Origin of the sequence: Streptomyces sennicomposti, from assembly GCF_019890635.1 — a bacterium.
In the GTDB taxonomy this organism is placed as follows: domain Bacteria; phylum Actinomycetota; class Actinomycetes; order Streptomycetales; family Streptomycetaceae; genus Streptomyces; species Streptomyces sennicomposti.
Window position 1 is genome coordinate 1 of the sequence record NZ_JAIOAB010000059.1, and the last position, 47,603, is coordinate 47,603.

The window sequence follows — 47,603 nt, forward strand, 5'->3', positions numbered from 1 at the left end:
CCGCCCGCCGCAAGCGGCGCGTACGGCGGCGCGCGACGGCCGCCGCGGTGGTCGCCGCCTGCCTCGCCGGCGGCGGCGCCTGGTACTTCGGCCCCGGTCCGGGCGGCGGCGCGGACGGGAGCGACACCGTCGCCGCGGCACCGACCACCCCCGTCACCGACCTCGCCGCACCGGCCGGCAGCCCGTCGGACTCCCCCTCGGCCTCCGCGTCCGCCTCGCCCTCGCCCTCCGCCTCCGCCTCCGCGTCGCCGTCCGCCTCCCCGTCGAAGAGCACCGGCGCGGCCAAGAGCCCGAGCCCGGCGAAGACGACCTCCAGGCCGGCGAAGAAGCCGCAGCCCCGGCCGACCCGCACCACCGCCGAGGCCCCGCCCGCGCAGCCCGCCCCCGCCGGGACCGTCGCGCAGGTGATCGCGCTGGTCAACCAGGAGCGGGCGAAGGCCGGTTGCGGCCCGGTCACCGGGGACTCGCAGCTGGACGCCGCCGCGCAGGCCCACTCCGACGACATGGCCGCCCGGAACTTCTTCGAGCACACCAACCCCGACGGCAAGGACCCCGGCGACCGCATCACCGCCGCGGGCTACCGCTGGTCCACCTACGGGGAGAACATCGCCCGGGGCCAGCAGACGCCCGAGTCGGTCATGGACTCCTGGATGAACAGCCCCGGCCACCGCGCCAACATCCTCAACTGCGCGTTCAAGAACCTCGGCGTGGGCGTCCACAAGGGCTCGGGCGGCCCGTGGTGGACCCAGGACTTCGGCACCCGTATGTGACGCTCCCCAACCGCGCCCCCCGGCTCGGCGCGCACGGCGCGGCTCAGAACCCGCCGCCGAAGTCCCCGCCGCTCCCGCCCCCGCCGAAGTCGCCGCCGCCTCCGAAGTCCCCGCCGCCGAAGCCGCCGCCGAAGTCGCCGGGATCGAAGTCCGCGCCGGAGACGTCGCCGCCGCCGTACCCGCCGAAGCCCCCGGCGTCGCCGCCGAAGTCGCCGTAGCCCGTGCCGTAGTACGCGCCGTAGGCGGGGGCGGACATCATGCCGCCGAGCAGGGTGCCGACCAGGAGGCCGGGGAGGATGCCGCCGCCGAAGTAGCCGCCGGCCCAGGGGCCGTAGGCGGGACCCGCGTCCCAGTAGGGGCGGCGGCCCCAGTCGGTGTCCACCTCGCGGACGACGGGGTCGCGGCCGTCGGCCAGCCGGGTGGCGTCGGCGGCGCAGACCGGGACCTCGCGGGGCGCGCCGCCCACGGGGGTCCAGGTGGCGTCGGCGACCGAGGGGCCGTGGCGCGGGTCGAAGAAGCAGGGCGGGCGGCGTTCGGGCAGCGGGCGGCCCTCGCGCCGGGCGGCGAGCTGCGCGAGGCTGAACCGGCCGTCCTCCAAGGCCGCGGTGACGGCCCGTACGTCCTCGGGTTTGCGGGCCTCGGCCATGGCCTGTTTCGCCTGGTCGTAGGCGTTGAGCGCGCGTTCGTAGTCGGCGCGCATGGCGTCGGTCGCGCTGGCCTCGGCCGGGTGGAAGTCGAGGCGGTCCAGTTCCTCGCCGAAGGCGGTGATGTCCTCGTCCACGACGACCCGCAGCCGTTCCAGGGCGGCCCGCTGTTCGGCCGCCTTGCGGCTGCGGCCGCGCCGGACCAGGGCGTACGCGCCGATGCCGCCCGCCACCAGCACCGCGCCGGCGGTGATCAGCGCGGTGCTCGACGCGCCGCCGTGGCCCGCGCCGCCCCAGGAGGCGGGGGCCGAGCCGCGCATGTTGGCGAGCGCCCGGTCGGTGAAGTCGGTGAGCTGGGTCCTGGCGTCCTCGCCCTGGACGCTGGTGACCAGGTTCTGGACGGCGGTGCGGGGCAGCACCGAGGAGTCGGCGCGGGCGTCGAAGCGGTCGCCGAGGCGGACGGCGTACGCGCCGGTGATGCCGGTCGCGGTGCGCAGGTCGGTGAAGAGGTCCTGGGTCGGATAGCCCGCCGGGAGGACGGCGACGAACAGGGGTTTGTCGGCGTCCTTGATCTTGCGGGCCAGCGCGTCCGCGTCGGCGGACGACAGCTGCGCCCGGGCCGCCGGGTCGACGTAGACGGGGCTCTTGCGCAGCGCCTGGGCGACGGCCGAGACGGAGGTGTCGGCGGCGGCCGGGGAGACGCCGGTCGCCAGGGCGGCCATGACGGCCACCGCGAGCGCCAGCAGCAGCTGTACGGGGACGCGTGCTCGGGACACAGCGACGGCCTTCATACTTCGAAATTACCGGAAATCATCCTAAGAGGCGTGAATCGGTTGTCCGGACGGGATGACCGCTCGGCCGGCCCCGGAGCACGCGGGAGCGCCCCACGAGAGCGGCGCGCCCCCGCCCCACGAGAGGCGCACCCCCGGGAGACCCGGAGGTGCGCCTTCCCTGCGGTGCGGCTACCCGGTCATGCCGCCCGGTACGCCGCCGTCAGCCGTTCCACCGCGGCCCCGTACTCACCGGTCAGCAGCAGGTGGTCCGCGTCGGCGAAGGGCTTCGCCACCGCCGCGCTCATGCTGTTCGCGGCCTTCTGCTGGACGATCAGCCGGGCCTTGTCGACCAGGGCGCGGCCCGCGTCGGCGGCGTGCGCCCGTTCGGCGAGCGTCGCGGCCAGGCCGAGCGCCTTGAGTGCGGCCGTCCCGCCCGTCGGCGTCTTCGTCAGGGTGGTCAGGCCCCAGCCGTAGGGGAACTGCGGGTCGTAGCTCGCGTCGCCGACGTTGATCGGCAGCTGCGCCTCGCTCCTGGGCCAGGTCACCGGGAGCTTGCCGGTGAAGGCGCGCTTGCCGTAGAGCACGTCGGCCACGCCGTCGCCCTCGGTGCCCGGCAGCCAGGAGGCGACCAGGGCGTCGATGTCGCCGAGGCGGTCGCCGATGAGCTGCGGGCGGCCGGAGACGACGAGCACCGCGCACTTCATCGCCGAGCACACCTTGTCCACGGCGGCCTGGTCGGCGGCGGACAGCTCCATGCTGTGGCCGTTGCCCACGTCGCCGACGCCCTCGGCGTACGGGGTCTCGCCGACGACGACCACGCCGACGTCGTAGCCGCTGGTGGGCGCGGAGGCGTCCTTGGAGTAGGTGACGTTCCCGCCGGCGTTCTTCATGCCCTCAAGGATCGTGGTGCCCTTGATGATGTTCCCGGAGGAGCCCTGCCAGGTGATGGTCCAGCCGCCGGTCTGGTTGCCGATGTCGTCGGCGTCGGACCCGGCGACGTAGACCTTCTGGCTCTTCTTCAGCGGGAGGACGTTCCCGGCGTTCTTCAGCAGCACCTGCGACTCGGCGGCGGCCTTGCGGGCGACCGCGCGGTGGCCGGCCGAGCCGATCCGCGCGGCGCCCCGGGTGTCGGTGTAGGGGTGCTCGAAGAGGCCCAGTTCGAACTTCTGGGTCAGGATGCGGGAGACGGCGTCGTCGATCCGCTTCTCGCTGATGCGGCCCGCCTTCACCTCGTCGATCAGGGTGGAGGTGAACTGGGTGTAGCTGTACGGCACCATCATCATGTCCACGCCCGCGTTGACGGAGGCGGTGACCTGCGCGGGGTAGGCGCCGGGGAGCTGGTCGAGGGCGTTGTAGTCGCTGATGACGAAGCCGTCGAAGCCCATCCGGCCCTTGAGCACGCCGTTGATCATGTCGCCGCGGGCGTGCATCCTGACCGCGCCCTTGCCGTCCCCGGCGATGTCGAGGGACGAGTAGGACGGCATGACGGTGCCGATCCCCCGGTCCACCGCGTCCTGGTAGGGCGCGAGGTGGATGTCCTCCAGCTGCTGCCGGGTGACCTCGGTGACGCCCTGGTCGATGGTGTAGGCGCCGGTGGTGGAGGAGCCGTACGTGGTGCCGCCGTCGCCGACGAAGTGCTTGGCGGTGGCGAGCACCTTGTCACTACGGTCCAGGTCGCTGCCGTCGGCGCGGCCCTGCAGGCCCTGGATCACCGTCTCCATGGACGTCACCAGCGCCGGGTCCTCGCCGAAGGACTCGTAGGAGCGGCCCCAGCGCTCGTCGCGGGTGACGCACAGGCAGGGCGCGAAGTCCCACTGGGGTCCGGAGGCGCGGACCTCGGCGGCGGTCACCGCGCCGGCCTGCTCGGCGAGCTGCGGGTCGCGGCTGGCGCCGAGGCCGATGTTGTGCGGCATGATCGTCGCACCGGCCAGGTTGTTGTGGCCGTGGACGGCGTCGACGCCGTAGACCAGCGGGATCTGGAAGCGGGTGGCCCGGGTCTGGAGCTGGTAGCCGTCGATCATCTTCGCCCAGGCCTCGGCGGTGTTGGGCGTGGGCGTGGAGCCGCCGCCGGACAGCAGCGAGCCGAGGGCGTAGCCGGCGATGTCTGCGGGGTTGCTCATCGCGCCGCGCTCGGCCTGGGTCATCTGCCCGGCCTTCTCGGCGAGGGAGAGCCGGGACACGAGGTCGGCGACGCGCTTCTTCACCGGCAGCCCGGTGTCGAGGTAGGGCAGCCCGTGGGCGTCCACGACGACCTGCGGTTTCTGCGCGGGGGCCTTGGCGCCGGTGACGGTGAGGTCCAGCGGGATCGTCTCGGCGGCCTCGGCGGCCCTGTCCTTCAGGGTGCGCACCTCGACGGTGCGCGAGGTCCCGGAGGCGGTGCCGGCGGGGAAGGTGAGGGCGCCGGAGACGGGGGCGTAGTCCTTGCCGGCCTCGGCGGTGCCGCCGGAGGTGCGGTAGGCGACCGTGACGGGTTCGGTGATCGGGGCGGAGCCGGTGGTGGCGACGGTGATCCGCACCTTCGCCGTGCCGCCCTCCTTCACCGGGTAGACGGGCGCGTCGGTGGTGACGGAGGCGCGCAGCGTCTGGTCGGCCTTGCCGTACAGCTCCACGCCGTCCATCGCGAAGCGGCCCTCGACGCCGGTGGGCAGGGTGAGCGAGTAGCCCCACATCTGGGTGAGGCCGAGGACGTGGTCGATGCCGCCGACCGGTTGGTAGTCCGTGCGATAGGTGAAGTCGGCGAAGGGCAGCTCGATCTGTTTCCAGCCGGTGAAGTCGTCGGTGAAGGAGGTCGTCCACAGCTCGGACGCCTCGCCGTTCGCGCCGCCGTCCTTGATCTCGAACGGGATCTTCCTGCCGTTGTTCTGGCCCTCCCACCACAGGCGGATGCCCTTGTGGGCCGACCAGTCGTGGGCGGGCCGGTCGGTGGCGTAGTCGTGGGTGAAGCCGCCGTAGCCGCTGATGTCGTAGGTCCCGGTGAGGACCTTCTCGCCCTCGGGGGCGTCGGGGCGGGCGGTGAGCCGGAGGGCGGGCGGGTCGTCGCTGTCACCGCCCCAGGTGAAGATGCCCTCGGCCGGCTGCCCGGCGAACGGCACCTCGCCCTCGAAGCGGTCCACGGGCACGGGCGCGGGATCGTCGGCGGCCGGGGCCGCCTGCGCGGCGGCGAGCGGCACCAGCGCGGTGAGCAGGGTGGCGGAGGCGAGCAGGGCGGTTCTTCGCATGCACGGACCTTCCCTCGTCCCAGGGGCTGCTCGGCCCCGGGGGCGTCCCGGGGCCGGCTCAGGGGTTTCCTGCGGCTCAGCATTCACTCATGGCTTAGATCAGGGCGTGAGTTAAATGGGGCGGCGGCGATCCGTCAAGACTTCACACCGGAACTGGTACGCGGCTCAACTCACGGCCGCTTCCGGGCCGTTGATGCTTCGACCAATGAACGCACACCCCCTTGACGGGCCGTCCCGGCCGTCATTTACTCACGGCTCGCACGCCTCCCCTCCCCCACCTTCCGAAAGGGCGGCGCACGATGAGAAGACCCTCGCGCACGGTCACCTCGCGCACGGTCCGGCTGCTGCTGGCCGGGCTGCTGTCCACCGCCGGACTGACGACCCTGGCCGCGCCGAGCGCGCACGCGGCCGGCGAGCAGGTCACCGCCTGGCTGACCACGACCGACGACAGCGGCGGGCGGCATGTGGTGCGCGGCCTTGAGCCGCAGACGCCGTTCGCCTTCCAGGCCGGGACCGGCGGGTCCGGCGAGAACATCACCGTGGACGAGAACACCCGCTACCAGACCTTCACCGGCGGCGGCGCCTCCTTCACCGACACCGCGGCCTGGCTGATGAACAGCAGCGGGGCGCTCTCGCAGGCGACACGGGACGCCACGATGCGCAAGCTGTTCTCACCCACCGACGGCATCGGCCTGTCCTTCCTGCGCAACCCGATGGGCGCCTCCGACCTCGCCCGCTACGGCTACACCTACGACGACGTGCCGGCCGGGCAGAGCGACCCGTCGCTGGCGAAGTTCTCCCTCTCCCACGACCTCGCGGACGTCGTCCCGCTCACCAAGCAGGCGCTCCAGCTGAACCCGTCCCTGACGGTGATGGCCTCGCCGTGGACCGCGCCGGCCTGGATGAAGGACAGCGGGCAGCTCAACGGCGGCTGGCTGAAGGCGGAGGACTACGGGGCCTACGCCTCGTACTTCGTGAAGTACGTGCAGGCGTACAAGGACCAGGGCGTCCCCGTCTCCTACGTCACCGCGCAGAACGAGCCGACCTGCTGCTCGGGCTACCCGTCGATGAGCTGGAACGCGAGCGGCCTGCAGTACTTCCTCAAGAGCGAGCTGCTGCCCAAGCTCCAGGCGGCGGGCCTGAGCACCAAGGTCCTCGCGCTGGACTGGAACTGGGACACCTACGACTCCTACGCCGCCCCCAGCGTGGACGACGCCGCGATCCGCACCCACCCGAACTTCGGCGGGATCGCCTGGCACGGCTACGGCGGCGACGTGACCAAGCAGACCAGCGTGCACGACCAGTACCCGTCGCTGGACGCCTTCGGCACCGAGCACTCCGGCGGCACCTGGATCGCCGACCAGCAGCGCGAGGACATGTCCGACATCATCGACTACACCCGCAACTGGGCGAAGTCGGTGACCAAGTGGTCGCTGGCCGTGGACCAGAACATGGGCCCGCACAACGGCGGTTGCGGCACCTGCACCGGGCTGATCACCGTGCACGACGGCGACGGCAGGTCGGGCCAGGTGGACTACACGATCGAGTACTACACGATGGGCCATCTGACGAAGTTCGTCCGCCCCGGCGCACAGCGCATCGCCTCCACCGCCTCCACCGCCGTGCCGAACGTCGCCTGGCGCAACCCGGACGGCTCCAAGGCGCTGATCGCCTACAACGGCGGCACCGGCGCCAAGACCGTCACGGTCAACTGGGGCTCGCAGCACGCCACTTACTCGCTGCCCGCGAAGACCTCGGCCACCTTCACCTGGTCCGGCACGCAGTCCGGGGGCGGCGCGAGCACCGGCGCGTTCACCGGCCTCGCCGGCAAGTGCCTGGACGTGGCGGGCGGTTCGAGCGCCGACGGCACGGCGGTCCAGCTCTACGACTGCAACGGCAGCGCGGCGCAGCAGTGGACCGTGCAGGGCGACGGCACGGTGCGGGCGCTCGGCAAGTGCCTCGACGTGACCTCGGGTTCGACGGCGAACGGCGCGAAGGTGCAGCTCTACGGCTGCAACGGGACCGGCGCCCAGCAGTGGTCGTACAACGCCGCCACGGGCGATGTGGTGAACACGGCGGCGGACAAGTGCCTGGACGTCACGGACAACTCCTCGGCGAACGGGGCGCGGGCGCAGATCTGGTCGTGCACCGGGGCCGCGAACCAGAAGTGGCGGCTTCAGTAGCGGCGGCGGCTCCGGCAGGGGCGCGCGGAGGGCGGCGAGGTTGAGCCGGGCGTGGCGAGGGCGGCGGGACCGAGCCGGGCGCGGGGCGGCGGGGCCATGGCCGGGACCGGTGGTCCGCGCTGCGGATCGGCAAGGGCCGCGACATCCTGGACCGTATGACCACACCGCGGGACCTGCTGATCGTCGCCCTGGACGTGCCCGGTACGCGCCCCGTCGAGCAGGGCGACCTGTCGCTGGCCCTCGCCGGGGCCGAGCTGGCCGACCTGCTCGCGGCGGGGCGCGTCGCGCTGGACGGCGAGACCGTCGTACCGGAGCCGGGCGGGACGGGGCCGGGCACGGGCGACCGGCTGCTGGACGAGGCGGCGGCCGCGCTGGTCGCCGAGGCCCCGTACGAGCCGGTCGAGGAGTGGCTGTGGCGGCGCGGGCGCGGGCTGGCCGCCGCCTACGTCTCCGTGCTGGAGGCGGAGGGGCAGCTCGCGACGCCGCGCCGCCGGCTGATGCCCCGGGGGACCGAGCGGCTGGTGCCGGTGGACGGCCCGGCGCGGCGGTCGGCGGGCGACCGCTGGGCCTTCCACGAGCCGGTCCTCGCCGGGCTCGCCGCCGCGCTGGGCATCGAGCCCGAGGGCGCCGGAGAGGTCCCCGTCCCCGAGGACGAGGCCGCGGTCACGGTGCTGGCCGCCGTGAACGGCGCGGTCACCGAGCTGGAGGGCGTGCGGCAGCGGCGGCGGATCGAGGACGCGGCGTTCCAGAACATCTGGCGCGGACCGTGAGGCGCGGGTCCTGAGAAGACGTGCCTCGGTGCCGTACGGCGACCGGCCGGGTCTGCGCCGATCGCCGTACGGCACCCGGCGGGCGGCCGGGGGCGGGCCGGGTCAGGCGGCCGGTTCGACGCCCGCGCGCAGCAGGCCGTAGGTGTACGCGTCCTCCAGGGCCTGCCAGGACGCGGCGATGACGTTCTCGGCGACGCCGAGCGTGGCCCACTCGCCCTTGCCGTCCGAGGTGGAGATCAGGACGCGGGTGGTGGAGGAGGTGCCGTGCTTGCCCTCCAGGATGCGGACCTTGTAGTCCACCAGCTCCAGGGCCCCGAGCTGGGGGTAGATCTTCTCCAGGGCGACGCGCAGGGCGCGGTCGAGGGCGTTGACCGGGCCGTTGCCCTCGGCGGTGGCGACGATGCGCTCGCTCTTGGCCCACAGCTTGACGGTGGCCTCGTTGGCGTGGGTGCCGTCGGGGCGGTCCTCCACGATGGCCCGCCAGGACTCCACGCTGAAGTACTTCAGCGGCCGGCCCTCGGCCTCCGCGCGCAGCAGCAGCTCGAAGGAGGCGTCGGCGGCCTCGTAGGTGTAGCCCTTGAGCTCGCGTTCCTTGACCCGCTCCACGACCCGGCCGACCAGTTCGCGGTCGCCGCCGAGGTCGATGCCGAGTTCCTTGCCCTTCAGCTCGATGGAGGCGCGGCCGGCCATGTCGGAGACCAGCATCCGCATGGTGTTGCCGACCCGCTCGGGGTCGATGTGCTGGTAGAGGTCGGGGTCGACCTTGATGGCGGAGGCGTGCAGGCCGGCCTTGTGGGCGAAGGCGGAGACGCCGACGTAGGGCTGGTGGGTGGAGGGGGTGAGGTTGACGACCTCGGCGATGGCGTGGGAGATCCGGGTCATCTCGCGCAGCCGGCCCTCGGGCAGCACCTGCTTGCCGTACTTCAGTTCCAGGGCGGCGACGACCGGGAAGAGGTTGGCGTTGCCGACGCGCTCGCCGTAGCCGTTGGCGGTGCACTGGACGTGGGTGGCGCCGGCGTCCACGGCGGCGAGGGTGTTGGCGACGGCGCAGCCGGTGTCGTCCTGGGCGTGGATGCCGAGGCGGGCGCCGGTGTCGGCGAGGACGGTGGCGACGACGGCCTGGATCTGCGCGGGCAGCATGCCGCCGTTGGTGTCGCACAGGACGACGACGTCCGCGCCGGCCTCGGCGGCGGCCCGCACGACGGACTTGGCGTACTCGGGGTTGGCGCGGTAGCCGTCGAAGAAGTGCTCGCAGTCCACGAAGACGCGGCGGCCCTGGGCGCGCAGATGGGAGACGGTGTCGCGGACCATCTCCAGGTTCTCCTCCAAGGTGGTGCGCAGCGCCAGCTCCACGTGCCGGTCGTGCGACTTCGCCACCAGGGTGATCACCTCGGCGCCCGCGTCCAGGAGCGCCTTGACCTGCGGGTCGTCGGCCGCCTTGGCGCCGGCCCGCCGGGTGGCGCCGAAGGCGACGAGCCGGGCGTGCTGGAAGTCGATCTCCTCGCGGGCGCGGGCGAAGAACTCGGTGTCGCGCGGGTTCGCGCCGGGCCAGCCGCCTTCGATGAAGCCCACGCCGAAGTCGTCGAGGTGCCGAGCGATGGCCAGCTTGTCGGCGACGGTGAGGTTGATGCCCTCGCGCTGGGCGCCGTCGCGCAGGGTGGTGTCGAAGACGTGGAACGAATCGTCCAGCCGGCTGGTTTCGGTCATGTCTCAGGGCTCCTGAAGTGGGATCTCGGTCGTACCGGAATGACCGGCTCCACCGTCCCCCCAATACTCCCTCGCGCCTCGCTCCCGGCTGCGGGTGGGCCAGGAAAACGAAAAACCCCTCGCGGGTGCGAGAGGTCTGCGCGCGGGTCGAGGACGACGGTGGCCGTCCGTACCTGGTCGTACGTGACGGTCACTGCGGACCGGCGCGCCTGCTGCCAATAATCATGGCGAACGAGAGCACGGGGGCAGTCTGGCACAGTCCCGCCCCCGCACTCACCGCCGTCTCAGGATGCGGGCGTCAGCTTGGACGGCCCCTCCGCCGTCACCCGGGTCAGGTCGAGGTCGCGGGTCTCCCGCATGGTGACGTAGACGACGAGGGAGACGGCCGCGCAGCCCGCCACGTACCAGAAGAAGCCGGACTCGGCGCCGGCGTTCTTGAACCACAGGGCGACGTATTCCGCGGTGCCGCCGAACAGGGCGTTGGCGAGGGCGTAGGGCAGGGCGACGCCGAGGGCGCGGACGCCGGTCGGGAACAGCTCGGCCTTCACGCAGGCGTTGATGGAGGTGTAGCCGGTGACCACGACCAGGGCGAGCAGGGAGAGCCCGAGGGCCGGCCAGTAGCCGTCCACGTGTCCCAGCAGCGTCATGACCGGCACGGTGAGCAGGGTCGAGCCGACGGCGAAGGTGATCAGCAGCGGGCGGCGGCCGATCCGGTCGGAGAGGCGGCCGGCGAGGGGCTGGAGGCAGGCGAAGACGATCAGCGCGGTGAAGGAGACCAGGGTGGCGGTCGACTTGGACAGGCCCGCGGAGTTGGAGAGGTACTTGGTGAGATAGGTGGTGTACGTGTAGTACGCCACCGTGCCGCCCATGGTCAACGCCATCACGAGCAGCGCCTCGCGCCGGTGCCGCCACAGCGCGCGCAGGGTGCCGCGCTCCTCGCCGCCGGTGTCGTCGGTCTCGTAGACCTCGGTCTCCAGCATGGAGCGGCGCAGGTAGAAGACGACGGCCGCGCCGAGGGCGCCGACGACGAACGGGATGCGCCAGCCGTAGCCGTGCAGGGCGGCGTCGGACATCGTGCGCTGGAGCACGATCTGCAGGCCCAGTCCGATGATCTGGCCGGCCGTCATGGACACGTACTGGAAGCTGGAGGCGAAGCCGCGGCGGCGCGGGTCGGAGGCCTCGGTGAGGTAGGTGGCGCTGGCCGCGTACTCGCCGCCCACGGAGAGCCCTTGCAGCAGCCGGGCGACCAGCAGGACGAGCGCGCCGCCGTAGCCCGCGACGGCGTACGTCGGCGCGACGGCGATGAGGACGGCGGAGGCGGACATCAGGGTGACGGTCAGGGTGAGCGCCGCCTTGCGCCCCCGCCGGTCGCCGACCCGGCCGAGCAGCCAGCCGCCGACGGGCCGCATGAAGAACCCGACGGCGAAGATGCCGGCGGTGTTCATCATCTGCGCGGTCGGGTTGCCGTGCGGGAAGAACGCCCCGGCGAAGTAGGCGGCGAAACTGGCGTAGACGAACCAGTCGTACCACTCCACCATGTTCCCGGCGGACCCGATCCAGATCTTCTTCCACTGCTCGCGCGTCGTGCGTGCCGTACGTCCCGTGGTTGCCGTGAGTTCCATGGGGGGTGACTGCCCCGGCGGGGCGCGGGCGACGCACGGTCAGCGGTGCAGGGACTCGTCCAGGAACTCCCGTACGTGGCCGATGACTTTCTCGCGGTCGGTGCCGCGCAGGCCGATGGCCACGTGGATGGAGAAGCCGTCGAGGAGGGCGCGCAGACGGGTGGCGAAGCGGTCGGCGTCGACGGGGCGGAACTCGCCGCGGGAGACGCCCTCGGCGACGAGGGCGGCCAGGTCCCGGTGCCAGGCGCCCTCGATGGCGGCCTGCCGGTCGCGGGCGTCCTCGACGGCGCCGAGGGAGCGGTTCCAGACCTCCAGCCAGAGCGTCCAGTGGGGGTCGCGGTGGCCGTCGGGCACGTACAGGTCGACGTAGGCGGCGAGGCGGTCGCGGGCGGGGGCGGGGCGGGCGAGCAGCCGCGCCCGCTCGGCGCCGAGCCGGCTCTCGCTCCACTCCAGGGTGCGCAGCAGCAGCTCGTCCTTGGAGCCGAAGTAGTACAGCAGGTGCCCGCTGCTCATCCCGACGGCACGGCCGAGCGCCGCCATGGTCAGCTTCTCCAGACCGCGCTCGGCGATCATCTTCATGGCGGCGGCGAGGACCTCCTCGCGGGGCGGCGCGTTCCGGCGCGCCCGCGCCCCATCGGCCATCTGCGACTCTCCTGACGGGTTCGTGACTTCGGCTGGCGCCGGGTGACGCGGTGGATGCCACCGCGGGGCCATCTTCTCAAGAGCGGGGCGGCCGTCACCGCCCGGACCTCCCGCTCGCGCGCCGCCCGGGCCCCGTCGCGAGCGGCATGCGCCGAGCCGGCGGCGTCGTCACGACGCGCGGTCGGGTCCGGGGACCGGGCAGGCGACCGCCGGGTCGGCCACGGGCCGCGCACGAGTGGCCTTCCTCGTGTCCGGGTGTCAGTGCAGTGCCTCGATGGCACGCAGGACCAGGGCGCGGGCGTCGGCGCCGTACACGGCCATGGCGCGCAGTTGCTCGAAGGCCTGCAGATACAGGGCCACTTCGGACGGCTGGGTGATACGGACCCGGGCCGCCATCAGCTCGACCGACACGAGTTGGTCATCGTAGACGTGGAACAGTTCCTGCGGCCACAGTCCGCGCGGCGTGCTGTGGGGGATGATCCCCAGCGACACGAGGGGCAGCGCGCCGGCGGTGAGGAGGTAGCCGAGCTGGGCGGCCATTGCCTCGGCGTCGCCGAGCTGGTGGTAGAGGACGCTCTCCTCCATGACCATGACGAAGCGGTGACCGGGCTGGTGGATGATCTGGGAGCGCTGCACGCGGGCGGCGGCCGCCGCTTCGGCGTCGTCGGGCAGTTCGAGGAAGTCGGCCGTGGCCGACAGGACGGCGCGCGCGTATCCCTCGGTCTGCAGGAGGCCGGGCACCAGGGTGGGCGAGTAGATCCGGAACAGTTCGGTGGATTGGTACAGCTGGAGGTAGCTGTCCTGCAGGCGCTTCAGGCCGGCGCGCACCTTGCGCCGCCACTCGACGTACGCGGACTCCGCGTCCCGGGACTCGGCGATGATGTCGTCCGCCTGGTCCTCGGCGTCGCAGGCCTGGCACCAGCGGCGGATGTCGTCGGGGGTCGGTGGTGTGCGGCCGTTCTCCAGGCGGCTGGTCTTGGGGTGGGTCCAGCCGCAGCGCACGGCCAGTTCCGTCCCCGTGAGACCGGCGTCGGCGCGCAGGTCCCGCAGGCGGCGCGCGACGCGTTCGCGCGCCTCCTGTGCTGAGGAGGAGGGGGAGGTGGCCATGTGCTGCGCCCGGGCCTTTCGTGTGGTGCTACCGGATCTTGTATTCGTGATGCGGGATGGCGCGTTCCCACACGGCTTCGAAGGCCTGAGCGCACAGGCGCGCCGCGGCCGGATCCTCGCTGACCTCGCCGGGTGCGCTGGCGCCGTCGCCGGTGAAATGGTTCCAGCGGACGAGGCGGTTGTCGATCAGCCAGAAGTCGTTCCCGGGCAGGGCGATGTCCGACGCGCGCCGGCGGGGCAGCCAGCGCACCGACTCGCCGGCGGCGAGGTTGACGCCGGTGACCGCGTGCTCGTAGCGGATGTAGTCGCTGACCGGCTCGGACACGATGCGGGCGCGGCGGACGACGACCCCGCGCGCGGTGATGCGGCGGATCAGGCTGGTCCAGGGCGCCCAGAACGGGGAGTCCGGGTCGGTGTCCGCCTGCCCGGTGGCCTGCCACCGGGCGAAGAGGTCTGCCTCGCTGGAGACCCCGTAGCTGTCGCGCATCTCGAGGTGGAGGGCAGAGCTTCGGGCGCTGTCCAGCAGGTCAGCGAAGCTGGGCACGCTCTGCGGCATCGCACGCCTCCCTCAGGATCGACGTCATGCGGGCGGGGATCCGCACGACTTGCTCGTGGTCCGGGATGCCGACGGCATGGCCCGGCGCCTGGAAGCGGGCACACTCGGCCTCCGTCTCGGCGTCCGGCTTCCACCCCTGGATGACGACTTCGCCCTTGCTCTCGTCGACCCAGACCGTGGGGCTTTCGCCCTGACCAGTGTTCGGATCGATGCCGATGAACCGTAGTGACATGGCATTCTCCAGCGCTCTCAGATGTGCACGGGTGTTCACCACACTCAGCCACCAGAAGTTCCGGCGACAAGCCGTTTCCCGGCCATTGCACCCGTACGGGTGGTGTCGTGAACATTCGCGAACATCACTGGCAGTGCCGCGCATCACACTCCTAGCGTCGGCCGGGACGACAAAGCCCCGGCGAGGCGGTCACCTCCCGGGGCTGTGGCCGACGCCCGAGGAGCGCCGACATGACGAACGGTACCGTCGCAGCACCCACCCCAGCAGCGCCCGCCGCCTTACCGGGGCTCACGGCCGCCGTCCGAGAGGTTCTGCGGCTCCCGACCCGTGACACCGTCACCGACAGCCAGGCCCGCGGCGCCGACTGCGTATGGTGCGGCCGTGGTGCGCTGAACGCCGAGACGGCCGTGGACCTGGGCGAGCGGCACGACGAGCCCGGCACCGGCTGGTTCCCGCGGGCCTGCCTCAAGTGCACCGCCGACCGCGCGCACAAGGGCCTCTTCGCGCACACCCCGGCGTGCGAGCAGTGCGTGGACGAGGCCGTGCTCTGCCCGGTCGGGCGGACCCTGTACCGGCTGGTGCGGGAGGGACGGCGCGCATGATCTGCGACCGCTGCGACCAGCCCGTCGAGGGCGAGCCGGAGGTCATCCCGGTCGACTCGGCGTCCGGGGCCGCGCCGGACGTCTACCTCTGCCCTGTGCCCTGCCGCCCGACCACGCCTCGGCAGACGGCCCCAGCTGGGCAGCGCTGACTCCCGGCCCCCGGCACTCCCGGCCCCGGCGCGACGGTGTGCCGGGACCGGGGCCGGGACCGGGACCGATCCGCACCGCCGCCGGCGAAGACACGGCAGCACGAGCGGATCGACCGCCTTCCCGTCAGGGGCGGCGGCGAGAACGATGGACACCCCGAAGGAGAACACGATGAAGAACACGCTCACCCGGTGGACGGCCGGAGGCGGCGACGGCGGAGGCGAAGGCGGTGACGGCCTGCCCGGCGAGCCCTGGCCCGGCCCCCAGGAACCGCCGTCCCCCGACGGCGGCCCGAGGTTCCTCGGCTGAGATGGCACTCAGCGGAGCGGAGGGGGAGCTGACCGCGCTGGGCCGCTTCCTCCTTGAGCGCACGTGCCTGACGCCCGACTGGATGCCGGCCTTCGTCGCCGTGCCCCGGTCGGCGTTCCTGCCGGACCGGGTGTGGCCGTACGACATGGCCACCGGCGGCACCGTCGCGGTGGACCGGCGCGACGAGCCGGAGCTCTGGGCCGCCTACGCCGACGCCGACGTACCGATCGTCACCCAGTGGGACGACGGTGCGGGCGACAGCCGTGGCCGCGTACCGACGTCGTCCGCGTCCATGCCCTCGGTCGTCCTCCGTATGCTCGCCGCCCTCGACGTCCGAGCCGGACACCGTGTCCTGGAGATCGGCACCGGCACCGGCTGGAACGCCGCGCTCCTCGCGCTGCGGCTCGGCGTGGACAACGTGACGAGCGTCGAGATCGACCCGGACGTGGCCGACGCGGCGCGCGGTCGTCTGGCGGCCGGGGAACTCCTGTGCACCGTCCTCACCCGGGACGGCGCGGACGGCGACGAGACCGGCGCCCCGTACGACCGCATCATCGCCACGGCCGGCGTCCGGCACATCCCGCCCGCGTGGCTGCGCGACTCCGCCCCCGGCGGCCGCATCGTCGCGCCGTGGGGAACGCACTTCAGCAACGAGGACGCCCTCGTGCGCCTCGACCTGGCGGAGGATCAGGCGTCCGCGTCGGGCGGTTTCCTGGGACCGGTGGAGTTCATGAAGCTGCGCTCCCAGCGGTCCCCGTTCGCCGGCCACCACGCGTACGTGCCGGACGGCGTGAGCGGCGCCGACCGCAGTACGACGACCGTGACCGAGGAGCAGTTGCTCGGCGGCGGGCGCTTCGCCGTCACACGGTTCGCCGTCGGGCTCAGGGTGCGCGACTGCCACCACCAGGCGGCGGCCGGGCGCGACGGCGCCCGGCCGGTCTGGTTCTACGGTCTGACGGACCGGTCGTGGGCGTGTGTCATGTTCCGCGAGGGCCGGGCCGAAGCACGGGTCTGGCAGTCCGGTCCCCGCCGCCTGTGGGACGAGGTGTCGGCCGCCCTCGCCTGGTGGCGGGCGGCCGGCGAACCGGGCTACGAACGGTTCGGCCTCACGGTCACGACGCACGGCCAGTACGCCTGGCTCGACCACCCGACGGACGCCTGGGACCTCTGAAGCCGGCCCTGTTCCCCGCTCCTCCCCTGGTGGGAGGAGCGGGGACTGAGGCCCGGCCGACGCTCGCGTCGCCTCAGGGGGCGAGGTCCGTGACCGGGCTCGCGGTCCGGCCCGCGGTCTTCGGCTGCTGCTGGGTGATGCAGTGCACGCCTCCGCCGCCCGCGAAGATCGTACGGGCGTCCACCAGGGTGACCGTGCGGTGCGGGAAGAGGCGGCGGAAGGTGGCCGCCGCCTCCTCGTCGCGGGGGTCGTCGAAGGCGCAGAGGATCACCGCGTCGTTGCAGAGGTAGTGGTTGATGTAGGAGTAGTCGGCCCAGTGGCCGTCCGCCTCCAGGGCCGTCGGGGCGGCGATCTCCACGACCTCCAGGGGGCGGCCCTGCGCGTCGGTGGCGGACCTGAGGAGGCCGATGACCTCCTTGGTGACCTCGTGGTCCGGGTGGGCCGGGTCCGGCTGGTGGTGGGCGACGACCACGCCGGGGCGGGCGAAGGCGGCGACGATGTCCACATGGCCGAGGGTGCCGTAGCCGTACGGGGGGTAGTCGCCGGTCAGGCCGCGCGGCACCCAGATCGCCTTCTCGGTGCCGAGGTGGGCGTGGATCTCCGCCTCGACCTGCTCCTTGGTCCAGTGCGGGTTGCGCTCCGGGCCGAGCTGCACGGTCTCGGTGAGCAGGACGGTGCCCTCGCCGTCCACATGGATCGCGCCGCCCTCGTTGACCAGCTTCGAGGCGTACGTCCTCGCGCCCGCGAGGTCGGCGACATACGCGCCGATCTTGGAGTCGTGCTCCCAGCGCGCCCAGTCCTGCGCGCCCCAGCCGTTGAACGTCCAGTCCACGGCGGCCAGTTCACCGTTGTCGTTGGTGAGGAAGGTGGGGCCGATGTCGCGCATCCAGGCGTCGTCCAGGTCGCGTTCGACCGTCTCGACGTCCTCGCCGAGCAGGGCGCGGGCCTCGGCGGACTGGCCGGGGCCGCACACCACGGTGACCGGTTCGAAGCGGCGGATCGCGCGGGCGACCGACGCCCAGGCGGCGCGGGCCTCGGCGACCTCCTCGGCGGTGTCGAAGGTCGGGTTGGGGCCCGGCCAGGCCATCCAGGTGCGCTCGTGCGGCGTCCACTCGGCGGGCATGCGGAAGCCGTCGGCGGCGGGGGTGGTCATGTGTGTGGGTCCTTAGCGGGAGTTCGGCCCTTGAAAGCCCCGGGGGCAGGGGGCCTACAGGAAGTACAGGCGGTTGAGGGAGACGGAGTCGGCGGGCGCGGAGCGCAGCGGGTCGCCGTCGAGGGTGACCAGGCCGGTGCGCTGGTCCACGTCGACCGCCCCGGTACGGGAGTTGAGCCGCAGGTCGGCCGGGCCGATGCCGCGGGTGTTCCGGACGGCGACCCGGCGCCTGCGGGTGGGCATCGTGTCGTGGCCCTGGTCGAGCGCGGCCTGCGCCACGAAGGCCACCGAGATCTCGGCGGGGGTGGCGCCGTGCGCGCCGAACTGCGGCCCGAGGACGAGGGGTTCGCAGGTGTCGGTGGCCGCGTTGGGGTCGCCGACCACGCCGTACGCCGGGAAGCCCGACTTCAGCACCAGCTGCGGCTTGGCGCCGAAGTACTCGGGCCGCCACAGCACGATGTCGGCGAGCTTGCCCACCTCCAGCGAGCCGACCTCGTGCGAAAGTCCGTGCGCGATGGCCGGGTTGACGGTCAGCTTGGCGATGTAGCGCAGCACGCGGGCGTTGTCGTCGCCCTCGCCGTCGCCGTCGACCGGGCCCAGCTCGGCCTTCATCTTGCCGGCCATCGCGAAGGTGCGGCGCACGGTCTCGCCGGCCCGGCCCATGCCCTGCGCGTCGGAGGAGGTGATGCCGATCGCGCCCAGGTCGTGCAGCACGTCCTCGGCGCCCATGGTCCCGGCCCGGATGCGGTCGCGGGCCATCGCCGCGTCGCCGGGCAGATCGGTCTTCAGGTCGTGGACGGAGACGATCATGCCGTAGTGCTCGGCGACCGCGTCCCGGCCGAACGGCAGGGTGGGGTTGGTGGAGGAGCCGATGACGTTCGGGACGCCCGCCATCTTCAGCACGTTGGGGACGTGCCCGCCGCCGCAGCCCTCGATGTGGAAGGCGTGGATGGTGCGTCCCTCCAGGACGCGCAGGGTGTCCTCGACCGACAGGCACTCGTTCAGCCCGTCGCTGTGCAGGGCGACCTGCACGTCGTGCTCCTCGGCGACGCGCAGCGCGGTGTCCAGGGCGCGGGTGTGGGCGCCCATGTCCTCGTGCACCTTGAAGCCGGACGCGCCGCCCTCCGCCAGCGCCTCGATCAGCGGGGCCTCGTGCGAGGACGAACCCCGGCCCAGGAAGCCGATGTTGACCGGCCACGCGTCGAAGGCGCCGAAGGCGTGCTTGAGCGCCCACGGCGAGTTGACGCCCACCCCCCACACCGGCCCGAACTCCTGGCCGATGATCGTGGTCACGCCGGAGGCCAGCGAGGCCTCCATGATGCGCGGCGACAGCAGGTGCACATGGGTGTCCACGGCGCCGGCGGTCGCGATCAGGCCCTCGCCGGAGACGATGGTCGTCCCCGTGCCGACGACCACGTCCACCCCGTCGAGCGTGTCCGGGTTCCCGGCCCGGCCGATCGAGCAGATCCGGCCCTCGCGGATGCCGATGGACACCTTGCGGATGCCCTGCACCGCGTCGATCACGACGACGTTGCTGATCACCACGTCACAGGTGTCGCGGACGGCGGCGGCCTTGAGGTGCAGTCCGTCGCGGGCCGTCTTGCCGAAGCCGGCCAGGAACTCGTCGCCGTAGCGCTGCGCGTCGGACTCCACGCGGACGACGAGTCCCGAGTCGCCGAGGCGGACGCGGTCGCCGGCGCGGGGGCCGTGGGTGGCGGCGTAGGCGTACGGGTCGATGTGGATCGCCCGGCTCACCTCGCGTCCCTTGGAGCGGCTCATCGATCGCCTCCTTCCGGCGATTTCGGTCCGTACGGTGCTTCGGGTCCTCGCGGTGCTGCGGGTGCTTGCGGCGCTTCCGGCGCTTCGGGCACCTCCGGCGTGACGCCCAGGTAGCCGCAGGCGGCGGCCCGGCGCAGGGCCTCCGCCTTCGCCCCGGGCGCGTCCAGCGGGCCGTCGACCAGTCCGGCGAAGCCGATCGCGACGCGCGCGCCGCCGATCGGGACGAGACCGACCTCGGCGCTCTCCCCCGGCCCGAACCGCACCGACGACCCGGCCGGTACCGCGAGGCGCATGCCGTAGGCGGCGGCACGGTCGAAGTCCAGGCGCGGATTGGCCTCGAAGAAGTGGAAGTGCGAGGTGACGGAGACGGGGACGGCCGCGGTGTTGGTGACCGTGAGGCACACGGCCGGCTCGGGGTCGGCGTGCTGCGGTCCCGGCAGCAGCGCGCCCGGCGCCCGGTCGCCCAGGCTGCCGCCGGCCAGCGGGTCGGTGACGATCGCGAGCCGGGAGCCGTCGTCGAAGACGGCCTCCACATGGACCTCGGTGACCACGTCGGCCACACCCGGCAGCACGTCGTCCGGGCCGAGCACCGTACGGGCGCGCTCGATCGCCTCGGCGAGGCGGGCGCCGTCGCGGGCGGCCTCGCACACCGTGTCGGCGATCAGGGCGGTGGCCTCCGGCACGTTGAGCCTGAGGCCGCGGGCCCGGCGGGCGCGGGCCAGTTCGGCGGCCCCGAAGAGCAGCAGCCGGTCACGTTCGGTGGGGGTCAGTCGCACGCGTCGGCACCTCCTTGCCTCTCGCACTTTAGAACACCACTCTAAACGCGAAATCTCGGGAGGGGGAAGCGCTGCGGTGGCGCGTCGGTCATGTCACATTGAGCGGCGTTCTAAGGCGCGGGAGGAACGCCCGGCCGCCGTCCGGACACCCGGCCGCCCCGCCCTCGCCCCCGCCGATGGCCGACGCCCGGAAAACGAGAGGGCCGCCGCGGACGACACGTCCACGGCGGCCCCGGAGCCGGCGGCTCGCTCAGCCGATCTTGTGCATCCAGCCGTGCTTGTCCTCGGTGACACCGCGCTGGATGCCGAGCAGCGCCTCGCGCAGACGCAGGGTCACCTCGCCGGGCGTGCCGTCGCCGTGGGTCCAGCCGTCCGACTTGGTCTTGACGTGGCCGATCGGGGTGACCACGGCGGCGGTGCCGCAGGCGAAGACCTCGGTGAGCGAGCCGGAGGCGGCGTCGGCCCGCCACTGCTCCAGGGTGATCACGCCCTCCTCGGCGGTGAGACCGAGGTCGCGGGCGACCTGGAGGAGGGAGTCGCGGGTGATGCCCTCCAGGATGGAGCCGCTCAGCTCGGGGGTGACGATCCGGTCGCCGTAGACGAAGGCGACGTTCATGCTGCCGCTCTCCTCGACCTTGGTGCGGGTCACCGCGTCGAGGTAGACGACCTGGTCGCAGCCGTGCGCGGCGGCCTCGGCCTGGGGCAGCAGGGAGGCCGCGTAGTTGCCGCCGGTCTTGGCGTCGCCGGTGCCGCCGGGCACCGCGCGGACGTGGTCCTCGGCGACCCAGATGGTGACCGGCTTGACGCCGCCGGCGAAGTAGGCGCCGGAGGGCGAGGCGATCAGCATGAACAGGTACTCGTTGGCCGGGTGGACGCCGAGACCGGTCTCCGAGGCGAACATGAACGGCCGCAGGTACAGGGACTCCTCGCCGCCGTGCGGCGGGACCCAGTCGGCGTCCTGCGCCAGCAGCGCGTCCAGCGCCTCGATGAACAGCTCCTCCGGCAGCTCGGCCATGGCCATGCGGCGGGCGGAGTTGCGGAACCGGCGGGCGTTGGCCTCCGGGCGGAAGACCGCGACCGAGCCGTCGGGCTGGCGGTACGCCTTGAGCCCCTCGAAGATCTCCTGGCCGTAGTGGAGGACGTGGCAGGAGGGGTCGATGGAGATCGGGCCGTACGGGACGAGCTGCGCGTCGTGCCAGCCGCGGCCCTCGGTCCACCGGATCGTCACCATGTGGTCGGTGAAGTGGCGGCCGAACCCGGGGCTGGCCAGGATCGCCTCACGCTCGGCGGCGGACAGCGGATTGGCGGAGGGCTTGAGCTCGATCGTGGGCGTCGTCATGAGTGGATGTCCTTCACCGGTTGTCGTGACGGGCCGCATTCACGCCCGCACGACCGTCGCCGGTCAGTGGTTGGACGTCCGAGCATTCCCTCATACCGCGGCTCCGCGTTCGATTATCGCGCGGGGCCTGCGGCGGACGGAATCGGGGTGAAGGCGGCCCGGGGTTCGATGGTGGCACCCGGCGGCGGACGGAAGAAAGCCGCCGGGCGCGGAATGCGACCCGACGGCTTCGCTGGTTCGAGCGGCCTGGGGGTCCCACCCAGGCTCCTCAGGCTCTGGGGGAGGTCAGCCGGCTACTCGTCCGGCGAGCGCGTCGCCGATCTCGGAGGTGCTGCGCGCGGGCAGCCCGCCGCGTTCCGCGAGGTCGGCGGAGACGGCGTCCTCGATCCGGGTCGCCTCGGCCTCGTAGCCGAGGTGGCGCAGGAGCAGGGCGACGGAGAGGACCGTGGCGGTCGGGTCGGCCTTGCCCTGGCCGGCGATGTCCGGGGCCGAGCCGTGCACGGGCTCGAACATGGACGGGAACTCGCCGCTCGGGTTGATGTTGCCCGAGGCGGCCACGCCGATGCCGCCGGAGACGGCCGCGGCGAGGTCGGTGATGATGTCGCCGAAGAGGTTGTCGGTGACGATGACGTCGAAGCGCTCGGGCTGGGTGACCAGGTAGATCGTGGCGGCGTCGACGTGGATGTACTCGGTGGTGACCTCGGGGTGTTCCTCGGCCACCTTGTTGAAGATGTTCGTCCACAGGTGGCCGGCGAAGGTCAGCACGTTGTTCTTGTGGACCAGCGTGAGCTTCTTGCGCGGGCGGGCCTGGGCGCGGGCGAAGGCGTCGCGGACCACGCGCTCGACACCGAAGGCCGTGTTGACGGAGACCTCGGTGGCGACCTCGTGCTCGGTGCCCTTGCGGATGGTGCCGCCGTTGCCCGTGTAGGGGCCCTCGGTGCCTTCGCGGACGACGACGAAGTCGATCTGCGGGTCGCCGGCGAGCGGGGTGGCGACGCCGGGCAGGAGCTTGCTCGGGCGCAGGTTGACGTGGTGGTCGAAGGCGAAGCGGAGCTTGAGCAGGAAGCCGCGCTCCAGGACGCCCGAGGGCACCGACGGGTCGCCGATGGCGCCGAGCAGGATCGCGTCGTGCGCCTTGAGGGCGTCGAGGTCGGCGTCGGTGAGGGTCTCGCCCGTGGCGTGGTAGCGCCGGGCGCCGAAGTCGAACTCCTTGGTCTCGAGCTTCACGTCCTGCGGGAGGACGGCGGTCAGGACCTTGAGGCCCTCGGCCACGACTTCCTGGCCGATGCCGTCACCGGGGATCACTGCGAGATCGATGCTGCGAGACATATCGGCACCCTAGCGGCTCGTCCCGAGAGATGACACAACACGTCCACCATATGGACGGCCCTCCGGGTCCCGGCACCCGTCCGCCGGGACGGCGCGCCGCACCCGGCCGGGGCCTTGCGGCGACCGGCCGGTGAGGCGGGCCGAGGCTGACGGCGGCCGAGGTCAGTGGCCGGTCTGGCCACCGTTGTCGCGGCGGTCGAGGGCGCGCTGGAGGGCGGCGGCGGCGTTCTTGCGGTCGGACTCGCTCGTACGGGAGACGTGGCGGACTCGGCGGCGGACGGTCGTCTCGGCCATGAGGGATCGACTCCTTCGAGGAACCCACGGAGCGCGTGGGGCAGAGGGGGGTTGCGAGACGCCGGAGTGGGCGGGGAGCGCGGTGCCGCAGGGGTGGCCTGCACAGGGCCCGGCTCACGACCGCCGATCGCTGGATCGAGCGTGACGTTCGGCTCCTACAAAAGTAAGGGAGGAGCACGCGGCTGTCTGCATAATTACTTGGGCTTCCTACTATCTGAGACAGTGATCGTCTCGCACCCCCGGTGACCTGCGGTTTCCCCGGAACCGCGTCAGAGCACGTCGCCGTCGCGCCAGTCGAAGAGCAGTTCGGCGCCGGTGTCGTCCGCGTCCGCCGGCGCGGGCCACACATAGGTGGAGCCCTCCTCCTCGGGCAGCCGCACCACGCCCTGCGGGCCGACCGCGTGCAGCGGCCCCGCCCACGCCCGCCAGCCCCGCGCCGTGTACAGCGGGGCGCCCGCCTCGCTCGCGGAGAGCGCGCCGAACGCGTAGGCGCGCCGGACGACCTCCTCCAGGGCGGTCATGATCCCGCCGCCGATCCCGGTGCGCCGTACGTCCCGCCGGACGGCGACCCCCTCGACGTACCCGACCCGCCGCCACCGCCCCCGGTGGCGCACCCGGCGCTGGACCACGGAGCCGTGCCCGGCGAGCCCCCGCCCGTCGTGGGCGAGGGCGTGGACGCCGCCCAGGGTGTGGTCCCAGTCGTCGTCGCCGAAGTCCCCCTCGAAGGCGTCGTCCAGCAGGGCGCGCACGGCCCGGAGTTCGGCGGGGGTCAGCTCGGCGGTGTGGGCGGTGCGGATCGGAAGGGTCATCGGGCCAGTGTCCGGGCGGCCGGCGGCCGCGTGCGAGCCCATTTCCGGCGTCCGGCGGCCAGGTGCGAGCCCTTTTCCAGCGGCCGGCCGCCGCGTGCGAGCCCCTTTTCCGGCGGCCGGGCGCAGGCCCCGCCTCGGCGGCCCCGCCTCGCCCACCCGGCTGATCCTCGCCGCGACAGGGGGCATCGGGGTGCGGCGCGGGAACGGTGAGGGCATGAACGACACGGCCAAGGCACTTCTGGAGGGCGGCCCGCAGGACCTGCCCGAGCGGATCGTCGCGCGTCCGGCGCCGGGCGAGGACGTGAAGATCGAGCTGCGCAACGGCTACGAGCACTTCCGGCCGACCGAGCGCCGGGCGGACACGCCGCAGGGCACGCTGCCGGTGTACGAGTGGTGGGAGCGCACGGAGATGCCCGGCTAGCGCGCCCACCACGGGCACGGCCGCCGCCGGGTACGCGAACGGGCCGGGTCCCAGCGGACCCGGCCCGTCGGCATGCCCCGCGCGTCGGCTCACGCGCGCGGCACGGCGCCTCAGCCCATGTGCGGGTAGGTGTAGTCGGTCGGCGAGACCAGCGACTCCTTGATGGCGCGGGTCAGCGTCCAGCGCATCAGGTTCTGCGGGGCGCCGGCCTTGTCGTTGGTGCCGGAGGCACGGCCGCCGCCGAAGGGCTGCTGGCCGACCACGGCGCCGGTCGACTTGTCGTTGATGTAGAAGTTGCCGGCCGCGTAGCGCAGCTTCTCCATCGTGTACGCCGCCGCCGCGCGGTCGTTGGCGATGACCGAGCCGGTGAGGGCGTAGTCCGACACCGACTCCATCTGGGTCAGCATCTCGTCGTACTCGTCGTCCTCGTAGACGTACACGGCGAGGATCGGGCCGAAGTACTCGGTGGTGAAGACCTCGTTCTCCGGGTCGGTGCACTCGATGACGGTCGGGCGGACGAAGTAGCCGACCGAGTCGTCGTAGCTGCCGCCGGCGACGATCGTGCAGGCCGGGTCGGCCTTGGCGCGGTCGATGGCGGCCTTGTTCTTGGCGAAGGAGCGCTCGTCGATGACCGCGCCGATGAAGTTCGACAGGTCGGTGACGTCGCCCATGGCGAGGCCGTCCACCTCGGCGGCGAACTCCTCCTTGAAGCCCGAGTTCCAGATGGAGGCCGGGATGTACGCGCGCGAGGTCGCCGAGCACTTCTGGCCCTGGTACTCGAAGGCGCCGCGGGTCAGCGCGGTCTTCAGCACAGCGCGGTCGGCGCTCGGGTGGGCGACGACGAAGTCCTTGCCGCCGGTCTCGCCGACCAGACGCGGGTAGGAGCGGTACTTCTCGATGTTGTTGCCGACCGTCTTCCACAGGTGCTGGAAGGTCTTGGTCGAGCCGGTGAAGTGGATGCCGGCCAGGTCGCGGTGGTTCAGGGCGACCTCGGAGACCTCGATGCCGTCGCCGGTGAGCAGGTTGATGACGCCCTTGGGCAGACCCGCCTCCTCCAGCAGCCGCATCAGCAGCACGGCGGCGTGCGTCTGGGTCGGGGACGGCTTCCAGATCACCACGTTGCCCATGAGGGCGGGCGCGGTGGGCAGGTTGGCGGCGATCGCCGAGAAGTTGAACGGCGTGATCGCGTAGACGAAGCCCTCCAGCGGGCGGTGGTCCAGACGGTTCCACACGCCCGGCGAGTTGGCCGGGGGCTGCTCGGCCAGGATCTGGCGGGCGTAGTGGACGTTGAAGCGCCAGAAGTCGACCAGCTCGCAGGGGCTGTCGATCTCGGCCTGCTGGGCCGTCTTGGACTGGCCGAGCATGGTGGAGGCGGCGATGGTCTCGCGCCAGGGGCCGGCCAGCAGCTCGGCGGCGCGCAGGATGATCGCGGCGCGGTCGTCGAAGGACATGGCGCGCCAGGCCGGGGCCGCGGCCAGGGCGGCGTCGACGGCGTCCTGGGCGTCCTGCTTGGTCGCGTTGCGGTAGGTGCCGAGGACGGCCTTGTGGTTGTGCGGCTGCACGACCTCGAAGGCCTCGCCGCCGCCCAGGCGCTTCTCGCCGCCGATGGTGCAGGGCAGCTCGATCGGGTTCTCGGCCAGCTCCTTGAGCTTGGCCTCCAGCCGGGCGCGCTCGGGCGAACCGGGGGCGTAGCCGTGCACCGGCTCGTTGACCGGGGTGGGGACCTGGGTCACAGCGTCCATGTGTTCCGTAACTCCTTGAGGTGAGCGGTGTTGCGGGCGTGGGTGCGGTGGGCTCAGCCCTTGCCGACCGTCGATCGGACGGAGAAGCGCGGGTCGGCCGGCTTCTCCGAGACGGCGCATGCTGTGCGTGCCCGGGGGCGAGCCCCGGACCCCCGGCGGGGGGTGTGGCACAGCCCTGGCCGGTCAGCCTCGGCTGAGCATGCTCCGCACGAAGAAGCGCAGGTTGGCCGGCTTCTCCGCGAGACGGCGCATGAAGTAGCCGTACCAGTCGGTGCCGTAGGCGGTGTAGACGCGCATCCGGTGGCCCTCGGCGGCCAGCCGCAGGTGTTCGTCGCCGCGGATGCCGTAGAGCATCTGGAACTCGTACTCGTCCAGCTTGCGGCCGGCCGTCCGGGCGAGTTCCTGGGCTATGGAGATCAGCCGCGGGTCGTGCGAGCCGATCATCGGGTACCCCTCGCCCTCCATGAGGGTCTTCAGGATCCGGACGTACGCCTTGTCGATCTCGTGCTTGTTCTGGTAGGCGACCTCGGCGGGCTCCTTGTAGGCGCCCTTCACCAACCGTACGCGGCTGCCGGCCTCGGCGAGGCGGCGCGCGTCGGCCTCGGTGCGGAACAGGTAGGCCTGGATGACGCAGCCGGTCTGCGGGAAGTCCTTCCGCAGCTCCTCGTGGATGGCGAACATCGAGTCGAGGGTGGTGTGGTCCTCGGCGTCCAGGGTGACCGTGGTGCCGATGGCGGCGGCGGCCTCGACGACCGGGCGGACGTTGGCGAGGGCCAGCTCGTGGCCGCCGGGCAGCGCCTGGCCGAACATGGAGAGCTTGACGGACATCTCGACCCGCGGGCCGAGGTCCAGGTCCTTGATGTGGTCGATCAGGGCCAGGTAGGCGTCGCGGGCGGCGGTGGCCTGCTCGGGGGTGGTGATGTCCTCGCCGACCACGTCCATGGTCAGCTCCAGGCCCTTGGCCGTGAGGTCCTCGATGATCGGGACGATGTCCGTCACGGTCTCGCCGGGGATGAAGCGGTCCACGACCTGCTTGGTCACCGGGGCCGCCGAGATCAGACGTCGCATCCGGTCGCTGCGCGACGCGGCAAGAATCACGGGACCCAGCACGGGAACCTCCACAACAGTCAGTCAAAAGGCCGATACCCGTCCATTCGGGAACGGCACGGAGAACCACTGTGAAAGCTAAGGAACCCTCCGATCCTCTGCCATCGACAGCTGTCACGCATCAGCGGAGTCGATCTCAGACAGATGTATGAAGGCCCTGCGGAAGTGCGGGAGAATGGCCGGATGACGGCGGCGTACAAGGGTGACTACCAGGAGCTGGTGGACGAGATCTCGGAGCTGCTCGGCGCCCCGGCCACCCTGGAGAGCCGCACCTTCGAGCTGATCGCGTTCGGCGCCTACGACAGCGAAGGCGACCTGGACCCCTCCGCCCTGGACCCGGTGCGCACCCGCTCGATCCTCACCCGCCGCTCCACGGCCGCGGTGCGCCGCTGGTTCGAGGGATTCGGCATCACCCGGGCGACCGGCCCGGTGCGCATCCCGCCCACTCCGGAGGCGGGCGTGTACCGGGGCCGGATCTGCCTGCCGGTACGCCATCGGGGGGTCGTCCTCGGCTACGTCTGGCTGCTGGACGACGATCCCGGGCCGAGCGAGCAGCAACTGGCCGCCGCGATGCTGGTGACCGGGCGGATCGGCGCGCTGCTGGCGGACGAGGCGCAGCACGGCGCGGATCTGACCCGGGAGCTGCGGGCGGTGCTGACCGCGGAACGGGGCTGGCCGCGCGACATGGCGGTGGCCGAGCTGCGGACGGCGCTGGGGGCGCGGGCGGACGGGCCGCATACGGTGGTGTGCGTGGCGCCGTGGCCCTCGGCCGACCCGGACGACGCCCCCTCGGTGCGGACGCTGCCGGGCGCGACGGCCCTGTGCACGGTGCCGTGGGGCACGACCGCGCAGTGCCTGGCGGTGCTGGTGCGGCTGCGCTCGCCGGAGACGCTGACCGGCGCGGTGTCGGCGGCGACCCGGCTGCTGGAGCAGGCGGAGGCGGGCGCGGTGCCGGCGGACGGCGGGGCGGGGCGCGGGCCGACGGCGGCCGGGGGCGCGGGCGGGCGGACGGCGGCCGGGGTGGCCGCCGGGCGGATCGGGCTCGCCGATCTGGCCGCCGCCTGGGCGGAGGCGTCGGCGGCGGCCCGCGCCGCTCTGGCCGAGCCCCGGCTCGGGCCGGTCGCCGAGTGGGCGCGGATCGGCCCGTACCGCCTGCTCACGTCGCTGCCCCCGCACGCCACGCACGACGCGGTGACCGGCCCGCTGCTGGCCCCCGGCCACCAGGAGCTGGCCCGCACCGCCGAGGTGTACCTCGACTGCGCGGGCCAGGCCGGCCGCACCGCCGCCGAGCTGGGCATCCACCGGCAGACGCTGTACTACCGGCTGTCCCGGGTGGAGCAGCTGACCGGTCTCGACCTGGACGACGGCGAGGACCGCCTGCTGCTGCACATGGCCCTGAAGGCGGCGCGGCTCTAGTTCGCGGCCGGGCGCTCCGCCGGAGCAGCCGCCTTGCGCTCCTCCGCGACGCCCACGCCCCCGTCTCCCGTGGCCCCGGCGTCCCGCTTTCCCGTGACGCCCGCGATCACCCGGCGCAGGCCCTCGGTGAGCTGGTCGGCGTGGGTGGCGGTGCCGGGGTCGAAGAGCCACTGGACCATGAGGCCCTGGAGGAGGGTCTGGTAGAGACGGCCCTCGGTGTCGACGGTGTCCTTGTCGAGGTCGGCCTCCGGGACGTCGGTGAACAGCGGGACGATGCCCGAGCGCCCCTCCTCCTGGGCCTGCGCGAGCAGCTTGCGCACCTCGGGCATGCGGTCGCCCTGGAAGATCAGCTCGAAGCTGATCATCCAGATGGCGCGCGACTCGGGCACGGAGCGGATGATGCTCGCCCACACCTCCTGGAAGCGCTCCAGCGAACCGGCGCGGGTGCCGGTGCCGCCGTCCGCCCCCCAGTCGGGGCCGTACCCGTCGCCCATCTCCTGGACCAGGGAGATGTACGCCTCCACCAGCAGCGCGTCCTTCGAGCCGTAGTGGTAGCCGATCGAGGCGAGGTTGGTCCCCGACTCCTTGACGATGTCGCGCGCGGTCGTGCGCAGGAAGCCCTTGGCCAGCAGGCAGCGCTTCGCGCCCTCCAGCAGATCCTCACGATGTCCCATGCCGACCACCCTACCCACCGTCCATACGACCGTCCCAGACGGCTGTCCTATACATCTGTTCTAGACAAGCGTTTAAGACGCTTGTACATTCCCTGTCATGACGAACCCGACGAGCACCACCCCGGGCGCGGCCGGACGGGCCGGCCGCCGTGAATGGACCGCGATGGGCGTGCTGATGCTGCCGCTGCTGCTGGTCTCGATGGACGTCTCGGTCCTCTACTTCGCCATCCCGTCGATCAGCGCCGATCTGCGGCCGAGCGGCACCCAGCAGCTGTGGATCTTCGACATCTACGCGTTCGTGCTGGCCGGCCTGCTGATGACGATGGGCTCGCTCGGCGACCGCGTCGGCCGCCGCCGGCTGCTGCTGACGGGCGCCGCCGCCTTCGGCGCGGCCTCGCTGGTCGCGGCGTACGCGGACAGCGCCGGGACCCTGATCGCCGCCCGCGCGGTCCTCGGCATCGGCGGCGCGACCCTGATGCCCTCGACGATGGCGATCCTCCGCACGATGTTCACCGACCCCGGCCAGCGGGCGAAGGCGATCGGCGTCTGGTCCGGCGTCATGACCGGCGGCATCGCGCTCGGTTCGGTGCTCAGCGGCGTGCTGGTGCAGTACTTCTGGTGGGGCTCGGTCTTCCTGGTCAACCTGCCCGCGATGGTGCTGCTGCTGGTGCTCGGCCCGATCCTGCTGCCCGAGTCGAAGAACCCCGCGCCCGGCCGCTTCGACTTCGTCAGCGTGCCGCTGTCGATGGCCGCGGTGCTGCCCGTGGTCTACGGCCTGAAGGAGATCGCCGCCGAGGGCGCGCACCCGCTGTACGTCGTCTCAATCACCGTCGGCCTGCTCTTCGGCGCCCTCTTCGTCCGGCGTCAGCGCACGGCCGCCTCGCCGATGATCTCCCCGGCCCTGTTCCGCGGCGGGGCCTTCGCCCCGGCGGTGGCGCTCAACCTGGTCTCGGCGCTGGCGATGATGGGCTCGGCGTACTTCACCACGCAGTACCTGCAGTCGGTGCTCGGCAAGAGCGCGCTGGAGGCGGCCCTGTGGGCGCTGCTGCCCTCGGTGCCGATCGGGCTGGCGGCGCCGGCGGCGGTCCACCTGGTGCAGAGGGGCGTCAACCGGGCGTATGTCGTCACGGCGGGCTTCGCGATCGCCGCCGTCGGCTACGGACTGCTGGCGCTGACCGGCACGGACTCGCTCTGGCTGCTGCTGGCCGGGTGCGCGGTGCTCGCCTCCGGGATCACGATGGTGATGTCCCAGATGACCGACCTGGCGATGAGCGCGGTCCCGGTGGAGCGGGCGGGCACGGCGTCGTCGCTGCTGGAGACGGGGCAGGAGTTCGGCGGCGCGCTGGGGATGGCGGTGCTCGGCTCCATCGGCACGGCGGTCTACCGCCACGAGATGCCGGCCGGCGCCCCCGCCCCGGCCCGCGAGACCCTCGGCTCCGCCCTCGCGATCGCCGACCGCCTCTCGGGCGAGAGCGGCACGGCGCTGGCGACGGCGGCCCGCCATGCCTTCACCACGGGGATGCACGGCGCGGCGGTCGCGTCGACGGCGATCCTGCTGCTGGCGGCGGTGGCCGCGGCGACGACCCTGCGGAAGGTCCAGGTCAGGGCTCCGGAGGCGGAGTCCGGGGCCGGGTCCGCGTCCGAGCGGACGGAGGCGGCGGAGACGGCGGTCTGACGACCCGCGGCGGACGGCGAAGGCGGCGGAGAGGCAGGATCTCCCACTCCCCCGCCGCACAGGAAAAGGCGTGGGCGGAGCTGGACATCCAGCTCCGCCCACGCCTTTACGACTCCGGGTCGGCATCCCCAGCCCGTCCGGCGCTTGAGGACGAGGCCGTTCAGGCCGACAGCGGGGGTCTGGGGGCGGCAGCCCCCAGGGACGGCAACCTCACACCAGGTTCACCGACCGAGCAGACGTAGCCCCGATCTCCGCCGAAACTTCGGAAAGCACCGCCGGCGGCACCGTGTCGTCCACCGTGAGGACGGCCAGCGCCTCGCCGCCGACCGCCGCGCGGGCGACCTGCATACCGGCGATGTTGACGCCCGCCTCGCCGATGATCCGGCCCACCGTGCCGACGACGCCGGGACGGTCCTCGTAACGCAGGACGACCATGTGGTCGGCGAGCGCGAGGTCCACGTCGTACTCGCCGACGGCGACGATCTTCTGGACGTGCTTGGGGCCGGCCAGCGTGCCGGAGACCGAGATCTCCTCGCCGTCGGCGAGGGTGCCGCGCACGGTGACGACGTTGCGGTGGTCGGCGGACTCGCTGCTCGTGGTCAGCCGTACCTCCACGCCGCGCTCCTGCGCGAACAGCGGGGCGTTGACGTAGGAGACGGTCTCGTCCACCACGTCCTCGAAGACGCCCTTGAGGGCGGACAGCTCCAGCACCTTGACATCGTGCTGGGTGATCTCGCCGTAGACCTCGACGTCGAGGCGGACGGCCACCTCGCCGGCGAGGGCGGTGAAGATGCGGCCCAGGCGCTCGGCGAGCGGCAGGCCCGGCTTGACGTCCTCGGCGATGACGCCGCCCTGGACGTTGACCGCGTCGGGCACCAGCTCGCCGGCCAGAGCCAGGCGCACCGACTTGGCGACGGCGATGCCCGCCTTCTCCTGCGCCTCGTCGGTGGAGGCGCCGAGGTGCGGGGTGCAGACCACCTGGTCGAACTCGAACAGCGGGGAGTCGGTGCAGGGCTCCTTGGCGTACACGTCGAGGCCCGCGCCGGCGACCCGTCCCTCCTTGAGCGCCGAGTACAGCGCCTCCTCGTCCACGATGCCGCCGCGCGCGGCGTTGACGATGCGCACGCTCGGCTTGACCTTGTGCAGCGCCTCCTCGCCGATGAGGCCGAGGGTCTCGGGGGTCTTGGGCAGGTGGACGGTGATGAAGTCGGAGACCTCCAGCAGCTCGTCCAGGGTCAGCACCTTGACGCCCATCTGCGCGGCCCGCGCGGGCTGGACGTACGGGTCGTAGGCGACGACCTTCATGCCGAAGGCGGACATGCGCTGGGCGACCAGGGCGCCGATGCGGCCGAGGCCGACGACGCCGAGGGTCTTCTCGGCCAGCTCGACGCCGGTGTACTTGCTGCGCTTCCACTCGCCGTTCTTCAGCGCGGCGTTGGCCTGCGGGATGTTGCGCGCGGTGGCCAGCAGGAGGCCGCAGGCCAGCTCGGCGGCGGTCACGATGTTGGAGGTCGGCGCGTTGACGACCATCACGCCGGCCTTGGTGGCGGCGGAGACGTCGACGTTGTCCAGGCCGACGCCGGCGCGGGCGACGACCTTCAGCTTCTTGGCGGCGGCGACGGCCTCGGCGTCGACCTTGGTGGCCGAGCGGATCAGGATCGCGTCGACGTCGGCGATGGCGGGCAGCAGTTCGGCCCGGTCGGCGCCGTTGCAGTGCCGGATCTCGAAGTCGGGGCCGAGCGCGTCGACGGTGGCGGGCGACAGCTCTTCAGCGATGAGTACGACGGGTTTCGAGCTCACGTGAGTCCTCACAAGTCCAATGCGGACGGCCGTCCCGACGGCCGCAGGCGGTGGAGGGGCATGCCGCGTGGAAGACGCACGACGCTGTGGGCCTGACGCGTTGTTGTGCAGCAGTCTAGTGGCGTTGTGTGCCCTGCATTACTCCGCTGCGGAAGGATCACCCGTCCGTGGCTGGACGGGGTGGACAACGCTGCGAGCCGACCATGGACCGCGGCGTGGTCCCGGGGTCGGCGAAGGGGCCGACGAAAGGGGCCGGAGCATGGCTCCGGCCCGACAGGGGCTGTCGTCAGTCTCCCGCCTGCCTCGCGGGGAGACTGACGACAGCCCCTCGGCCCTGAGGCTTACGCCTCCTCGTTCACCCAGCTCATGAGCTTGCGCAGCTCCTTGCCGGTGGTCTCCAGCAGGTGCTCGGAGTCCTGCTTCTTGTATTCGTTGTACTTCTTCAGACCGCCGTGGTACTCGTCCATCCAGTTGCGGGCGAACGTGCCGTCCTGGATCTCGGCGAGGACCTTCTTCATCTCGGCCTTGGTGGCGTCGGTGATGATGCGCGGGCCGGTGACGTAGTCGCCCCACTCGGCGGTCTCGGAGATCGACCAGCGCATCTTCTCCAGGCCGCCCTCGTACATGAGGTCCACGATCAGCTTCAGCTCGTGCAGGCACTCGAAGTAGGCGATCTCGGGCTGGTAGCCCGCCTCGACCAGGGTCTCGAAGCCGGCCTTCACCAGGGCGGCGGTGCCGCCGCACAGCACGGCCTGCTCGCCGAAGAGGTCGGTCTCGGTCTCCTCGGTGAAGGTGGTCTTGATGACGCCGGCGCGGGTGCCGCCGATGCCCTTGGCGTACGACAGGGCCAGCGCGAACGCGTCGCCGGAGGCGTCCTGCTCGACGGCCACGATGCACGGGACGCCGCGGCCCTCCTCGTACTGACGGCGCACCAGGTGGCCCGGGCCCTTGGGGGCGACCATGCACACGTCCACGCCGGCCGGGGGCTTGATGAAGCCGTAGCGGATGTTGAGGCCGTGGCCGAAGAACAGCGCGTCGCCGTCCTTCAGGTTCGGGGCGATGTGCTCCTCGTAGACCTGGGCCTGGATCGGGTCCGGGACCAGGATCATGATGACGTCGGCCTCGGCGGCGGCCTCGGACGGGCTCACCACGCGCAGGCCCTGCTCCTCGGCCTTGGCCTTGGACTTGGAGCCCTCGTGCAGACCGACGCGCACGTCGACGCCCGAGTCGCGCAGCGACAGCGCGTGGGCGTGACCCTGGCTGCCGTAGCCGATGACCGCGACCTTGCGGCCCTGGATGATGGACAGGTCGGCGTCGGCGTCGTAGAACAGCTCGGCCACTTTGGGTTCTCTCCTTGGTGTGCAGGTTGTGCGTCCCACCGTATGCCGGTGAGGGGACGGGAAGTCTGGGGGTCTCGGCATACGGGCGGCGGTGTCGCCCGACCGCCCGAACGCGTCGTTACGCCGACCGGTCGAGAGCGCGCAGCGACCGGTCCGTGATCGAACGGGCGCCACGGCCGATCGCGATCGTGCCGGACTGGACCAGCTCCTTGATGCCGTACTGCTCCAGCATCTTGAGCATGGCGGACAGCTTGTCGCTGGACCCGGTGGCCTCGATGGTCACGGCCTCCGGGGAGACGTCGACGGTCTTGGCGCGGAACAGCTGGACGATCTCCACGACCTGCGAGCGCGTCTCGTTGTCGGCGCGCACCTTGACCAGGACGAGTTCGCGCTGGACGGCCTGGGTGGGCTCCAGCTCGACGATCTTGAGCACGTTGACCAGCTTGTTGAGCTGCTTGGTCACCTGCTCCAGCGGGAAGTCCTCGACGCTGACCACGATGGTGATGCGGGAGATGTCGGGGTGCTCGGTGACGCCGACCGCGAGCGAGTCGATGTTGAAGCCGCGGCGGGAGAACAGGGCGGTGATCCGGGCCAGGACGCCGGGGGTGTTCTCGACGAGGACCGAGAGGGTGTGCTTGGACATGGTTATCGCTCAGCTCTCTGTCAGTCGTCTTCGTTGTCGCCGAAGTCGGGGCGGACGTCCCGGGCGGCCATGATCTCGTCGTTGGAGGTGCCGGCGGCGACCATCGGCCACACCATGGCGTCCTCGTGGACGATGAAGTCGATGACGACCGGGCGGTCGTTGACGGAGTTCGCCTCCTCGATGGCCTTGTCGAGGTCGGCGGGGGACTCGCAGCGGATCGCGTAGCAGCCCATGGCCTCCGACAGCTTGACGAAGTCGGGGACGCGGGTGCCCTTGGCCTCCGGGTTGACGTCGTCGGGGCCGGAGTGCAGGACCGTGTTGGAGTAGCGCTGGTTGTAGAACAGGGTCTGCCACTGGCGGACCATCCCGAGGGCGCCGTTGTTGATGACGGCGACCTTGATCGGGATGTTGTTCAGGGCGCAGGTGGTCAGCTCCTGATTGGTCATCTGGAAGCAGCCGTCGCCGTCGATCGCCCACACGGTGCGCTCGGGCCGGCCCGCCTTGGCGCCCATGGCGGCCGGCACCGCGTAGCCCATGGTCCCGGCGCCGCCGGAGTTGAGCCAGGTGGCGGGCTGCTCGTACTGGACGAAGTGCGCGGCCCACATCTGGTGCTGGCCGACGCCCGCGGCGAAGATCGTGCCCTCCGGGGCGAGCTGCCCGATGCGCTCGATGACCTGCTGCGGGGCGAGCGAGCCGTTGCCGGGCTGGTCGTAGCCGAGCGGGTAGGTGTCGCGCCAGCGGTTGAGGTCGTTCCACCAGGCGGTGTAGTCGCCGCGGTGGCCCTCGGAGTGCTCCTTCTGGACGGCCTGGATCAGATCGGCGATGACCTCGCGGGCGTCGCCGACGATCGGCACGTCGGCCTCGCGGTTCTTGCCGATCTCGGCCGGGTCGATGTCGGCGTGGACGATCTTGGCGTACGGGGCGAAGCTGTCCAGCTTGCCGGTGACGCGGTCGTCGAAGCGGGCGCCGAGGGCGACGATCAGGTCGGCCTTCTGCAGCGCGGTGACGGCGGTGACCGCACCGTGCATGCCCGGCATTCCCACGTGCAGCGGGTGGCTGTCGGGGAACGCGCCGAGCGCCATCAGGGTGGTGGTGACGGGCGCTCCGGTCAGTTCGGCCAGCATCTTCAGCTCGGCGGTGGCCTTCGCCTTGATGACGCCGCCGCCGACGTAGAGGACCGGCCGTTTGGCGGCGGTGATGAGCCTCGCGGCCTCGCGGATCTGCTTGGCGTGCGGCTTGGTGACGGGCCGGTAGCCGGGCAGGTCCATGACGGGCGGCCAGGAGAAGACGGTCTTCGCCTGGAGGGCGTCCTTGGCGATGTCCACGAGGACCGGGCCGGGGCGGCCGGTGGAGGCGATGTGGAACGCCTCGGCGATCACCCGCGGGATGTCCTCGGCCTTGGTGACCAGGAAGTTGTGCTTGGTGATCGGCATGGTGATGCCGACGATGTCCGCCTCCTGGAAGGCGTCCGTGCCGATCGAGGACGACGCCACCTGGCCGGTGATCGCGACCATCGGGACGGAGTCCATGTGGGCGTCGGCGATCGGGGTGACCAGGTTGGTGGCGCCGGGTCCGGAGGTCGCCATGCAGACGCCGACCTTGCCGGTGGCCTGGGCGTAACCGGTGGCCGCGTGGCCGGCGCCCTGCTCGTGCCGGACCAGGACGTGGCGCACCCTCGTGGAGTCCATCAGCGGGTCGTACGCGGGAAGGATCGCACCACCGGGAATGCCGAATACGGTGTCGGCGCCGACCTCCTCGAGAGAGCGGATGAGGGACTGCGCGCCCGTGACGTGCTCGGGCGCGGACTGATGTCCTCCGGATCGGGGCCGCGGCTGCGGATGGGCCCCGGTGGCCTGCTCGGTCATCGGCATTCTCTTCTCGATGCTGAGGGTTTTGGCGAGGATTCTTCGAGGGTCTGGCATGTCCGGCTTCCGCCGGGTTCGCACGGTGTGCGGGTGTTGTACGGAGGGTGCCCGTGCAACAAAAAACCCCTCGTGCCGTGAGGCAAGCGAGGGGAGCGCGCCGGTGTGGGTCGCTGGGGATTCCGGATCTCTCCTCCGGTGGGTCCCAGCTCAGCCGACGCGCTGTCCAAGTACGAGAATTCGGGTGCGCATGGCACTGACCCTCCCCCCGGCGCGCACCTACTGTCAAGTGGGTGGGACGGGCGTCTCATTATGTGGGCGCAGCGCCGTTCCGCTCCCCCGGACGGCGGGCACGCTCCCGCCGCCGATCACGGACGGGAACTCCCCGCCGCCGAGCACGGCCGGCACCCCGGCGGTGAACGCGGCCACGCCCTTGCCGGCGAAGACCGGCTCGGCCGGCCCCGGCGGCACCGGGTAGTGGCCGGCGGCCAGCGCCCGGCGCAGCCGGTACTCGTCCAGCGGGCCGGAGAAGGCCGTGCCCTGGGCGTGGGTGCAGCCCATCGCGCGCAGGGCGACGACCTGTTCGGGCAGGTCGACGCCCTCGGCCACGGACTGGAGCCCGAGGTCGCCGGCGATCCTGAGCAGCCCGCTGGTGATCTTGTGCAGCCGGGCGGACTCCACGGCGCCCTCGACCAGGCCCCGGTCCAGCTTGAGCACGTCGACGGGGAGTCTGCGCAGGGCCGTGATGGCGCCGTGGCCGCCGCCGAAGCCGTCCAGGGCGATGCGCACCCCGAGCCGGCCGAGGGCGGACAGCCGGCGCTCCAGCTCGTCCAGCGGGACCCTCGGGTCGGTGTCGGCCAGCTCGATCACCAGCGCCCCGGAGGGCAGCCCGTGCCGGGTCAGCAGGGTCTCCACGGCGCCCGGGGGCAGGGTGCGGTCCACCAGGCGGCGGGCGCCGAGCCGGACCACCACGGAGACGGTCAGCCCGGTCCTGGCCCGCTCGGCGGCCTGTTCCACGGCCTGCTCCAGCAGCCAGCGGGCCAGTTCGGCCGACTTGTCGCCGTCCTCGGCGGCCCGCAGGAACTCGGCCGGCGTGAACAGCACGCCCTGGGAGGAGCGCCAGCGCGCCTGGGCGGCGACGGCCGTGACCCGGCCGTCCGCCAGGCGCACCACCGGCTGGTGCAGCAGGGTGAACTCGCCGTCGTGCAGGGCGGAGCGCAGCCGGCCGGCCAGGCCCGCCCGGCGGACCACGTCCTGCTGCATCTGCGGCTTGTACAGCTCGACCCGGCCCTTCCCGGCGGCCTTGGCGCGGTACATCGCGAGGTCGGCGTTGCGCAGCAGCTCGCCCGCGCCGAGGCCCGGTTCGGCGAAGGCGACGCCGATGGAGGCGGCGACGCGGACGTCGTTGCCGTCGATGAGGTAGGGCTGCGAGAGGGTCGCTCTGAGCCGGTCGGCCAGCTCCAGGATGTGGCCCTCGCGGGCGGCGTGGTCGCGGCCGCCGTCGCCGACGATGAGGGCGGCGAACTCGTCGCCGCCGAGCCGGGCGGCGGTGTCGCCGTGCCGGACCGCCTCCTGGAGTCTGCGGGCGGCCTGGACGAGCAGTTCGTCCCCGGCCTGGTGGCCGATGGTGTCGTTGACGCCCTTGAAGCCGTCCAGGTCGATGAAGAGCACGGCGGTGCCCCGGTCGGTGCTGCGGCGGCCGGACAGGGCCTGCTGGACGCGCTTGGTGAACAGGGCGCGGTTGGGCAGGTCGGTGAGCGGGTCGTGCTCGGCGTTGTGCTGGAGCTGGGCCTGGAGGCGCACCCGCTCGGTGACGTCCCGGCTGTTGAAGATCAGCCCGCCGTGGTGGCGGTTGATGGTCGACTCGACGTTGAGCCAGCCTCCTCCGCTCTCGGTCTCGCCCGGGCGGGAGGCGCCCCCGCCGCCGAAGCGGAAGCGGCACTCGATGCGGGTGGTGGGCTCGTCGTGCGGGCTGGCGGCGAGAAAGCGGCGCACCTCGTGGACCACGCAGCCGAGGTCGTCGGGGTGGATCAGGCTGGCCAGTTCGGTGCCCACCAGATCCTCGGCGGGCCGGCCGTAGACCCCGGCGGCGGCCGGGGAGACGTAGCGCAGGACGCCGTTGGGCGCGGCGATCATGATGACGTCGCTGGAGCCCTGCACCAGGGAGCGGAAGTGGTTCTCCTTGTGGGCCAGTTCCTGGGCGAGGGTGATGTTCTCCAGGAGCGTGATGCCCTGCCGTACGAGCAGGGCGAGCACCACGGCTCCGGCGGTGATCAGCACCACGCGGTCGACGCTGTGGCCGTTGAGCACGTTGTAGAGGATCCCCAGCGTGCAGACGGCGGCGGCGAGGTACGGGGTGAGGGCGGCGAGGGAGCCGGCGAGGGGGCGGCCGGCCGGATAGTGGTGGTCGCCGGCCTGGTGGCGGCCGTCGCCGGCCGGGCGGTGCTCGTGGTCGCTGTCGCCGTCCGGCGCGGGTGGCCGGAACCGTCCGCCGGTACCGCCCGGGCGCTGCCCGGGCAGGTGTCCGGACGCGCCGCCGCCCGGGCGGCGTTCGGCGGGTGCGGGGCCGTCCGCCACGCGCTCGTGGGCGTCGCCGCCGTCGTCGCCGTCGCACGGGCGCGTCTCGTCGTGCGGGCGTTCGCCGCTCAGGGGGCGGGCGGCGCCGCGGTGGCCGCCCTCGTGCGTTCGGACGTCGTGCGGGTGGGCGGCGGGCGCCGCGGGGTCCGGCTCGGGCCCGGCGCTCTCGTGCTGTTCGGTGGCCGTGCGGGCGTACTGGGAGGCGGCCCACGGGGCGTAGGCGAGGATGAGCGAGCCGGCGAACCAGCCCGCGTCCAGGAGCTGCCCCGAGCGGTAGGTGTGGTGCAGCAGGGGCGAGGTGAACAGGGCGTCGCTCAGCACGGTCAGGGCGAGGCCGCCGATGGCCGTGTTGACCGCTCTGCGGTTGACGCGCGAGCGCCGCAGGTGCAGCGCGAGCACCATGCTGACCAGGGCGATGTCCAGCAGCGGGTAGGCCAGCGAGAGCGCGGTGTAGGCGACGCTCGGGCCGTCGAACTTGGCCGCCTGGGCGAGCGCGAGGCTCCAGGAGAGGGTGAGCAGCGAGCCGCCGATCAGCCAGGCGTCCAGCGCGAGGCACACCCAGCCGGCGCGGTTCACCGGCCGTTTGGCCAAGACCAGGAGGCCGATGATCGCGGGCGGGGCGAAGCAGAGGAAGAACAGGTCGGCGTAGCTGGGGCTGGGCACCTGCTCGTCGAGCACGACTTCGTACCACCCCCAGACCGCGTTGCCGAGGGCCGCCATCGTGGAGGAGAGGGCGAACAGCAGCCAGGCGAGCCGGAAGCGGACGCCGTGGCCGCGCGCGTACAGCACGCACGAGACCGCGGCGGTGCCGGCGGCGGCGCTCAGCCCGAAGTCGCCCATGAACAGCGCGACCTCGTGCGAGCCCCAGCCGGTGGCGGAGCCGATGGCGTAGGCCGCGCACACCAGCGCCAGCGCGAGCTGGGGGGCGACCCTGCGGGCGGCGTCGGCGGTGGCCGGCGACCGGGACGGCAGCAGGCCGGGCGACAGCCGGCCGCGCGGCGCTCCGCTGAGCGTGGTCGTCATGGACGGGGGCGGGCTCACCGGTCCCTCCCGGTCCGCGCCGACGGGTCCAGCGGAGCCCGCCGCGCCGGTCGCGCCGGTCGCGGATGCCGTCTGCGGCTCGCTGGGCCGCGCTGCCGGCTCCGGCCGCCGTACTGATTCCGGTCGCCCTGGGGAGGCCGGCCGCCCTGCGGGCGCCGGCCACGCTCGCGCGCCGCCGTGCGCCAGGGTTTGCGGTGGCGGCCCCGCCGCTTCGGATGGTTCGTCCATAGGCCGTGCATCGCCCGTCGCCCCCCTCACAGTCTGGAATCCGTCCCCGGCGCCGAAGTGCACGGCGCAGCCCCTGTCGGGACGATACACCAGTATCGTCACTCAGGGACATAGTCGCTCTACGCTCCGTGACGAGCAGCGCATATGCGTATACGCACCGCGTCCGGAGGATCGCGGACGGTACCCGAAGCGGAACTACGCGTTTACCGCGCCCGCGGTTCCCTCACCGGCCGCGCCCGTGGTGAGGACCACGTTGGCGAGCGGCTCCCGGTTCACGAAACGGGTCAGCTGACGGACCAGCAGGCGCTCGGCGCGCGGCCGGAACGCCGAGGTCGGACCGCCGACATGCGGGCTGATCAGCACGCCGGGCGCGTGCCACAGGGGGTGTCCGGCGGGCAGCGGTTCGGGGTCGGTGACGTCGAGGGCCGCGGTGATCCGGCCCTTCTCCAGCTCCGCCAGCAGCGCCCCGGTGTCCACGACGGGTCCGCGCGCCACGTTGACCAGCAGCGCTCCGTCCTTCATCCGCGCCAGGAACCCGGCATCGACCAGTCCGCGGGTGCTCGGCGTCAAGGGCGTGGACAGGATGACGACATCGGCGTGCGGAAGCAGCGAGGGCAGATCGGTGAGCGGGTGCACGAGACCGCGCGCCGTAGTGCGCCCGGAGCGCGCCACGCGCGCCACCCGCGCGAGCTCGAACGGCGCGAGCCGGTCCTCGATGGCGGCGCCGATCGCTCCGTAGCCGACGATGAGGACGCTCTTGTCGGCGAGCGCCGGGTGGAAGGAGCCGCCCTGCCACGCGCCCCGGTCCTGGGCGCGCACGAAGCCGGGGATGCCGCGCAGCGAGGCTAGGACGAGGGTCAGGGCGAGTTCGGCGGTGCTCGGCTCGTGCACGCCGCGCGCGTTGCACAGCCGCACCCCGGCGGGCAGGTGCTCAAGGCCCGGCTCGACGTTGTCGGTGCCGGCGGACAGCGTCTGCACGACCCGCACCGAGCGCATCAGCGGCATCGGGCGCACCACGAGGGCGGCGGGGCGCATGTACGGCACGACGTAGAAGGCGCAGTCGGCCGGGTCCCCGGGGAACTCCTGCTCCCCGTCGTCCCCGCCGTCCCAGAAGAGGTAGTCCGGCCCGTCCGGAAGCCCCTCGATCTCGTCCGGCGGGATGGGCAGCCACACGTCAGCAGTCATGGTCAGGAGGCTATGTCAGGGGCGTGCGCGGCCAGAGGTTAGGTTGGTCAACCGCAGGCGAGGGAGGGTTACGGCGAGGTGGAGCGCAGGACGATCGGCGCGGGGGCACTGGCGGTGGGGGCCGTGGGACTCGGGTGCATGCCGATGAGCTGGTCCTACAGCGCGTCGCGGCAGCGGGGCGAGACCTCGCTGCGGGCCGTGCACCGGGCGCTCGACCTCGGCTCCACGCTGCTGGACACGGCCGACATGTACGGCCCGTTCACCAACGAGCTGCTGGTGGGGCGGGCGCTCAAGGAGCGGCGGGCGGACGCCTTCGTCTCGACGAAGGTGGGCCTGCTGGTGGGCGACCAGCACATCGTGGCCAACGGCCGCCCCGGCTATGTGCGCCGCGCCTGCGACGCGTCGCTGCGGCGGCTGCAGACGGACGTGATCGACCTCTACCAGCTGCACCGGGCCGACCCGGAGGTGCCCGTCGAGGAGACCTGGGGGGCGATGGCGGAGCTGGTGCGGGCCGGGAAGGTGCGGGCGCTGGGGCTGTGCGCGGTGGGGGCGCACGGCCGGCGCCGCTCGGGGTCGCGGTTGTACGACGGGACGATCCGGCAGCTGGAGCGGGTGCAGCAGGTGTTCCCGGTGAGCGCGGTGCAGGCCGAGCTGTCGGTGTGGTCGCCGGAGGCGCTGGTGTCGCTGCTGCCGTGGTGCGCGGCGCGGGGCGTGGGCCTGCTGGCCGCGATGCCGCTCGGCAACGGCTTCCTGACCGGCACGCTCACGCCCGGTCAGGGCTTCGAGCCGGACGACGTACGGGCCCGGCATCCGCGGTTCACCGCCGAGATGATGGCCGCCAACCAGCCGATCGTCGCCGGGCTGCGGCGGGTGGCGGCGCGGCACGGCGAGCAGGTCACCGCGGCGCAGGTGGCCCTGGCCTGGGTGCTGGCGCAGGGCCGGCAGGTGATCCCGGTGCCGGGCGCCAAGCGGGAACGCTGGGTGACGGAGAACGCGGGGGCGGCGGAACTCCGCCTGACGGCTCGGGACCTGGCGGAGCTGGGACGGCTGCCGGCGGCACGGGGGTCGTGGGACTGAGGGGGCGGGGCCGTACGGCGGGCGGGCCGTACGGGGTGCGGGGGCCGTACCGCGTGCGGGGCCGTACGGCGTGCGGGCGGGGGCTGAGGCTCGTTCGGTTCCCGGAGCGGCCGCCGCTCGTGCGTGAGATGGCTTCGGTTGGCGGTGAAGGGGAACCTGGCGGGCGCGGGCGGTGTATGAGTGGGAGGACCCGCCGCGTCGAAGGGACCCGATCGTGCAACGTCGAGCCGTGCCCGGGCTGCTGGCCGCCGCCGTCCTCGTACTGGCGGCCGGATGCTCCTCCGGTCAGTCGCCGTCCGGCGAACACTCCGCGACGCCCGGCGCCACGGCGGCGCACTCCTCGGCCCCGGCCCGGCCCGGTGAGAGCGCGCCGCCGGCCAAGGGCACGGTGAAGGTGGTGCGCACGGTCGCCGACGGCCTGGACTCGCCGTGGGGCCTGGCCCCGCTCCCGGACGGGGGCCTGCTGGTCTCCTCCCGCGACCGGGGCACGATCACGCGGATCGACGAGAAGACCGGGCGCAAGACCGAGCTGGGGACGGTCTCCGGGGTGGCGCCGGAGGGCGAGGGCGGGCTCCTCGGCATCGCCCTCTCCCCCGGCTTCGCCTCCGACCACCTGATCTACGCCTACTTCACCTCCGCCTCGGACAACCGGATCGTCCGGATGCTCTACGACGCGAAGCGCCCGGCCGGTGACCAGCTGGGAGCGCCCGACACGATCTTCAAGGGCATCCCGAAGGGCGTCATCCACAACGGCGGCCGGATCGCCTTCGGCCCCGACGGCATGCTCTACGCGGGCACCGGCGAGAGCGGCGAACGCGGGCTGGCCCAGGACAGGAAGTCGCTCGGCGGCAAGATCCTGCGGCTGACGCCGGACGGCGCACCGGCCCCGGGCGACCCGTTCCCCGACTCGCCCGTGTACTCCTTGGGCCACCGCAATGTGCAGGGGCTCGCCTGGGACGCCAAGCAGCGGCTGTTCGCCGGCGAGTTCGGCCAGGACACCTGGGACGAGCTGAACGCGATCACGCCCGGCGGCAACTACGGCTGGCCGGACGCGGAAGGAAAGTCCGGCGACGGGAAGTTCCGCGACCCGATCGCCCAGTGGCACACCGATCAGGCCTCCCCCAGCGGCATCGCCTACGCCGAGGGCTCGATCTGGCTGGCCGGTCTGCGCGGCGAGCGGCTGTGGCGGGTCCCGCTGAAGGGCACGGCGGCCTCGGCGGCCCCGCAGGCGTTCCTGACCGGGACCTACGGACGGCTGCGCACGGTGGTCGCCGCGGGCGGCGACCGGCTGTGGCTCGTCACCAGCAACACCGACGGCCGGGGCACACCGAAGAAGGGCGACGACCGGATCCTGGAGCTGCGGGTGTCGTAGCCCCGGCGTTCCAGCGGGGCGGCCCAAAGCGGCGACCGGGCGCACTCACTCCCCGCCGGACTCGGCCTTTCCGTCGGAGGCGGCCTTCCGGTCGGACGCAGTGTCCCCGTCGGGCTCGGTCTCACCGTCGGACGCGGCGCCCCTGTCGGACGCGGTGTCCCCGTCGGGGTCGGCCGTCTCCGGGGCCGTCCTCGGCAGGCGTACGACGACTTTTCCGGACGCGAGGTCGACGGGTCCGCGCCCCGGGGCGCCGTCCCCGACGTCCTCCCGGGTCAGCTCCAGCCGGTTCTGCTCGTCCGTGGTGTGCTTGCGCCCTGGTGCGAACAGTTCCTCGAAGGCGTTGAACACGGTCCGCTCCCCTCCGGTCGTCTCCCCACCGTACGGCTCATCCGGCCGCCGGGGCGGGGAGCGTGTCGTGGGCGAACAGATCCAGCCGGTGCGCCACCGCCGCCGCCTCGCCGCGGCCCGAGACGTCGAGCTTGGCGAGGATGTTGGAGACGTGGACGCTGGCCGTCTTCGGGGAGATGAACAGCTCCTCGGCTATCTGGCGGTTGGTGCGGCCCAGCGCTACCAGGCGCAGCACGTCCTGTTCCCGGGGGGTGAGGCCGAGGGACTCGACCGGGTCGGCGGCGACGGCCCGCCGCTCCGGGACGGCGGCCAGGGAGAGCCGGGCTCCGCGGGCGAGCCGCGCCGTCTTGTCGGCGAGCGGGCGGGCGCCCAGGTGGTCGGCGACGGCGTGCGCCAGGCGCAGCAGTTCCGTGGCCCGGTCGCGTCCGTCGGCGTCCCCGCCGGCGAGCAGGGCCGCGGCCAGGCGGCAGCGGACGCGGGCGAGGTCGTAGGGGCGTTCGAAGGTCTCGAAGGCGGCGACGACGCCGGTCCAGTCCTCGGGCCGGTCGCGGCCTGCGGCGCGCGCGAGTTCGGCGCGCACCCAGCTCTCGTACGCCTGCCAGACGGGCACCACGGTGGGCAGGGTGCGGGCGGCGTCCCTGACCCTTTCGAGGGTGGCGGTGTGGCCGGGGTCGGCGCCGGCGCCGGGCAGGGCGGCGGCGCGGGCCTCCATGGTGGCGGCGGTGAGCAGGACGGGCCAGCCGTAGCGGTGGGTGCCGGGCGGGAAGCCGCGCTCCAGGACCCGTTCGAGTTCGGCGCGGGCGTCGGGCAGCCGGCCCTCGCCCGCGGCGACGGCGATGGTGAGCCGGGCCAGCGGAATGGCGTGCTGCGGGGCGTGGGCGTACTTGCCGTAGCTCTCCTGCGCCACGGCCAGTTGGCGGGCCGCCTCGGGCAGGTCGCCGCGGGCGAGGGCGAGTTCGGCGCGGTTCCTGGCGTGGAAGGCGCCCGGCTTGGCGCTGTGCCCGATGCGCTCGGAGCGGGCCACCGCCTCGGCGGCCTCGTCCCAGCGGCCCAGGCTGAACAGGGACTCGGCGAAGTTGCCCCACACCCAGGCCTCGTGGTCCAGCAGTCCGTGGCCGCGTGTGTAGGCGAGGCCCTTCTCCAGCAGCGGCAGGGCCTCGCGGGAGCGGCCGACGGCCTCCAGTTCGGAGGGCAGGTTGATGTAGGAGCGGCCGGCGACGGCGGAGATCCCGTCGGCCACGGTGCGCCGGTTGACCTCGTACATCTCGGCGAGGCCCGTCTCGACGTCCCCGGCGTCGACCATGAGGCCGCCGAGGGTGAGCCGGGCGTTCATCTCGATCTCGCGGGCGCCGACCATGCGCGCGTACTCCACGGCCCGCTCGGCCGCCGAGACGGCTTCGGGGCCGGGGATGTGGACCATGGACCAGTTCGCGACGTGGGCCAGCACCTCGGCGTGCACCTCCGAGGGCGGCAGTCCGCGCACCAGGTCCTGCGCGGTGGCCAGTTCCCGCCAGCCGTCGCCGTGGGACTTCAGCTGGACCAGCCGGGAGCGCTGGACCCAGAACCAGGCGGCGCGCAGCGGGTCGTCCTCCTCGTCCAGCAGGCGCAGCGCCCGCTTGGCGAGTTTCATGGCGCGCTCCCGCTCGCCGCACAGCCGGCCCGCGACGGTGGCCTCGGCCAGCAGGTCGAGGTAGCGCAGCGGGACGGGCGCACCGTCGCCGCCGCAGCACAGGTAGGCCTCGACGTAGTCGGCGGCGTGCAGCCGGCCGCCGACCTCCTCGGGGGCGGCGTCCCACAGCTCCATCGCCCGCTCCAGCAGGCGCAGTTGCTCGCTGTAGGCGTGCCGGGAGCGGGCGGCGACGGAGGCGTCCAGGACGGCGGGCAGGGCCTTGGCGGGGTCGTGGGCGTGGTACCAGTAGCTGGCCAGGCGGGTGACGCGCTGGTCGGCGGGGACGAGCGTCGGGTCGGCCTCCAGGGCCTCGGCGTAGCGGCGGTCGAGGCGGGAGCGCTCGCCGGGCAGCAGGTCGTCGCTGACGGCCTCGCGGACCAGGGAGTGCCGGAAGCGGTAGCCGTCGCCGCTGGGCGCGGGGATGAGGACGTTGGCGTTCACCGCGGCGCGCAACGCCTCGATCAGGTCGTCCTCCGCGAGCCGGGACACGGCGGCCAGCAGCCGGTACTCGACGGTGGAGCCGCCCTCGGCGGCGATCCGCACCACCCGCTGCGCGGTCTCGGGCAGCGCCTCCACGCGGACCAGGAGCAGATCGCGCAGGGAGTCGCTGAGGTCGGGGCAGTCCGGGCCGGTGCAGCAGGCGAGTTCCTCGACGAAGAAGGCGTTGCCGTCGGAGCGTTCGAAGATCTGGTCGATCTGGGCCGGGTCGGGTTCGGCGGCGAGGATGCCCGCGATCTGGCGGGCCACCTCCTGCCGGGTGAAGCGGGCCAGTTCGATGCGGTGGATGGTGCGCAGCCGGTCGAGTTCGGCGAGCAGGGGGCGCAGCGGGTGGCGGCGGTGGATGTCGTCGGAGCGGTAGCTGGCCAGGACGAGCAGGCGGCCGGTGCGCAGGGTGCGCAGCAGGTAGGCGAGGAGGTGGCGGGTGGAGGCGTCGGCCCAGTGCAGGTCCTCCAGGGCGAGGACGACGGTGTGGCCGGCGGCGATCCGCTCCAGCAGGCGGGCGGTCAGCTCGAAGAGGCGGGCCATGCCCTCCTCGTCGTGCCGGCCGGCGCCGCGCGCGGCGGCCTGGTCGCCGCCGAGTTCGGGCAGCAGGCGGGCGAGTTCCTCCTCCTGGCCGGCGGCAGCGGCGGCGAACTCGCCGGGCAGGGCGCGGCGCAGGGCGCGCAGGGCGGTGGAGAACGGCGCGAAGGGGAGCCCGTCGGCGCCGATCTCCACGCAGCCGCCGAGCGCGACGACGGCCCCGCGGCGGGTGGCGGCGGCCGCGAACTCCTCGATGAGGCGAGTCTTTCCGACCCCGGCCTCGCCGCCGAGCAGCAACGCCTGCGGCTCCCCCGCGGCCGCGCGGGCGAGCGCGTCGTTCAGCGTGCCGAGTTCGCTCTGGCGGCCTACGAACACCGGACTGACGGACCTGTTCTCCACAGCCCCGAGCATCGCATGCGCCACCGACAGCGCGGGAGCGGTTTTCGTCGCGGCGGAGGGGCGGGCAAGCGCGGG

Annotated in this window: 37 protein-coding genes; 11 read left to right on the plus strand and 26 right to left on the minus strand. The window is 72.8% G+C overall.

The window, feature by feature from the left end:
* Nucleotides 1-770: CAP domain-containing protein (locus K7787_RS25590; RefSeq protein ID WP_223003086.1), on the plus strand; the 770-nt coding region annotated here is incomplete at its 5' end.
* A gap of 43 nt (nt 771-813) precedes the next feature.
* Here K7787_RS25590 and K7787_RS25595 read toward each other — a convergent pair.
* Together K7787_RS25595 and K7787_RS25600 are read right to left on the minus strand one after the other, a co-directional pair.
* Complete coding sequence (locus tag K7787_RS25595; protein WP_223003087.1) at nt 814-2,205, minus strand: hypothetical protein; 1,392 nt, start codon at nt 2,203-2,205, stop codon at nt 814-816.
* Between the two features lie 179 nt (nt 2,206-2,384).
* Nucleotides 2,385-5,405, minus strand: a complete 3,021-nt coding sequence (locus tag K7787_RS25600; protein WP_223003088.1) for a glycoside hydrolase family 3 protein — start codon at nt 5,403-5,405, stop codon at nt 2,385-2,387.
* A gap of 299 nt (nt 5,406-5,704) precedes the next feature.
* On the opposite strand from K7787_RS25600, the gene K7787_RS25605 reads away from it, so the two are divergent.
* Nucleotides 5,705-7,588: a ricin-type beta-trefoil lectin domain protein gene (locus K7787_RS25605; RefSeq protein WP_223003089.1), complete on the plus strand. Its 1,884-nt coding sequence runs from the start codon at nt 5,705-5,707 to the stop codon at nt 7,586-7,588.
* A gap of 155 nt (nt 7,589-7,743) precedes the next feature.
* Nucleotides 7,744-8,358 (plus strand): GPP34 family phosphoprotein, encoded by a 615-nt coding sequence (locus tag K7787_RS25610; RefSeq protein WP_223003090.1) that lies wholly within the window; start codon nt 7,744-7,746, stop codon nt 8,356-8,358.
* A 102-nt stretch (nt 8,359-8,460) separates the two neighbouring features.
* Here the strand turns inward: K7787_RS25610 and cimA are convergent, their stop codons facing one another.
* The 6 genes from cimA to K7787_RS25640 all read right to left on the minus strand — a co-directional run bounded on the left by cimA (nt 8,461) and on the right by K7787_RS25640 (nt 14,224).
* Entirely contained in the window at nt 8,461-10,065 is a 1,605-nt protein-coding gene (gene cimA, locus K7787_RS25615; RefSeq protein ID WP_223003091.1) for a citramalate synthase, read from the minus strand.
* Between the two features lie 284 nt (nt 10,066-10,349).
* Entirely contained in the window at nt 10,350-11,687 is a 1,338-nt protein-coding gene (locus tag K7787_RS25620; RefSeq protein WP_223003092.1) for an MFS transporter, read from the minus strand.
* A gap of 39 nt (nt 11,688-11,726) precedes the next feature.
* Nucleotides 11,727-12,329: a TetR/AcrR family transcriptional regulator gene (locus tag K7787_RS25625; RefSeq protein ID WP_223003093.1), complete on the minus strand. Its 603-nt coding sequence runs from the start codon at nt 12,327-12,329 to the stop codon at nt 11,727-11,729.
* Nucleotides 12,330-12,587: 258 nt separating this feature from the next.
* Nucleotides 12,588-13,436: a helix-turn-helix domain-containing protein gene (locus tag K7787_RS25630; RefSeq protein WP_223003094.1), complete on the minus strand. Its 849-nt coding sequence runs from the start codon at nt 13,434-13,436 to the stop codon at nt 12,588-12,590.
* Nucleotides 13,437-13,464: 28 nt separating this feature from the next.
* Nucleotides 13,465-13,992, minus strand: coding sequence for a DUF6879 family protein (locus tag K7787_RS25635; protein WP_223003095.1), 528 nt, complete (start codon nt 13,990-13,992; stop codon nt 13,465-13,467).
* Entirely contained in the window at nt 13,964-14,224 is a 261-nt protein-coding gene (locus K7787_RS25640) for a hypothetical protein (protein WP_019983040.1), read from the minus strand. Before K7787_RS25640 ends, K7787_RS25635 begins: the two co-directional genes overlap by 29 nt.
* A gap of 230 nt (nt 14,225-14,454) precedes the next feature.
* Between K7787_RS25640 and K7787_RS25645 the strand changes: the two genes are divergently transcribed.
* The 3 genes from K7787_RS25645 (at nt 14,455) to K7787_RS25655 (ending at nt 16,453) form a co-directional block, all read left to right on the plus strand.
* On the plus strand, nt 14,455-14,826 hold the full coding sequence (locus tag K7787_RS25645) for a hypothetical protein (protein ID WP_223003096.1): 372 nt from the start codon (nt 14,455-14,457) through the stop codon (nt 14,824-14,826).
* A gap of 318 nt (nt 14,827-15,144) precedes the next feature.
* Nucleotides 15,145-15,282: a hypothetical protein gene (locus tag K7787_RS25650; RefSeq protein ID WP_223003097.1), complete on the plus strand. Its 138-nt coding sequence runs from the start codon at nt 15,145-15,147 to the stop codon at nt 15,280-15,282.
* A 1-nt stretch (nt 15,283) separates the two neighbouring features.
* Entirely contained in the window at nt 15,284-16,453 is a 1,170-nt protein-coding gene (locus K7787_RS25655) for a methyltransferase domain-containing protein (protein ID WP_223003098.1), read from the plus strand.
* Nucleotides 16,454-16,526: 73 nt separating this feature from the next.
* On the opposite strand, the gene K7787_RS25660 is transcribed toward K7787_RS25655, so the two are convergent.
* The 7 genes from K7787_RS25660 to K7787_RS25685 all read right to left on the minus strand — a co-directional run bounded on the left by K7787_RS25660 (nt 16,527) and on the right by K7787_RS25685 (nt 23,932).
* On the minus strand, nt 16,527-17,606 hold the full coding sequence (locus tag K7787_RS25660; RefSeq protein WP_223003099.1) for an agmatine deiminase family protein: 1,080 nt from the start codon (nt 17,604-17,606) through the stop codon (nt 16,527-16,529).
* Between the two features lie 54 nt (nt 17,607-17,660).
* The gene (locus K7787_RS25665; RefSeq protein ID WP_223003100.1) at nt 17,661-19,385 is read right to left on the minus strand and encodes an urease subunit alpha; all 1,725 of its coding nucleotides are present in this window, start codon (nt 19,383-19,385) and stop codon (nt 17,661-17,663) included.
* On the minus strand, nt 19,382-20,161 hold the full coding sequence (gene ureA, locus K7787_RS25670; protein WP_223003101.1) for an urease subunit gamma: 780 nt from the start codon (nt 20,159-20,161) through the stop codon (nt 19,382-19,384). The genes K7787_RS25665 and ureA overlap by 4 nt, the downstream gene beginning before the upstream one ends.
* A gap of 250 nt (nt 20,162-20,411) precedes the next feature.
* The gene (locus tag K7787_RS25675; RefSeq protein ID WP_223003102.1) at nt 20,412-21,500 is read right to left on the minus strand and encodes a branched-chain amino acid aminotransferase; all 1,089 of its coding nucleotides are present in this window, start codon (nt 21,498-21,500) and stop codon (nt 20,412-20,414) included.
* A 285-nt stretch (nt 21,501-21,785) separates the two neighbouring features.
* The gene (locus K7787_RS25680) at nt 21,786-22,829 is read right to left on the minus strand and encodes a 3-isopropylmalate dehydrogenase (RefSeq protein WP_223003103.1); all 1,044 of its coding nucleotides are present in this window, start codon (nt 22,827-22,829) and stop codon (nt 21,786-21,788) included.
* A 162-nt stretch (nt 22,830-22,991) separates the two neighbouring features.
* Nucleotides 22,992-23,123, minus strand: coding sequence for a hypothetical protein (locus K7787_RS32175; protein WP_086025501.1), 132 nt, complete (start codon nt 23,121-23,123; stop codon nt 22,992-22,994).
* A gap of 269 nt (nt 23,124-23,392) precedes the next feature.
* Nucleotides 23,393-23,932 (minus strand): GNAT family N-acetyltransferase, encoded by a 540-nt coding sequence (locus K7787_RS25685; RefSeq protein ID WP_223003104.1) that lies wholly within the window; start codon nt 23,930-23,932, stop codon nt 23,393-23,395.
* A 214-nt stretch (nt 23,933-24,146) separates the two neighbouring features.
* On the opposite strand from K7787_RS25685, the gene K7787_RS25690 reads away from it, so the two are divergent.
* Nucleotides 24,147-24,353, plus strand: coding sequence for a DUF5988 family protein (locus K7787_RS25690; RefSeq protein WP_009190786.1), 207 nt, complete (start codon nt 24,147-24,149; stop codon nt 24,351-24,353).
* Between the two features lie 110 nt (nt 24,354-24,463).
* On the opposite strand, the gene pruA is transcribed toward K7787_RS25690, so the two are convergent.
* On the minus strand, nt 24,464-26,095 hold the full coding sequence (gene pruA, locus K7787_RS25695) for an L-glutamate gamma-semialdehyde dehydrogenase (protein ID WP_009190785.1): 1,632 nt from the start codon (nt 26,093-26,095) through the stop codon (nt 24,464-24,466).
* 183 nt (nt 26,096-26,278) lie between these two features.
* Entirely contained in the window at nt 26,279-27,205 is a 927-nt protein-coding gene (locus tag K7787_RS25700) for a proline dehydrogenase family protein (RefSeq protein WP_019983052.1), read from the minus strand.
* Nucleotides 27,206-27,385: 180 nt separating this feature from the next.
* Between K7787_RS25700 and K7787_RS25705 the strand changes: the two genes are divergently transcribed.
* Nucleotides 27,386-28,618, plus strand: a complete 1,233-nt coding sequence (locus K7787_RS25705) for a PucR family transcriptional regulator (protein WP_223003105.1) — start codon at nt 27,386-27,388, stop codon at nt 28,616-28,618.
* On the opposite strand, the gene K7787_RS25710 is transcribed toward K7787_RS25705, so the two are convergent.
* Nucleotides 28,615-29,292, minus strand: coding sequence for a TetR/AcrR family transcriptional regulator (locus K7787_RS25710; protein ID WP_223003106.1), 678 nt, complete (start codon nt 29,290-29,292; stop codon nt 28,615-28,617). The two genes, K7787_RS25705 and K7787_RS25710, sit on opposite strands and share 4 nt — an antisense overlap.
* A gap of 97 nt (nt 29,293-29,389) precedes the next feature.
* Between K7787_RS25710 and K7787_RS25715 the strand changes: the two genes are divergently transcribed.
* Nucleotides 29,390-30,967, plus strand: a complete 1,578-nt coding sequence (locus tag K7787_RS25715) for an MFS transporter (protein ID WP_223003107.1) — start codon at nt 29,390-29,392, stop codon at nt 30,965-30,967.
* A 210-nt stretch (nt 30,968-31,177) separates the two neighbouring features.
* Here K7787_RS25715 and serA read toward each other — a convergent pair whose 3' ends face one another.
* The 6 genes from serA to K7787_RS25745 all read right to left on the minus strand — a co-directional run bounded on the left by serA (nt 31,178) and on the right by K7787_RS25745 (nt 41,643).
* Nucleotides 31,178-32,767, minus strand: coding sequence for a phosphoglycerate dehydrogenase (gene serA / locus K7787_RS25720; protein WP_009190779.1), 1,590 nt, complete (start codon nt 32,765-32,767; stop codon nt 31,178-31,180).
* 341 nt (nt 32,768-33,108) lie between these two features.
* Nucleotides 33,109-34,107: a ketol-acid reductoisomerase gene (gene ilvC / locus K7787_RS25725; protein ID WP_009190778.1), complete on the minus strand. Its 999-nt coding sequence runs from the start codon at nt 34,105-34,107 to the stop codon at nt 33,109-33,111.
* Nucleotides 34,108-34,225: 118 nt separating this feature from the next.
* Nucleotides 34,226-34,750 carry an acetolactate synthase small subunit gene (gene ilvN, locus K7787_RS25730; protein WP_009190777.1) on the minus strand — a complete coding sequence of 175 codons (525 nt, stop codon included), beginning with the start codon at nt 34,748-34,750 and terminating at the stop codon, nt 34,226-34,228.
* Between the two features lie 20 nt (nt 34,751-34,770).
* Nucleotides 34,771-36,615, minus strand: coding sequence for an acetolactate synthase large subunit (locus K7787_RS25735; RefSeq protein ID WP_197073802.1), 1,845 nt, complete (start codon nt 36,613-36,615; stop codon nt 34,771-34,773).
* A gap of 282 nt (nt 36,616-36,897) precedes the next feature.
* Nucleotides 36,898-40,230, minus strand: a complete 3,333-nt coding sequence (locus K7787_RS25740; protein ID WP_308036471.1) for a putative bifunctional diguanylate cyclase/phosphodiesterase — start codon at nt 40,228-40,230, stop codon at nt 36,898-36,900.
* A 423-nt stretch (nt 40,231-40,653) separates the two neighbouring features.
* The gene (locus K7787_RS25745) at nt 40,654-41,643 is read right to left on the minus strand and encodes a 2-hydroxyacid dehydrogenase (protein WP_223003108.1); all 990 of its coding nucleotides are present in this window, start codon (nt 41,641-41,643) and stop codon (nt 40,654-40,656) included.
* A 78-nt stretch (nt 41,644-41,721) separates the two neighbouring features.
* Between K7787_RS25745 and K7787_RS25750 the strand changes: the two genes are divergently transcribed.
* Both K7787_RS25750 and K7787_RS25755 read left to right on the plus strand, forming a co-directional pair.
* Nucleotides 41,722-42,720: an aldo/keto reductase gene (locus K7787_RS25750; RefSeq protein ID WP_019983059.1), complete on the plus strand. Its 999-nt coding sequence runs from the start codon at nt 41,722-41,724 to the stop codon at nt 42,718-42,720.
* Nucleotides 42,721-42,934: 214 nt separating this feature from the next.
* Nucleotides 42,935-44,092, plus strand: coding sequence for a PQQ-dependent sugar dehydrogenase (locus K7787_RS25755; protein WP_308036472.1), 1,158 nt, complete (start codon nt 42,935-42,937; stop codon nt 44,090-44,092).
* 45 nt (nt 44,093-44,137) lie between these two features.
* Here K7787_RS25755 and K7787_RS25760 read toward each other — a convergent pair whose 3' ends face one another.
* Nucleotides 44,138-44,440, minus strand: a complete 303-nt coding sequence (locus tag K7787_RS25760) for a DUF6191 domain-containing protein (protein ID WP_223003109.1) — start codon at nt 44,438-44,440, stop codon at nt 44,138-44,140.
* 37 nt (nt 44,441-44,477) lie between these two features.
* Nucleotides 44,478-47,540, minus strand: a complete 3,063-nt coding sequence (locus K7787_RS25765; RefSeq protein ID WP_169435584.1) for a helix-turn-helix transcriptional regulator — start codon at nt 47,538-47,540, stop codon at nt 44,478-44,480.
* Nucleotides 47,541-47,603 lie beyond the last annotated feature (63 nt).

What these genes read in the sequence shown, in the direction of transcription:
- K7787_RS25690 (WP_009190786.1), top strand. Translation starts at nt 24,147, where the DNA reads ATGAACGACACGGCCAAGGCACTTCTGGAGGGCGGCCCGCAGGACCTG.
- ilvN (WP_009190777.1), bottom strand. Translation starts at nt 34,750, where the DNA reads ATGTCCAAGCACACCCTCTCGGTCCTCGTCGAGAACACCCCCGGCGTC.
- K7787_RS25765 (WP_169435584.1), bottom strand. Translation starts at nt 47,540, where the DNA reads ATGCTCGGGGCTGTGGAGAACAGGTCCGTCAGTCCGGTGTTCGTAGGC.
- K7787_RS25625 (WP_223003093.1), bottom strand. Translation starts at nt 12,329, where the DNA reads ATGGCCGATGGGGCGCGGGCGCGCCGGAACGCGCCGCCCCGCGAGGAG.
- K7787_RS25705 (WP_223003105.1), top strand. Translation starts at nt 27,386, where the DNA reads ATGACGGCGGCGTACAAGGGTGACTACCAGGAGCTGGTGGACGAGATC.
- K7787_RS25735 (WP_197073802.1), bottom strand. Translation starts at nt 36,615, where the DNA reads ATGACCGAGCAGGCCACCGGGGCCCATCCGCAGCCGCGGCCCCGATCC.
- K7787_RS25610 (WP_223003090.1), top strand. Translation starts at nt 7,744, where the DNA reads ATGACCACACCGCGGGACCTGCTGATCGTCGCCCTGGACGTGCCCGGT.
- K7787_RS32175 (WP_086025501.1), bottom strand. Translation starts at nt 23,123, where the DNA reads ATGGCCGAGACGACCGTCCGCCGCCGAGTCCGCCACGTCTCCCGTACG.
- K7787_RS25665 (WP_223003100.1), bottom strand. Translation starts at nt 19,385, where the DNA reads ATGAGCCGCTCCAAGGGACGCGAGGTGAGCCGGGCGATCCACATCGAC.
- K7787_RS25660 (WP_223003099.1), bottom strand. Translation starts at nt 17,606, where the DNA reads ATGACCACCCCCGCCGCCGACGGCTTCCGCATGCCCGCCGAGTGGACG.
- K7787_RS25640 (WP_019983040.1), bottom strand. Translation starts at nt 14,224, where the DNA reads ATGTCACTACGGTTCATCGGCATCGATCCGAACACTGGTCAGGGCGAA.
- K7787_RS25645 (WP_223003096.1), top strand. Translation starts at nt 14,455, where the DNA reads ATGACGAACGGTACCGTCGCAGCACCCACCCCAGCAGCGCCCGCCGCC.
- K7787_RS25605 (WP_223003089.1), top strand. Translation starts at nt 5,705, where the DNA reads ATGAGAAGACCCTCGCGCACGGTCACCTCGCGCACGGTCCGGCTGCTG.
- K7787_RS25600 (WP_223003088.1), bottom strand. Translation starts at nt 5,405, where the DNA reads ATGCGAAGAACCGCCCTGCTCGCCTCCGCCACCCTGCTCACCGCGCTG.
- K7787_RS25630 (WP_223003094.1), bottom strand. Translation starts at nt 13,436, where the DNA reads ATGGCCACCTCCCCCTCCTCCTCAGCACAGGAGGCGCGCGAACGCGTC.
- K7787_RS25650 (WP_223003097.1), top strand. Translation starts at nt 15,145, where the DNA reads ATGAAGAACACGCTCACCCGGTGGACGGCCGGAGGCGGCGACGGCGGA.
- K7787_RS25685 (WP_223003104.1), bottom strand. Translation starts at nt 23,932, where the DNA reads ATGACCCTTCCGATCCGCACCGCCCACACCGCCGAGCTGACCCCCGCC.
- K7787_RS25710 (WP_223003106.1), bottom strand. Translation starts at nt 29,292, where the DNA reads ATGGGACATCGTGAGGATCTGCTGGAGGGCGCGAAGCGCTGCCTGCTG.
- K7787_RS25680 (WP_223003103.1), bottom strand. Translation starts at nt 22,829, where the DNA reads ATGTCTCGCAGCATCGATCTCGCAGTGATCCCCGGTGACGGCATCGGC.
- cimA (WP_223003091.1), bottom strand. Translation starts at nt 10,065, where the DNA reads ATGACCGAAACCAGCCGGCTGGACGATTCGTTCCACGTCTTCGACACC.
- K7787_RS25655 (WP_223003098.1), top strand. Translation starts at nt 15,284, where the DNA reads ATGGCACTCAGCGGAGCGGAGGGGGAGCTGACCGCGCTGGGCCGCTTC.
- K7787_RS25635 (WP_223003095.1), bottom strand. Translation starts at nt 13,992, where the DNA reads ATGCCGCAGAGCGTGCCCAGCTTCGCTGACCTGCTGGACAGCGCCCGA.
- K7787_RS25595 (WP_223003087.1), bottom strand. Translation starts at nt 2,205, where the DNA reads ATGAAGGCCGTCGCTGTGTCCCGAGCACGCGTCCCCGTACAGCTGCTG.
- pruA (WP_009190785.1), bottom strand. Translation starts at nt 26,095, where the DNA reads ATGGACGCTGTGACCCAGGTCCCCACCCCGGTCAACGAGCCGGTGCAC.
- K7787_RS25715 (WP_223003107.1), top strand. Translation starts at nt 29,390, where the DNA reads ATGACGAACCCGACGAGCACCACCCCGGGCGCGGCCGGACGGGCCGGC.
- K7787_RS25675 (WP_223003102.1), bottom strand. Translation starts at nt 21,500, where the DNA reads ATGACGACGCCCACGATCGAGCTCAAGCCCTCCGCCAATCCGCTGTCC.
- K7787_RS25620 (WP_223003092.1), bottom strand. Translation starts at nt 11,687, where the DNA reads ATGGAACTCACGGCAACCACGGGACGTACGGCACGCACGACGCGCGAG.
- K7787_RS25745 (WP_223003108.1), bottom strand. Translation starts at nt 41,643, where the DNA reads ATGACTGCTGACGTGTGGCTGCCCATCCCGCCGGACGAGATCGAGGGG.